The organism is Achromobacter sp. GbtcB20 (assembly GCF_019091095.1).
In the GTDB taxonomy this organism is placed as follows: domain Bacteria; phylum Pseudomonadota; class Gammaproteobacteria; order Burkholderiales; family Burkholderiaceae_B; genus Achromobacter; species Achromobacter mucicolens.
Genome location: NZ_JAGXJZ010000006.1, coordinates 112,994 through 170,664 on the forward strand (window position 1 = coordinate 112,994; position 57,671 = coordinate 170,664).

Sequence of the window (57,671 nt, forward strand, 5' to 3'; positions counted from 1 at the left end):
GACTGACCATCCCGGGCTGACCCATGGAACTGCGCCAGCTTCGTTACTTTGTGCGGGTGGTCGAGGCAGGCAGCATCGGCCGGGCGGCCATGTCGATCGGCATGGTCACCTCGGCGCTCAGCCAGCAGATCAGCCGCCTTGAAGGCGAGCTGTCCACGCGCCTCTTGCAGCGCAGCGCCAGCGGCGTCGTGCCCACGGACGCGGGGCTGGCGTTCTTCCGGCAGGCGCAACTGGCCCTGCGCCACGCCGACGACGCCGTCCAGGCGGCCCAGCAGGCGCGTCTGGCGGGCCACGTCAGCGTCGGCCTGCCGTCCACCACGGCCGCCGTGCTGGGGGCGCCGTTCCTGCAGGCCATGAACGAGCGCTACCCCGATATCCGGCTGCACCTGGTCGAGGCGTTGTCCGGGCATCTGACCGACATGCTCAACGGCCGCCTGCTGGACCTGGCCATCGTGTTCCACGCCGAATCCGCGCGCCGCTGGAGCGTGATGCCGCTGCTGGACGAACCCCTGTTCCTGTTCGCCCGGCCCGACATGCCCGGCGCGCCGTTTGGCGACACGACGCGGCTGGAGGCAATTGCCGACCTGCCGCTGGTGCTGCCCAGCGGCCGCCACGGCCTGCGGGCGTTGGTCAACAACGCGTTCCAGCAATTGGGGCGCACGCCCCGGGTGGTGGCCGAGGTCGACGGCCTGTCGCTGCTCATGGACGTGGTGCGGCAGGGCGGCGCGGCCACGATCCAGCCCAGCTCGGCCACCGCGCGCATCGCGCCCGGCCAGTTGCAGATGGCGCGCATCGACGATGCCCACCTGTTTCGCTCCAACCTGCTCGCCAGCCTGTCGGACGAGGAGCTGTCGCCCGCGGCGCTGGCCGCCCGCCTGGTCATGGCCGATGTCTCCCGCACCCTGGCGCGGGAGGGCAAATGGGCGGTGGTGACTCTTCACGAATCGTGAACACCCGTTGACGCCCGCCTGATATCGCAGCGCCGCGCCCCTGCGTAGAGTCTGCCCCTTGAACTGGGGAAGATGGCATGGTTGACGTCTTGGTGATTGGTGGGGGCAATGCGGCGCTGTGCGCGGCCCTGATGGCGCGCGAAGCCGGCGCCAGCGTGCTGCTGCTGGAAGCGGCGCCAAAGGAATGGCGGGGCGGAAACTCGCAGCACACGCGCAACCTGCGCTGCATGCACGATGCGCCGCAGGACGTGCTGATCGACGCGTATCCCGAAGAAGAATACTGGCAGGACCTGCTCAAGGTGACGGGCGGGCAGACCAACGAACACCTGGCGCGGCTGGTCATCCGCGAATCCTCCACCTGCCGCGACTGGATGCGCCGCCACGGCGTGAACTTCCAGCCGCCGCTGTCGGGCGCGCTGCACGTGGCCCGCACCAATGCGTTCTTCATGGGCGGCGGCAAGGCGCTGGTCAATGCCTATTACCGCAGCGCCGAAGCGCTGGGCGTACAGGTCCGCTACAACGCGCCGGTCGATTCGCTGGAGCTGGACAACGGCCGCTTCGTGGCCGCGCGCATCGGCGCCGAACGCATCGAGGCCCGCGCCTGTGTGCTGGCCGCGGGCGGCTTCGAGTCCAACCGCGAATGGCTGCGCGAGGCTTGGGGCCAGAACGAGCGCGGCGAGTGGCCGGCCGACAACTTCCTGATCCGCGGCACGCGCTTCAACATGGGCGTGCTGCTCAAGTTCATGCTGGATGCCGGCGCCGACGGCATCGGCGATCCTTCGCAATCGCACTGCGTGGCCATCGACGCCCGCGCGCCGCTGTACGATGGCGGCATCTGCACGCGCATCGATTGCGTGTCGCTGGGCGTGGTCGTCAACCGCGACGCCGAGCGCTTCTACGACGAAGGCGAGGACTTCTGGCCCAAGCGCTACGCGATCTGGGGCCGCCTGACCGCCATGCAGCCCGGCCAGATCGCCTATTCCATCATCGACGCCAAGGCAATCGGCCGCTTCATGCCGCCCGTGTTTCCGGGCGTGAAAGCCGACACGCTGCCCGAACTGGCCGAAAAACTGGGCCTGGATCCGGCCACCTTCGCCAAGACCATCGGCGACTACAACGCCGCCTGCCGCGTGGGCAAGTTCGACCACACGGCGCTGGACGACTGCCATACCGAAGGCGTGACGCCCGCCAAGACGCACTGGGCGCGGCCGATCGACACCGCGCCGTTCTACGGCTATGCGCTGCGCCCCGGCATCACCTTTACGTACCTGGGCCTGAAGGTGGACGACACCGCCGCGGTCCGGTTCAACGACACGCCCAGCGGCAACCTCTTTGTCGCCGGCGAAATGATGGCCGGCAACGTGCTGGGCAAGGGCTATACCGCCGGGGTGGGCATGTCCATCGGCACGGCATTTGGCCGCATTGCCGGCACCCGCGCCGCGGCGGCGGCGCTCAGCCAGAAACATGCGGGAGCACACCATGAAGCAGCTTGAAGCCCTGGCCCGCGAGGCGCAGTCCTTTTCCAGCAGTCAGACGGGTTCAACGCCTGCCCAGCCCGCGGCCCCGGCCGAGCAGCCGGTGCGCTTTCATGCCCGGGGCGCCAAGCCGCTGACCGAAACGCTGACCGGCGACGAAACCGAAGTGGCGCGCGTCATGCAGATCTGCAACGCCTGCCGCTACTGCGAAGGCTTCTGCGCGGTGTTTCCCGCCATGACCCGCCGCCTGGAATTCGGCAAGGCGGACCTGAACTACCTGGCCAACCTGTGCCACAACTGCGGCGCCTGTCTGCACGCGTGCCAATACGCGCCGCCGCACGAATTCGCCGTCAACGTGCCGCAGGCAATGGCCAAGGTGCGGATGCAGACGTACACCGATTACGCGTGGCCCGCCGCGCTGGGCACGTTGTACAAGCGCAATGGCCTGGCGCTGTCGCTGGCCACGGCCGCAGGCCTGGCGCTGTTCCTGGTGCTGGCGGTGGTGATGGCGGGTGGCCTTTTCCATGAACCGATGGCCGGCAACTTCTACGCCGTCTTTCCGCACAACACGCTGGCGCTGATGTTCGGCGTGGTGTTCGGCTTTTCGATGCTGGCGCTGGCGGTGGGGGTGACCCGCTTCTGGCGCAACGTCAGCCCGGGGGCGGCCTCCGGTGCGGCGGTGGCCGAGGCGGCGCACGACGCGCTGCGGTTGCGCTACCTGGACGGCGGCCACGGCAAGGGCTGCAACAACGCCGACGATGCCTTCACGCTGTGGCGCCGGCGGTTCCACCATTTCACGTTCTACGGTTTCATGCTGTGCTTTGCGGCCACCTGTGTCGCCACGCTGTACCACTATCTGCTGGGCCAGCAGGCGCCGTATCCGATCCTGAGCGCGCCCGTGCTGCTGGGCACCGCGGGCGGCATTGGCCTTCTGATCGGGCCGGCCGGCTTGCTGTGGCTGAACGTCAAGCGTCATCCGCTACAGGGCGACGCGGCGCAAAAGCCGATGGACCGTGGCTTCATCGTGCTGCTGTTCCTGACCAGCGCGACGGGCCTGGCGCTCTTGGCCGGCCGCGACGGCAGCGCAATGGCGCTGCTGCTGGCGATCCACCTGGGCGTCGTGATGGCGCTGTTTCTGACCTTGCCCTACGGCAAGTTCGCGCATGGCATCTACCGCTCGGCCGCGCTCTTGAAGTGGTCCATCGAGAAACGCCAGCCCAACAAGCTGCAGCTCGGTTCGGACTGACCGGACCGGCCTTATCGCCAGCCTGACGGCGCCCGCACGAGGCGCCGCAGCCGGCCACAACCCTGGAGACATCAATGTTCCGCACTCGTTTGCTGGCGCGCTGCGCGCTGGCCGCCTGTCTGACGCCCGCCCTGCCTGCGGCGATGGCGCAAACCTATCCCGCCAAGCCGATCACGCTGGTCGTGCCCCATTCGGCCGGCGGCACGTCCGATATCCTGGCGCGCACCGTCGCTGCCGAAGCCGCCAAGACGCTGGGCCAGACCATCGTGATCGACAACAAGGGCGGCGCCAACGGCACCATCGCCGCCAAGCAGGTGGCCTCGTCCGCGCCGGACGGCTACACGCTGCTGCTGGCCACCGCCAGCACGCACGGCATCAACCCGTCGCTCTATTCGCGCGTTTCCTACGACGCGGGCAAGGACTTCACGCCCGTCACGCTGCTGGCCACCGTGCCCAACGTGCTGGTCGTCGGTCCCAACGTCAAGGCCGGCAACGTGCAGGAACTCATCGCCTTCATCCGTTCGCAAGGCGACAAGACCAACATGGGCTCGGCAGGCGCCGGCACGCCGGGGCATCTAGCCGGCGAGATGTTCAAGAGCGAAGCCAAGCTCCAGTTCACGCACGTGCCCTACAAGGGCGGCAGCCCCGCCATCACGGATCTCATCGGCGGCCAGATCGATTTCATGTTCACCACCATTCCGGGCGTGCTGCCGCACGTGAAGGCAGGATCGCTGCGCGCCCTGGCCGTGACCTCGCCCGAGCGCTCGTCCGCGATGCCCGACGTGCCGACGATGGCCGAGTCCGGCCTGCCCGGTTTCCAGGCGGTGTCCTGGCACGGCATCGTCGCGCCGGCCGGCACGCCGGACGCGGTGGTGGCGCGGCTGAACCAGGCGCTGACCGGCGCGCTGGCGGCGCCCGAGGTCAAGCAGCGGTTGATGGAGGAGGGCGCGCGCGCCTCCGGCGTGAACACGGCGGAATTCGGCAAATTCATCCAGACCGAGATGGCGGCCTGGGCCAAGGCGGTCAAGGATTCGGGCGCCACGGCCAACTGACCGGCAGGGCGGTCCCCGCGGGCCGCTTTTTTCCCGACGACGAGCATGCCGATCGGCACGCGGGCGCCATGCTAGGATGCCCCGCATGCTGATCGCCGCCCTGCTGACCTCGCTGGCTCTCACCCCGGGCCACGCCGTTGAATACGACCTCGCGTGCTTCTTTGCGGACAGGCAGGCGCAAGGCTCGCTGGAACACGTCGAGCACTGTGCCCGCGCCACGAAGGACAGCGTCGAGTTCCGGCCCGCCGTGCTGGCGCGCATGGATTTCGGCGACGATGGCCTGTCGCCCGCCACGGCCAACGGCTCGTGGCACTGGGTGCGGCCCGACGGACGCGCCGTGGCCGTGGTCACGTTCGACAACAGCGCCGACGACTTCGAGGAAGGCCTCACCCGCGGTCCTTGGGCCGGCGGCATGGCCTACTACGACAAGCAGCTCAACCGCGTGCTGGCCACGCCCTACGATTGGGTCGACCGCTTCGAAGGCGGCCTGGCCGCGGTCTGCAAGGGCTGCCGCATCGAGCGCACGCGCGACGGCGAACACAGCGTCGTGACGGGCGGAGAATGGGGCGCCATCGACCGCCAGGGCCGGCTGGCGCTGCCCATGCGGCCGGATGCGATCTCGTTGCGGGCGCAGATGCAGGCGCAGCGCAAGGCGGCGCAACGCTGAAAGAACGCCCGCCGTCAGCCGGCCAGCAGTTTGCCCAAGGTCGCCATCCCTTGCTCCATGCCGTCGTTCCACGGATGGCCGTGATTCAGGCGCAGGAAGTTGCCGAACCCGCCCGTCGCGGAAAACAGCGGCCCCGGCGCAATGCTGATGCCCTGGTCCAGCGCGGCGCGGTGCACCTTCAGCGTGTCGATGTGCGCGGGCAATTCCACCCAGACGAAGTAGCCGCCGGCCGGCCGCGTGGCGCGCGTGCCCTTCGGGAAGTAGCGCGCCACCGCTTGCAGCAGTTCGCCCTGCTGCAGCGCCAGCGCCTGCCGGAACTGCCGCAGGTGGCGATCGAAACCGCCTTTTTCCAGATAGGCCGCAATGGCCGCCTGCGTGGGGGCGGGGGTGGCAAGGCTGGTGGTCAGCTTGTTGCGCATGATCTGGCGCGTGTAACGTCCACCCGCCACCCAGCCGACGCGGTACCCCGGCGCCAGGGTCTTCGAAAACGACGCGCAGTGCATCACGATGCCTTCGGTGTCGAAGGCCTTCGCGGGCCGCGGGCGGGACTCGCCGAAATAGAGTTCGCCGTACACATCGTCTTCGATCAGCGCCACGTCATGGCGCGTCAACAGCTTGACCAGCGCTTCCTTTTTCTCGTCGGGCATCAGGCTGCCCAGCGGATTCTGGAACGTCGTCATCAGCCAGCAGGCGCGCGGCCGGTGCTGCAGGATCGCGTCTTCCAGGGCGTCCAGATCGATGCCCACGCGCGGATGCGTAGCGACTTCGATGGCATGCAGGCCGTTGCGTTCCAGCGATTGCAGCGCGGCATAGAAGGTGGGGGACTCCACGATCACGGCATCGCCGGGGCGGGTCACCGCCGCCAGGCTCAGGTTCAGCGCGTCCAGCGCGCCGTTCGTGACGATGATCTCGTCCACGGGCACGGTCAGCCCGTCGGCCAGGTAGCGCAGCGCAATGGCGCGCCGCAGCGCCGCGTCGCCGGGGCTCAGGTCATCGATGGACCCCCACGGATCCAGCTTCTGCAGCGTCGCCGCCATGAAGCGTGCCAGCCGGCTGTACGGCAGCAAGGACGGGCTGGGAAACGCCGAGCCAAACGGCAGCATGTCGCGGCGCAGCGTGGCATTCAGCACGCGAAGCACGTTGTCGCTGACGTCCACCGGATGGCGGCCCGCAGTGGCGCTGGACACGCTGTCCAGTTCGGGCAATGCGGCGCGCGGCGCGCGCTGCACGTAATAGCCCGACCGGTCGCGCGCGCGGATGAGGCCGCGCGCTTCCAGCAGGTAGTAGGCCTTGAACACGGTGGACGGACTGACGCCGCGGCTGGCGCTGGTCTGCCGCACTGAAGGCAGGCGGTCGCCCACCTGCAGCAGGCCGGACAGGATCGAGGCGGTGATTTCTTCGGTCAGGCGTTCATAGCGCTTCATGTCGGCATCCGGATGCGTGAGGCGGGTTCAGGCGGACATGCCGATCGCGCGCATGACAAGCCGCAGCGCGCCGGCCGCCGCGCCCAGCGCCGCGACGCTGCACGCCCAGATCATCGCCAGCCACAGCAGGCGCGAGCGCCACGAGGAAGCGGGGGATGCGTTCATCAGTGAAAGGCCTCGCCAGTGCGCACCTTGCCGCGAAAGACGTAATACGACCAGGCGGTGTACATCAGAATAATCGGAATGATCGCCAGGGCGCCGACCAACGCGAAACCCTGGCTCTGCGGCGGCGCCGACGCCGCCCAGATGGACACGCCCGGCGGAATGATGGCCGGCCAGATGCTGATGCCCAGGCCGGTGTAGCCCAGAAACACCAGCGCCAACGACAGCACGAACGGGCCGGCCGCTGGGGCGCCTTTGACGCGGCGCATCAGTTCGAAGCCCGCGGCGGCCACCAGCAACGGCACCGGAAAGAACCAGAACATATTGGGCAGGCTGAACCAGCGCTGCGCGATGATCGGTTGCGCCAACGGCGTCCACGCGCTCAGCACGGCGATGACCGCCAGCAGCGCCAGCGTCAGCGGGCGCGCCAGGCGGCACATGTGGCGATGCAGCCGGCCTTCGGTCTTCATGATGAGCCAGGTGCAGCCCAGGAGCGCGTACGCCGCCACCAGGCCGGCGCCGGTGAAGACAGAGAACGGGCTGATCCAATCCCACGGGCCGCCGCTGTACGCGCGCCCCACCACCGGAATGCCTTCGATATACGCGCCCAGCGTGACACCCTGGAAGAACGTGGCGCACACCGAGCCCAGGACGAAGGCCCTGTCCCACAGCGGGCGGTGATGCGCGTCGGCCTTGAAGCGGAACTCGAACGCCACGCCGCGGAAAATCAGGCCCAGCAGCATGAACACCAGCGGCAGGTGCAGCGCGCTGAGGATCACCGAGTAGGCCAGCGGAAACGCCGCCATCAGGCCCGCGCCGCCCAGTACCAGCCAGGTCTCGTTGCCGTCCCAGACGGGGGCGACGGTGTTGACCATCGCGTCGCGTTCCTCCGGGTCCGTCACCAGCGGAAAGAGGATGCCGATGCCCAGGTCAAAGCCATCCATGATGACGTACATCATCACGCCGAACAGAATGACGACGGCCCATATCAATGCAAGATCCACACCCATGGCGTCAGGCTCCGGAATGCTTGGGTTGCGCGGGCGAGGCGCCCGCGAGGGTAGAGGCCGCCGACAGCGGCCGCGAAGGCTGGCGCGGCTCGCCGGGTCCGCCGGACAACGGCGCGTGGCCAGGCGCGGGCGTGGGGCCCATGCGGATGAGGCGCAGCATGTACGAGACGCCCGCGCCAAACACGAACAGGTAGACGACCACAAACAGCGCCAGCGTCAGCGTCAGCTCCCCCAATCCATGCGGCGTGGCGGCGTCGGCGGTGCGCATGACGCCATACACGATCCAGGGCTGGCGGCCGATCTCGGTGACATACCAGCCGGCCAGCATGGCGACGATGCCCGAAGGCCCCATCCACAAGGCGAAGCGATGCAGCCCGCGCGCTTCGTACAGGCGGCGGCGCCAGCGCGCCCACAGCGCCCACGCCGCCAGGCCAATCATCAGCAGGCCCAGGCCCACCATGATGCGGAACGACCAGAACACCACCGTGGAATTGGGCCGGTCTTCGGGCGGATAGGACTTCAGGCCCGGAAACTGGCCGTCCCAACTGTGCGTGAGGATCAGGCTGCCCAGCCGAGGGATGTTCAGCGCATAGCGCGTCTCCTCGCGCGCCATGTCGGGGATGCCGAAGAGCGTCAGCGGCACGCCCGCCCCGGACTCGTTCTCCCAATGACCTTCGATGGCGGCGATCTTGGCGGGTTGGTGCTTGAGCGTGTTCAAGCCATGAAAGTCGCCCACCACGGCCTGCAGCGGCGCCACCAGCAGCAGCATGCCCATCGCCATCGCAAACATCTTCTTCACGGCCGGGCTGCGGTCCCCGCGCAGCAGATGCCAGGCGCCGGACGCCCCGACCATTAGCGCGGTGGCCAGGAACGCCGCAATGCCCATGTGCGCCAGGCGGTAGGGAAATGACGGGTTAAAGATGACGGCCAGCCAGTCGGTCGGCACCACGCGCCCATCCAGGATCTCGTATCCGGCGGGCGTTTGCATCCAGCTGTTGGAGGCAAGAATCCAGGTCGCGGACACCAGCGTGCCCAGCGCCACCATGATGGTCGAGAAAAAGTGCAGCCCCGGCCCTACGCGCGACCAGCCGAACAGCATCACGCCCAGAAAGCCGGCTTCCAGGAAGAAGGCGGTCAGCACTTCGTAGGCCAGCAGCGGCCCGGTGACGCTGCCCGCGAAGTCGGAGAAAAAACTCCAGTTGGTCCCGAACTGATAGGCCATGACCAGGCCCGACACGACCCCCATGCCGAAATTGACGGCGAAGATCTTGGTCCAGAAGTGATAAAGGTCCCGGTAGACCGTCTTGCCGGTCCGAAGCCAGAATCCCTCGAGGACGGCCAGGTAGCTGGCCAGGCCAATGGTGATGGCGGGAAAGACGATGTGAAACGAGATGGTGAAGCCGAACTGTATTCGTGCGAGCAATAGCGCGTCGCTGTCCATGACGGTATTCCTGACTTTCATCGGCAGCACGGACGGATCGCCACGAGGCGGCGGGCGCTGACGGGTGTTTGAACTACCCCGCCAAGTTAGGCCTTGCGCAGCGAACAGTACAGATTCAGAGAGCGCGGAAAAAAGCGGATCAGTTTGCGCGCCGCGACGCGGGAAGCACACGTTTTCATGGGCAAACGTGCTGTGCCTGGATGGGAGGCAGGCGACCGCCGTTACAAAAAAAGCAGCACAGCGTCCCCGGGGGGCGCGTCCGGCTCACCGCGCCGTGCGCGATGCCACGGCCGGGGACATCGCGGTCAGGGATCGTTCGGCATCGCGGCGCATCAACGCGCATCAATACATATGCTGGCCGCCATTCATGGCCACGTTGCTGCCCGTCATGAAACCGGCCGCATCGCTGCAGATGAACGCGACGAGCGCGGCGATTTCATCGGGTTCGCCCAGCCGCCCCACCGGGATCTGCGGCAGGATCTTTTCCTGCATGACTTCCGGCGGCACGGCCTGCACCATCCGCGTGGCCAGATAGCCGGGCGACACCGTGTTCACCGTGACGCCCTTGCGGGCCATTTCCAGCGCCAGCGACTTCGTGAACCCATGAATGCCCGCCTTCGACGCAGCGTAGTTGGTCTGCCCGAATGCGCCCTTGCTGCCGTTCACCGACGAGATGTTGACGATGCGGCCCCAGCCCCGATCCGCCATCGGACCGCACAGCGGCTGGGTCATGTTGAACATGGAATCCAGGTTGCTGTGCATGACGTCCGCCCAATCCTGCGCGCTCATCTTGCGCAGGCTCGCGTCGCGCGTGATGCCCGCGTTGTTCACCAGGATGTCGATCTGGCGGCCGTCCTCTTCGAGCCGGCGGGCCAGCGCCTGGCAGGCGTCGAAGTCCGCCACGTCCACCTTGTACGAGGAAAAGGTTCGGCCTTTCGCCGCTTCCTCCTTGATCCAGTCGCGCGTGGCGGCCTCGCTGGAATGGTAGGTGACGATGACGTCGTGGCCCGCATCGTGCAGCGCCACGGCGATGGCGCGGCCCAGGCATCCGGTCCCGCCCGTGATGAGCGCCGTGCGCTTAGAGGTCATGGCGGCCTCCTTGCTGGTTGGCGTCCTGCATGGCGGCGCAGGCGGCCGCCATCTGCTTGGTCATCACGGACCACATCTGCGCGAGCGGTAAATTGTCGGCAGCCGCGCCGTTGGCCTGCTTGAACCATTCGCACATCGCTTCGCCCACGCCGGCGGCCAAGGTGGCCTGTTCCTGCAGCGCCGCGTGGGTGAGGGCCTGGCTGGCTTCCAGCTGGGCCTGCCAGCGCTTGCGCGCGAGTTCGCCCATGGCGGGCATGGCGTCCTGCCAGTTGGCGGTGGGGGGCATGGGGGAAAAGGCGGCTAGATACTGGCCGGAGCTGTCGCTGGCCAGCCGCTGGCCCATTTCGAGCCAGCGCTGCTGGCTTTCCTGCGCAAGCTGGGCCAGGCGCTGGCAGAAGGCGATATTGGCGCCGGTCAGGCCGTCGGGCAGGGAGGCATTTGCTTTCTTCATCATCCGTCCTTTTATGAAAGTGGTAAGGGGAAACGAATACACACGGGCCTCATGCCATCTGGCTGAGGGTCTTGCGAAAACGCGCCAGGGATAACGCAAACAGGACGGCGCCGATCAGCGCCAGCGCCATGAAGGGTTGCCATACGACGCTGATGCCCGCGCCGCGATACAGGATGGCTTGGCCGAGTTCCACGAAATGCGTCGTGGGGGCGGCCAGCATGATGTTCTGCACGAACGCCGGCATGCTTTCGCGCGGCGTGGTGCCCCCGGACAGCATCTGCAGGGGCAACAGCACTAGTACGAGCAGCATGCCGAATTGCGGCATGCTGCGTGCAAGCGTAGCCATGAAAATGCCCATCGAGGTCGTGGCGAACAGGTGCAGCGCCACGCCGGCCAGAAACAGCGCGACCGATCCTTCGATCGGCACGTGCAGCAGGCCCCGCACCACGAACGTCAACGATAGCCCAGCGGACGCCAGTACGACCAGCCCCATCGACCAGACCTTCGCGACCATGATTTCGGTGGGCGTGACGGGCATGACCAGCAGGTGCTCGATGGTCCCGTGTTCGCGCTCGCGGATCAGCGCGGCGCCGGTCAGGATGATGGACAGCATCGTGACGTTATTGATGATCTCCATCAGCGCGCCGAACCACGACTGGGTGAGGTTCGGGTTGAATCGCATGCGCACCGCCAGTTCAACCGGCAGCTCGGTGGGCGCGCGATAGCGCCTGACGAATTCGTTGATCTCGTCGGTGATGATCTGCTGGATGTAGCTGCTGCCCGTGAACGCCTGGCTCATCCGAGTGGCGTCGACATTCAGCTGGATCTGCGCCGGCCGGCCGGCCAACACGTCGCGCTGGAAATTGGGCGGGATGTTGACGGTAAACGTTTGGCGGCCTGCGTCCATGTTGGCGTCCGCCTGCGCCGGGGTCACAAGCTGCGGCGGCGTGAAATGCGGCGGATAGAAAGCCGAGACGATGCGCGCGGACAGCGGCGACTGGTCCTCGTCCACGACGGCGATGGGCGCGTTGTGCAGCGTTTCGGGCACGGCGGTGGCCGCCGTGTAGATCATCAATGTGAACGACACGACGATCAGCACCAGCATCATCGGGTCGCGCGCCAGGCTCCAGAGCTCTTTCACGCCTAGGCGGTAGATGTTCGCCAGGTGCCGCATGTCAGGTCTCCTGCTTTTTCAACAGCAGCGCCGACGCGCCCAGGATGATGGGAATGGAGATCAGCAGCGGCCAGAACGAGGCGTAGAGGTCATGCAGGCCCAGCGCCTTGCTGAACACGCCGCGGCTGATGATGAGCATATGGGTGGCGGGATAGACCTGTCCGATCAGCCGGCCCGCGCCCTCCAGCGACGACACCGGGTTGAGCAGCCCGGCAAACTGCACGGCCGGAACCAGGGTGCCGATCATCGTGAAGAACAGCGCGGCTATCTGGCTGCGCGTGAACGTGGAGGCCAACAGGCCAATGGCGGTGGCCACCACGTTGTAGATCAGCGCGGCGAGCAACAGCGTGCCGAAGCTGCCCTTGATGGGCACGCCGAATAGCGTCACGGCAAGCAGGGCCATCAGCAGGAAGTTCAGCATCGCCAGCGCGACATACGGCGCCTGCTTGCCCAGCAGGAATTCCAGCCGCGTCACCGGCGTGACGTAAAGATTGGTGATCGAGCCCAATTCCTTTTCGCGCACCACGGCCAGCGCCGTCAGCATGGCCGGCATCATCAGCAGCAGCAGCGGAATGACGGCAGGCACCATGGCGGGCAGGCTGCGCACATCGGGGTTGTAGCGGAACCGCGTCTCCACGCTGACGGGAAGCTGCGCGCTGGCGCCCAGCCGCTCGCGCGCCTGCTGCGCCAGCCAGCCCTGATGCATGCCCAGCACATAGCCGCGAATGGTCTCGGCCCGTTGCGGCATGGCCCCGTCGATCCAGACGCCGATCTGCACGGGCTTGCCGCGCTCAATGTCGCGCGCGAAGCCCTGCGGAATCTCGATGGCCAGCGACAGCTCGCCGCTGCGCATGCGCGCGTCCAGGTCCGCGTAATCGGCAATGGGCGGATGTTCGATGAAGTAGCGGGACCCCGAAAGATTCAGGCTGTAGTTCTGGCTCAGGCCCGTCTGGTCGCGGTCCATGACCGCATAGCGCAGGTCCTCGACGTCCAGGCTGATGCCGTAGCCCATCACGAACATCAGCAAGAGCGAGCCCAGCAGCGCCAGCGTGGCGCGCACGGGGTCGCGCTGCAGTTCCAGCGATTCGCGCCACATGTAGCTGAACGCGCGATGCAGGCTGAACCCGCGCCGGGCCGGCTGGGCGGGCGGGGCTGCGTCCTCGACGGGTGGCGCCGCGCCCGTGTCGGCCGCAGTGCCGGCGCCTGCGTCGATCAGGTAGGCAATGAAGGCGGCTTCCAGCGAGCTTGCGCCGCGCAAGCGAATGATTTCGTCAGGCGCGGCGCTGACCAGCACCTTGCCCGCGTGCATCAGCGAAATGCGGTCGCATCGCTGGGCCTCGTTCATGAAGTGCGTCGAGATGAAGATCGTGACGTGATCCTTGCGGGCCAGTTCGATCAGCAGGTTCCAGAATCCGTCGCGCGCGACCGGATCCACCCCCGACGTTGGCTCGTCCAGGATGAGCAGCTCGGGTTTGTGCACCATGGCCACGGCAAGCGAAAGCCGCTGGCGCACGCCCATGGGCAGGTTCTGCGGCAGCGCGTCCAGCACGCCGTCCAGCCCGAAGCGCGTAACCATCTCCTGGACGCGCGCGGGGATGTCGGCCTCCGGCACGTGGAACAGCCGCGCGTGCAGCACCAGGTTCTGCCGCACGGTCAGTTCGCCGTACAGCGAAAAGGCCTGCGACATGTAGCCCACGCGCCGGCGCGTGTCGATGTTGCGCGGATCGACCTCCTGCCCGAATAAAAAGGCCTGGCCTTCGCTGGCGGGCAAGAGGCCCGTCAGCATCTTCATGGTGGTCGACTTGCCGCAGCCGTTCGAGCCCAGGAACCCGAAGATCTCGCCGCGCCGGATGCGGAAGTTGACGTGGTCCACGGCCACGAAGTCGCCAAAGCGCATGGTCAGGTCGCGCGCCTCGATGGCGATGCCGGCGTCCTCGTCCAGGGCCAGCGGCACGATCTCGACGGGTTTGTGGCCGCGCCGCTTTTGCTCGGGCAGCAGTGCAATGAAGGCCGCTTCCAGCGTCTGCGCGCCGGTGCGGTCCTGCAATTCGGCGGGCGTGCCGGTGGCCAGCACGCGGCCGTCGTCCATGGCGATCAGCCAATCGAAACGCTGCGCCTCGTCCATGTAGGCGGTCGCCACGATCACGCTCATGCCGCGCCGCTGCGCGCGAATCTCGTTGATCAGATCCCAGAACTGCGCGCGCGCCAGCGGGTCCACGCCGGTCGTGGGCTCGTCCAGGATGAGCAGGTCCGGATCGTGGATCAGCGCGCAGCACAGCCCCAGCTTCTGCTTCATGCCCCCGGACAGCTTGCCCGCGGGCCGGGACAGGAAGGCCGACAGGCCGGTGCTGCGGGTCAGGCTGTCGATGCGGCGGCGGCGCTCGGCCGCGTCATGGCCGAACAGGCGGCCAAAGAACTGCAGGTTTTCTTCCACGGACAAGGTGGGGTAGAGATTTTTGCCCAAGCCCTGCGGCATGTAGGCGATGCGCGGGCAGACGGTCTCGCGGTGCCTTCGGCTGGCCATGTCGCCGCCCAGCACCATGACCTTGCCCTGCTGCACGGCCCGCGCGCCCGCCACCAGCGCGAGCAGGCTGGACTTGCCCACGCCGTCCGGGCCGATCAGTCCCACCATGCGTCCGGCGGGAATATCCAGCGTGATGCCGTCCAGCGCCTGGGTCTTGCCATAGCGCAGGCCGACATCGGACAGCGAGGCGACGGGCGGGACGGCCGGGGACATCAGGGCACCTTGACGTCAAGATAGCCGGGCCATTGGGCATCCGGGTCCAGTTTCAGCCAGGCCACGCCGGGCAGCCCTGTCTTGACCTGCGTCAGGTGGCGGCGCAGCAGGTCGGGGCTGATCTGCGCCTTGACGCGGAACATCAGCTTCTGGCGTTCGCTGGCGGTCTCGACGGTCTTGGGCGTGAATTGCGCGGTGCTGGCCACGAACGAGACCGTGGCGGGGGATGACGTATTCCGGCGCGGCATCCAGGATGATGCGCACGTCCTGGCCCAGCGCGACGCGGCCCGCGGCCTGCTCGGGCAGGAAGAACGTCATGTAGACGTCGGCCAGGTCGACCATGTTCAGCACCTTGCCGCCCGCGCCCAGCACTTCGCCCGGCTGCGCCACGCGGTACTGCACGCGGCCGGCGCGCGGGGCCCGTAACTCGCTGTCGGCGATGTCGGCATCGATGCGCGCAACCGTGGCCTGCGCGGCCGCAATCGCCGATTGGGCGCCGACCTGGGCGGCGCGCGCGGCGTCGATGGCCGCGGCGGCCGCCGTGACTTGGGCACGGGCCGCGTTCACCGCCGCCTGCATGCTGCGCACCCGGGCGCGGTCATCGTCCAGTTCCTGGATCGACGAGGCGCCTTCCTTGGACAGCGTTTCCGAGCGGGCCAGGCGCCGGCGCGCCGCGTCCAGCTCGCTTTCCCGCTGCACCACGACGGCTTCGGCGGCCCGCTTGTCGCTCTCGCGCTGCGCCACCTGCGCCGCCGCGCTGGCCGCGCCATTGACCGCCTGCTGATGCTGCGCCCGCGCTTCCTCGCGCTGCGCCTGCAGCGTGTCGATCTGCATGCGCGCCAGCGGCTGGCCCGCCGCGACGAAGTCGCCCTCCGTGACCAGCACTTCCTGCACGCGGCCTGCCAGCTTCGTGGCCACGTCGATCTCGGTGGCTTCGATCCGGCCGTTGCCGCTGACAAAGCCAGGCCCCGGCCCGGTGTCCGCCAACATGCGCCAGCCGTAGTAGCCAGCGGCTGCGGCAACCACAAGGGCAATCAGGAAGACCAGTTTTCGTTTGGGTAGAGGCATGTCGGCGTGTCCTTGATCTTTGGGCTTTTCAGCGTCGAGCCCGTCAGCGTTGGGCCGTGCCGGCGTCAGGCGCTTCAGGCGCCAGCGACCCGCCGCCCAGCGCGGCATACAGGCCGATGCGGCTGGACAGGAGCGCGCGGCGCGTTTCGACCAGCTGCTGCTGCGCGGCCAGCAGATCGCGCTTGGCGTCGAGCACTTCCAGGTACGGAGAGGCGCCATGGTCGTAGCGCAACTGCGCCAGGCGGGTACGTTCGGCCTGCGCCGCCACGGTGGCGCGCAGCACGTCCACCTGTTCGGCCAGCCAGCGGCGCGACGCCAGCGCGTCGGACACGTCCTTGAATGCGCTTTGTATGGTTTGTTCGTAGCTGGCGACGGCCAGATCCCGGCGCGCTTCGGTCAGGTCCAACGTGGACTGCCGGCGGCCGGCATCGAAGATCGGCAGGTTGATGCTGGGCGCGAAATTCCAGGCGCGGCTTCCCCCCGCGAACAGTCCGTCCAGTTCGGCGCTGGCGGTGCCGAAGGCCCCGGTCAGCGTAATGCTGGGCAGAAAGGCGGCGCGGGCCGCGCCGATGTTGGCGTTGGCGGCCCTTAGCCGATGCTCCGCGGCCAGGATGTCGGGCCGGTCGGTCAGCAGGTCGGACGGCAGCCCCGCCGGCAGGTCGCGCATCACCGCCTCGTCATTGAGCCGCGCCGGACCGGCGGGCAGATCCAGCGGCGCACCCACCAGCAATTCCAGGGTGTGCGCCTGTGCGGCGCGCGAACGTTCCAGTTCCGTGCCCAATGCCTTGGCCTGCTGCCACAGCGTCTCGACCTGCGTCAGGTCCAGCTTCGAGATGGCGCCTTCCTCGAAGCGGCGGCGAAAGATGCGCAGCGATTCCGCGCGCGAGTCGATGGTCTCGCGGGTGAGCTCCAGGCGTTCGTCCAGTTCGCGCAGCCGCAGGTAGCCGTCCGCCACCTGGGCGATGAGGCTCAGCGTGGCCGCCTGCGCCGCCGCCTGCGTCGATAGATAGTTTTCCAGCGCCGCATCGCTGAGGCTACGCACCCGTCCCCAGAAATCCAGTTCCCAGGTCGCCATGCCCAGGCCGACCTGATACTGGCTGGAAACTTGCGGCTGGCCCGTCACATTCAGGTCGCCCGGCACGCGCGCCCGCGAGCCTTGCGCCTGCACGCCCACGGTGGGGAACTGGTCGGACCGTTGGATGCCGTACAGCGCCTGCGCTTCCTCGACCCGCAGCAACGCCGCGCGCAGGTCGCGGCTGTTTTCCAGCGCGGTGGCGATCAGGCCTTGCAGCGCGGGGTCGGGAAAATAGGACTGCCAGGCGATGCGGGCGGCGGCGGGCGCGGCGATGGACGCGGGGGCCGCCGCGGGCTGGGCGGCGTCCAGCGGGCCGGCGGGCGGCTGGCTGTCGCGGGGATATGCCTGCGGCACCGGCAAGGCAGGGCGTTGGTATTCGGGCGCGAGCGAGGTGCAGCCGGCGGCCATCAGCAGCGTCAGGGCGGCGGCGGCTAGACGAGGAGGTATCGAAGCGGAAAACGCGGTTGCTGTCATGCGGCGGGTCTCCGGCTCGGGGGGCGGAAGCGTCTCGCGCGCGGCAGGCTTTTGGCCTTGCGGCACGGACGGTTCCGGCGCCAGGGCGTGTGCCTATTGTGCCCATCCGGCCGCAAAATTCCTTGACGCGAATCAATTTAGCGACTGACTGGTCGGTATGTAATGGGCGCATCGTGACCCTGGAGCAATCAGACATGGACAGGCCGCGCACTCGCCTGCCGCCGCCAGTACGGATCGGCCAGATCCTGGACGCCGCGCTGGGGGAATTTTCGCGGGCGGGCTACTCGGGCACGCGCATGGACGACATCGCGTTGCGCGCCGGGGTGTCCAAGGGCGGGCTGTACGCGCATTTCGCAAGCAAGGAAGCCATCTTCGAGGCGCTGCTCGAACGCCACCTCGCGCCCGCGCCCCTCGATATCCCGGCTATCGTCGACAGCGCCGACTCGGTGCAGGCCTTGGCCGAGCGCATCGCGGATCATCTGCATGAAAGCCTCGCCAAACCCGCCATGATCAGCACGCTGCGACTGCTGCTCGCCGAAAGCGGCAGGGTGCCGCATCTGGCGGCGCGCTGGCGCCACGAAACCGCCGAGGCGCATCTTGCCGACCTGGGCCGTCTGCTGGCGCTGGCCCGCCGGCGGGGGCTGTGCCGCGACAGCGTCGCGCTGCGCGAACCGTGGCTGCTGCTGGCGCCGGTGGTGCACACCGTGGTCATGGCCGCGCTGCTGGGGCCGGACGACGAGCTCGGCCTCGCGGCGCGCCGCGAGGCCCACGTGGCGATGATCGTCGAACTGTTGGCCCCGGCGGCCCGGCAGCGGCGGGCTGCACGCAGTTCTTGACGCCGCGCCGCGCATGGTGTCCCATCGCATCGATGCACCCGCACTAATGGCCCCTTTACTGCCGCGGAGACCCCTTGCCGACACCAGGCCTGATGGAACGCGTACCGTCGTGGCGTTATTTGCCCGTGGCCCTGGCGCTGGTCTTGCCGGTGATCGCCTGCGTGGCCTGGACCTGGTGGCATGCCCAGAAAGAACAGCGCCATGACGCCGAGTCGGCCGCGCGCATCGTTCAAGTCCAGACGCAACACATCCTGACGCAGTCCTGGGAACTTCTGGACCGCGTGGCGCCGCTGACCGCCCTGTCCTGCGACGAGGCACTGCCCGATCTGCAACGCTGGGGGTCGCTGAACCCGTATGTCCGGTCCCTGGTGCTGGTCCGCGGCGAGCGCATGTATTGTTCGTCGGCGGTCGGCAAGGTCGATTACGCGGTGTCGGAATTTCGCAGATGGTCGGTGGGCGGGTCCCCGGACCACTGGCTCATCACGGTGGCCGGAACTCCGCTGGCGCCGGAACGTCCCGCCGTTCTGTTGGGCCGGCCCGGGGTCGAAGGCCACAGCGCGGTCGTGGTGGTCGACGGCCGGTACGTGCAGGATCTGCTGAACGCGCTATCCAATCTGCGCGATTACCAGATCGACGTGCAAGTGGGAGCGGGCGGCGTGCCCATCCACAACGATCTCAAGGGGGCAGCGGGCGCGCCCCGCGAAGTGATCTACACCGAGACGACGAACCCCGACGGCCGCGCGCCGGTTACCCTCAGTGTCAGCGCGCCGGCCGAAGCGGTCGTGCAGGCGTGGCAGCAACTGCTGATGACCTACCTGCCCGCCGCGGCGCTGCTTGGCCTCGGCCTGGCCGTGGCGGCGTTCCGCCAACAGGTCAACCGCCAGTCCTTCAAGGAACAGTTGCGCCGCGCCATCGTTGCCGACGAATTCCGGGTGCATTACCAGCCGGTATACGGCCATGCGGTGGGCCAGTGCAGCGGGGTCGAGGCCTTGTTGCGCTGGGACCGGCCGGGCGTGGGCGCCGTGCGGCCCGACGTCTTCATCGCCGCCGCCGAAACCAATGGCATGATCGTTCCGCTGACGCGCCATCTGTTCGCGCTGATCGAACGGGACATGCGCGACTGGGATACGCCGCCCGGCTTTCATGTGGGCGTGAACATTGCCGCCGCGCATTTGTCCTGCCCCGAATTCACCGGCGACATCGAGCGCTTTGCCGCCAACATCGCCCAGCGTGAACCGACCCTGGTGCTGGAGATCACCGAGCGCAGTCTGGTCACCGACGACGGGCAGGCCCGGCGCAACATCGAGGCCCTGCGCGCGCAGGGCGTGCGCGTGGCCATCGACGATTTCGGCACCGGCCATTGTTCGCTATCGTATCTGCAGCGGTTTCCGGTGGATTACCTGAAGATCGACAAGGGGTTCGTGCATGCCATCGAACCCACGGGCGAAGACGCGCCGGTGCTGGACGTCATCATCACACTCGCGCACCGGCTGGGTCTGGCGGTGCTGGCCGAAGGCGTCGAAACCGACCTGCAGTTCCGCTATCTCAGCGGCCGCGGCGTGGCGTTCATCCAGGGTTACCTGTTTGCGCGGCCCATGCCGTCGGATCAATTCGTGGCGTGGTATGCGCGGCACGCGCCGTTGGGCGAGCCGCAGCTGCGGTCAAGCGGGCTTGGCGTCGGTTGAAGGCTTGGCAAAGAACAGGTCGGTGATGGCCTGGCTGTCCATGGGCTCGCCATTGATTGCGCGGGTCAGCATTTCCGCGCCCAGCAGTTGCACCGAGAACACCAGGTCGGGCTGCACCCGGCGGATCTTTTCGAGGTGCTTGCTGGTGTTGACCAGCGCCACGGTCTTGGCGCCGTCCGCGCCGGTCGCTTCCTTGGCGGCCAGCACGATGAACGCATTCTCGGCGTCGTCGTCGCGCAGCGCCAGCACATAGCGCGCCCGCGCCACGCCCGCCACGTGCAGCACGTCCACGCTCGAGGGGTCGCCTTCGATCAGGTCGGTGGCGGCCGGGTAGTCGTGCGCCACGCCGGTCGGGACGATGACGGTGACTTCTTCGTTGCGGCTGCGCAGGCCCTGGTAGACGCTCAACGCGAGGGGCGTGGCGCCGGCGATGATGATGTGGTTCTTTCTCATGGCCGAGGAAAACCTGCCTTTGACGAGCCGTTTCAGGTTGCCGCCGATCACCGGGCCGGCGATCGCGCTGACGGAGGTTGCGAAGACGGTGATGCCGAGGATGATAATCGACGCGGTGAACAGCCGCGCCGTGCCGCTGTGCGGCGTGATGTCGCCATAGCCCACCGTGGACATCGAGACGATCGAAAAGTAGAGCGCGGTGCCGGCATCCAGGATCGGCGGATTGAATTCATTGCCCAGGTATAGCGTGCCGAACACGGCGTAGATCATCAGCGACAGCACGCTCACCAGGGCGAAGAGCGACCCGGCCGTCACGCTGGCGCGGTCGAAACGGCGCCAGTAGGCCACCAGCGCAATCACCAGCACCAAGGTATAGATGCCCAGCCCCGCGCGGCCGCCATCGCCCAGGATGGCGAAGGTGCCGATGCCGATCAGCAGCACCAGCGAGAACGCCCACGCAATGCGCGCTTTCAGGATCAGGCCCAGCGCAATCACCTGCAGGCCCACGCCAAGCACCAGGCGCGGAATCTCCAGCAACCCGACCACGCGCATGATCTCGTGCCAGTTGTCCAGCGCAAGCCAGAACGAATATTCGCGTGCGCGGACTTCGCGCAGCACCGGGTGCATGAAGGCGTATCCGTCCAGCGCCACCAGGAAGGCGAGGCACCAGTTCGGCGGGAAGAACGCCAGTATCTTACGGAGCCGATGGCGCAGAGGAGGCTGGGGCAGGGGCATCGAGGGCACAAGCTTCCTATATCAATATGGTATGGAAGACTATCAACAAAGAATTACTGCAAACGCGTCCGAGGTCATAAACTTTCCTCATCAGGCGGCTATCCGGAAGGAACCCCGCCGATATGGCAGTAAAGCCTACCAGTAGTCAGGGTGGACGAATTGCCAGGCGTTGATCACGTTGCAGCCAGTGCAGGGACTAGAGACCCGGCGCGGGCCACGGTTGGACCGTGCGTGAGTAGTATGAGGCACGAATGTTGGAATCGCGTGATCCAGGTAGAAGGCATCGGTGCCGGCCGATGACTCCGGGTTCACGTGTTGTTTTAGCGCGGCGTCTTACCCTTCGGGGGCAGCGCCGCGTTTTTTTCGCCCGGCGATTCGCGCCGGGCCACCCTTGCAGCCACGCGTGGCGCGTCCGCTGCTGCGGTTACACGGACGCGTTCGCGTCCGCTTCTTCGCTGCGCCAGGCGTCTCGCCCGTCGGCGCGCGGGGTCGGCGCCGTGACCCGGTATTCCAGATCCAGCGTGATGTCGGCCGCAAACATGTAGCCCCATCCGTGCACCGCGCGGATCGGCAGCGTCATCTGGTTGGCCGCGGCCTTGCGCCGCAATCGGCTGATCATCACATCCACGAAGCGCCGGCGCGTGATGCCGCTGTCGGCTTCGTCTGCCCCATCGGCAAGAAATGCGTCGCGGCTGACCTTGCGGTCCGGCGCGTTGACCAGTCTGGACAGGAAGTCGCGTTCCCCCGTCGTCAGCCCCAGCGTCCTGCCCTTGGGACTGATGAGTGTCCACCCCTTGTTCGCCAGCCGCCAGCCTTCCTGGGCCGACTCCTCGGCCGTGTGCGGATCCGCGCCCGTCTCCAGGCCATCCAGCCCGACCGCGCGACGTACCAGCGCCTGCAGGACGGCTGCGAGTTCCAGCCCCGTGACATCCGGCGGCAGACACGCGTCCGCCCCGCACAACAGCGTGCGGATGCGGCTTTCGGCGTCGAGGAATGGAGCGATGGCCACGATGCCCAGGCTGCGGTCGATCGCGCGCAGGCGCACGGCGGCGTTGTGGACATCGGGAAGCGGCGCTTCCAGGACCACCAGCGGGCTGGGCCGGCGGGAAAATCTGTCGTAGACGTCCACCAGATCGGGGCAGCGGCGGACGTTGAATCCCAGATGGGACAGGGACTCGACCAGTCTGGCATGCCTGGCGTCGTCGCTGCCAAGAAAAATGACATCCAGCGTGTTGTTCATTGATGCTTCCAATGAGGCGGCGCGGGCAGGCCGTGGGCGCCAGGAAAATGCCGGACGCCTGGCTCATGCCATGCCGTTGCCGGCCGTTGTTGGCGCGAGTCCTCATGGGAGGCACGCCTGTGTTTCATTTAAACACGGGCGTGTTTTTTTGTGAAGATACGTTTCTATGGTTTCGGACAGTAACAGTCCGTCCGGGGAGGAATTCGCCTGCAGCCATTGAAACGGCGTTTGATCCCCAATTTGCATCAGAAAAGTATTATGTATTACCGATACATTATTTTCTCTTCCGCCAGCGGCTGCGCTCATAAACTCAGGCGTCTTTTTTGCTCACTGCGCTTGTCGCGGGCTCGCTCATGGGGCCGGCGCGATGACTGGTGAAGTATTGCAAGCCGATGAAATATATGAATTTTTTAAGGGCGGCTTGCATCGGAAGGGGCGCGTACGCAGCAGCTTGTACGCGGGGCCAGGGGGGCCTCACGGCGATTTATGGATTAGCCCGGAAATAGGGGCCTAATCCGTTTATTTGGCCGCGGAACTGAAATGCTTTAATCAAATAAAACCAAACAATTAATGTCTCGGGTTGATCGATTGGACACGTTTAGCCATCGTCTGCGCAACGCAAGAATGCTTCAGGGATGGACTCAAAAAGACTTGGCGGTCGCAAGCAACCTGTCGCAAAGCGCCATCGGCAACTACGAAAGCGGGCAGCGCCAGCAGCCTTCCAGCGATGCGCTGATCAAGCTGACGCGCGCGCTGCGCGTCAATCCCTTGTGGCTTAGTACCGGCGAAGGCCCCATGGTGGACACCCCGCACGGGCACACTGCCGCGGGTTCCGCCGCCGAGACCCCCAACCCTGCCGCCTGGCCTTTCGAGACGATCTCGTATTCGGCCTACGCCCGCCTCAGCCAACAGGAAAAGCGGCAGATCGAGCTGGTGCTCAGCGCCTACATCAAGGCACGCGGTGAATAGTCCCTATCGGCTGCGCGGGCGCTTGCGGGCGCCGCGAGGCGTCCGCGGGCGCGGTGCCGCCCGCCGGATCGGCACGTAGACGGCTGCGCAGGCGCTCCACCGGATCCGCGATCAGGTAGTTCAAGACGGCCGAGAATCCGATGCAACCCGTGATCGACATGGCCGCAAACAGCATGGGCTGGTGTTCCTGCACGTCGTGCATCAGCCAGCTGAACGCCATGATCACCAGCATGTGACAGATGTAGAGCGGATAGCTCAACTCGCCGATTGCCTTGTCCAGCCGGTGGCGCGACTGGAACAGGAACGCCAGCGGCAGCAGCGCCGCAAACAGCAGGACAGCCAGGCCATCGCGCACGGTCGGATTGATGCCGATCGAGAAATGTGCCACGACGTAGAGGAACAGGATGCCCGTGCCCAGCTCGGGCAGGCGCTTGACGCGCTGTGTCCACGCCTTCATTCGCGGCAACACCACCTGGTGCGACAGCGAGCCGATCAGGAACAGCGCCAGCTCGGTGGGGAAGAACCGGTAGGTCCAGGGATCGGAACGCCCGACCCCGGTCCAGATCAAGATGGCGCGCAGGGCGAGCGATGCCGCCAGCAACGCCAGCAGCTTGCGCGGCGACCGCAGAATGAACGGGGCCACCAGGTAGAAACTCATTTCGACGCCCAGCGTCCAGGCCTGCGGCACCAGCAGGCCCTTGTACAGCGGCACGTCGCTGTTTGCGAAGCTGCCCGTGAAGGCCAGGGCCGAGTCGCGGATGCCGAAGAACATCAGCCAGTCCTGGCCGAAGATGAAAAGGTTCGACAGGAACAGGAAGACTTCGGCGCTGAAGGGCAGGGCTTCGTAGATGCGGAAGAACGAGCCGCCGCTCACGATGTGGGCCGTGAGCGTCAACGCCGCCACCGACAGGTAGATGGGGAAAAGCCGCAGGAAGCGGTTTGCGTAGAATTTGCCGGTGGCGCCCTGGTAGTGGTCCGTGGCCGTCAGCACGTACGAGATCAGGAAGCCGGAGATGACATAGAAGAGCTGCACGGCAAGCCTGCCGCCGACCAACTGGTCGGCGTAGCCGCCACCCAGATGGTCCAGCACCACTGACAGTGCCAGTAAGGTTCTCAAAAAGCCCATCGCGCATCTCCCCGGTGGATATTGTTCTCAGGCCCGATGGCCGGACACTGCGCATGCGGTCGTCGCGGGCTCCGCTCCTCTTTCCCTGTATTACTTTTTAGGCCGGAGTCATCAACTGTCATCGATTCTGCGCGTCGGCCTGACCCCCCGCCATGCGGCATTCGATGCAGAACCGGAGATCATCAGCGTTAGAACCTCCGGCTCAATCGTGCATCTTTTGGATACCGCTGTCGGACGGAGAAAATCGCGTCTCTGGGCGAGGCCGGTTACAGTACGACGGTACGAACCATTGGAGTCCCGTCCATGCCCACCATCCTGTCCCCGCACGGCAGATTGCTCTGCCTCGCGCTGCTTACTGCGGCGTTGGCCGGTTGCGCCGGCACCGGCGGTGCGCGCCCTGAAGGCGCCGCAGCCGCCAGCGCCGCCACCAGCAAGGATTCGCTGGCGCAGACGAGTTGGGAACTGGTCCGCTGGGCGCAGCCCGGCGGCGCGCTGCGCGATATTCCGCACGGCGACAACGGCGAACCCATTCGCCTGACCTTTCTCGCGCAGGGCAAGCAATACCAGGTCAACGGATTCTCCGGCTGCAACCGTTACACCGGCACGTACAAGCTCGAGCGCAACAAGCTCGTCATCGACGCGCCTGCCTCCACGCGCATGGCGTGCGTGCCCGCCGAGCGCGCGAAGCTGGAAGCCGATTACCTGCGCGCGCTGCGTGCCATCGACACGTTCACGCTGGATAGCGGTGGCGCGCCGCGCCACCTGACGTTCAATCTGCGTGGCGGCGACGTGCTGGAGTTCGAGCGCCGCCAGGATCCGCCGACACCCTGACCCGACGCCCAGGCGCGATTCGAGAACCTGCATGCGCAACCCAACTTTTCTGCGCCGACTGGCGCCCGGCCTGCTGTGCGCGAGTCTCGTGGCCTGCTCGTCGCCGCCGATGCGCGCGGCCGATGGCCAGGATCCACGGTTCCAGCCGGCCTCGGCATCCGACGTCCTGGTGCAGACGAACTGGGAGCTGGCGCGCTGGACGCTGCCCGGGGGCGCGCTGCGCCCCGTGCCGCATCCTTCGGCATCGCAACGCCCCATCACGGCCGCGTTCATCCATGACCAGGGCTCGCCGCGCCTCATGGGTTTTGCCGGCTGCAATACCTACAACGCTCCCTACACCATTGCCAACGGACTGTTGATCGTGCGCGCCGATCCCGTATCCACCCGGATGGTCTGTGCCCCAAACGTCATGCAGATCGAGCACGCGTATCTGGCGGCGCTCACCCGCATCACCGCCACGTCGTTCGATAACACCAATAACCCGCAGCGCATGACGTGGAAGCTCAGCACCGGCGACACGCTGGATTTCGGACGGCGCGTGGATCCCGTCGCGGGTGGCCAGCTGGGCGCCGCCAAACTGGTCTACGTGAACGCCGAGCGCGTGCCTTGCCAGACCGGCGCTGGCCGCGCCCTGTGCTATCAGGTCCGCGACAGCGCATCGCAACCCTGGCAGGTCTGGCATGGCGAGATCACCGGATTCAACTTCCAGCCCGGGGTGCGGTATCGCCTGCGGGTGGTGGAAATCGAGGATCCGAATCCGCCGATGGGGGCGTCCCCGCTGCGCTGGGTGCTGGACGCTGTCGTGGAGCAGCAGGTCGTCAGCCCTTGAGTGCTGCGGCCGGGCAGCGGCCGGGAAGGCGTGCGCCGCCCAGCGATTACTATTACGGTCTTCATCGCCCATCTTCACTGCTTTGCCATGACTGCCGTCGTCAATATCGCCGCTTACAAATTCGTTTCGCTGGATGACCTGCCCGACCTTCGCGCGCGCTTGCTCGCCGAGGCAGCCGCCGCCGGGCTCAAGGGAACGATCCTGCTGGCCGAGGAAGGCATCAACCTGTTCCTCGCGGGGGCGGCCAACGGCATCGACGCCTTTTTGCGGGGGCTGCGTGCCGATCCGCGCTTCGCGGACCTGGAGGTCAAGTTCAGCCACAGCACCGACGTTCCGTTCCGCAAGCTGCTGGTCAAGATCAAGCGCGAGATCATCCGCATGAACCACCCCGCCATCCGTCCGGCGGCGGGCCGCGCGCCCGGTGTCGACGCCCACACGCTGGCGCGCTGGCTGGAGGCCGGCGTGGACGACGAGGGCCGTCCCGTGGTCATGCTGGACACGCGCAACGCCTTCGAGGTGGACGAGGGCACGTTCAAGAACGCCATCGACTGGCGCATCGACCGATTCACGCAGTTTCCTGCGGCGGTGCAGGCGAACCGCGCCCAGCTCGAGGGCAAGACCGTCGTCAGTTTCTGCACTGGCGGCATCCGCTGCGAAAAGGCCGCCATCTTCATGAACGAGGCCGGTATCGAAAACGTCTACCAGCTCGACGGCGGCATTCTCAAGTATTTCGAGGAAACGGGCGGACCCGGCTACGAAGGCAAGTGCTTCGTTTTCGACGAGCGCATCTCGCTGGATCCGGCGCTGGCGCCCAGCAACGCCTGATTCGATCCGGCGCTGCAAGGAAAAAGAGCCCGCATTTGCGGGCTCTTTGCATGGGGGGCGCCGCTTAGCGCACGCGCATGCCGGGCTTCGCGCCGGGGAACGGTTCCAGCACGTAGATGCCGGCGTCCACGGCTTCATCCGCATGGCTGGCAGCCAGCACCATGCCTTCGGACACGCCGAACTTCATCTTGCGCGGGGCCAGGTTGGCGACCATGACGGTCAGCTTGCCAATCAGGTCTTCGGGCTTGTAGGCCGACTTGATGCCCGAGAACACGTTGCGGTGGCGGCCTTCGCCCACGTCCAGCGTCAGGCGCAACAGCTTGGTCGAGCCTTCGACGTGTTCGCAATTGACGATCTGCGCGATGCGCAGGTCGACGCGCGCGAAGTCGTCGATGGAGATAGTCTCGGCCAACGGCTCGCCGCCGGGCACCACGACGGGCGCGGCGGGCGGCTCGAACAGGTCTTCCAGCATCTGCGGCTCGACACGCTGCATCAGATGCTTGAACGGCGCGACGCGCTGCGGCAGCACCGCGGCATCGGCCCACGTGAACGGCGCCTGCGCGCCAAACAATTCCAGCGCAACGCGTTCGGCGAGCTGGGGCAGCACGGGGGCCAGCATCACCGACAGGGCCTTGAAGCCGGCCAGCGAGCGCGAGCAGATGTCCTGCAGCGCGGCCTTCTGCGCGTCTTCGGCCGTGGCCAGACCCTTGGCCAGCACCCACGGCTGCGCCGTGTCGAACGCCTGGTTGATGCGGTCGGCGTAGGCCATGATCTCGCGGATGGCGCGGTTGTATTCGCGAGCCTCGAACGCGGCGCGGATCGACTCGGCCTGCTCGGCGTATTCGGCGGACAGCGCGGCCGTGTCGCCCGAATAACCCAGCACGCCGTCAAAGTGCTTGGTGATGAAGCTGGCGGCGCGGCTGGCGATGTTGACGTACTTGCCGACCAGGTCGCTATTCACGCGCGCGATGAAGTCCTCGGGATTGAAGTCCACGTCTTCGACGCGCGCGTTCAGCTTGGCGGCGATGTAGTAGCGCATCCATTCGGCATTCATGCCGAGTTCCAGGTAGCGCAGCGGCGAAATGCCGGTGCCGCGGCTCTTGGACATCTTTTCGCCGCTGACGGTGATGAAGCCGTGCACGTTGACGGCGTCCGGCGTCTTGCGGCCGGCGAACTTCAGCATGGCGGGCCAGAACAGCGCGTGGAAGTACACGATGTCCTTGCCGATGAAGTGAACCTGTTCGGTGTCGCCGTTGGGGTCGAGCAGGGCGTCGAAGTCCATGCCCTTGACCGCGCAATACGACTTGAGCGACGCCAGGTAGCCCACCGGCGCGTCCAGCCAGACGTAGAAATACTTGCCCGGCGCGTCGGGGATCTCGATGCCGAAGTAGGGCGCATCGCGGGAAATATCCCAGTCGCCCAGCTTGGCCTCGCCGTCTTCGCCACCCAGCCACTCGCGCGTCTTCGCCAGCATTTCGGGCTGCAGATGCTTGCCGCCGTGCCGGTTCGCGCTCGTGGTCCACTGCTGCAGGAATTCAACGCAGCGCGGGTCGGATAGCTTGAAGAAGAAATGGTCGGACGACTTCAGGACGGGCGTGGCGCCCGTCAGCGCCGAGTACGGGTTGATCAGGTCGGTGGGCGCGTAAACCGCGCCGCAGACCTCGCAGGAGTCGCCGTACTGGTCCTTGGCGTGGCACTTGGGGCATTCGCCCTTGATGTAGCGGTCGGCCAGGAACATGCCCTTGACCGGATCGTAGAACTGCTCGATGGAGCGCGTTTCGATCAGGTCCTGGGCTTTCAGGGCGCGGTAGATGTCCTGCGACAGCGCAACGTTTTCCGCCGAGTCGGTCGAGTGCCAGTGGTCAAAGCGGATGTGAAAGCCGTTCAGATACTGGGGGCGCTCGGCCGCGTAGCGCGCAACCAGCGCCTGCGGCGTGATGCCTTCCTTTTCGGCCTTCAGCATGATCGGCGCGCCGTGCGCATCGTCCGCGCCCACAAAGTGCACCGTGTGGCCCGCCATTCGCATCGAACGAACCCAGATATCGGCCTGGATGTACTCCATGATGTGGCCGATGTGGAAGGATCCGTTGGCGTAGGGGAGCGCAGTGGTGACAAAGAGGGTGCGAGACATGGTTGTCGACTGAGGTTGAGGGGAAAAGGGATTTGGCGGCCATTTTAGGGCAAGCGCGCAGGCCTGCCCGCGGCGGGGCCCCGGAAAGCACACAACCCGCCCATCGCATCGATGCGAATCAGGCGGGTTGAGGGAAAAGTGGCCGTGGCGTCTGGTGCGACCTTGCGCAACACGAAACGGCCAGCTTGCGCGCAGTGACGCGCAAGCCAGTGGAAAACCGCCGTCAGCGGATTTCGCGGGCCTCGACGTCGATCACGTCGCCACGCGGTTGCGTGGCAAACGGAGCGGTGGCGGACTGGAAGGGTCCAGGGCGGGCGCCTTGGCGTTGGCTCCAATAGGCGCGAACGCCGAAGGGCTTGCCGCGCACCTTGGCGACCACATAAAGGATCGCCACGGCGAATGCCGTGGAAAGCATGAACACCAGCGCCATCGCCATGCCGATCAAGGCCAGGGCGGCGAATAGGACGGCACGAAAGAAGCGGATAAGTGTGTTGGTCATGAATGTCGGATGCAAAACGCAGCGAAAGGTTCCCGTGTATCCGCTATCCTTTAGGGGATGGCGGCCCGCAGACGCCGCGCTGCCTACGGAACCATAGTGACATGAGTATAACGATAGAAAACATCCGCGCCGCACTGCGCGCCGCGCAAGACCCGAATACCGGTTTGGATTTGAGCGTTTCTGTAAAAGATCGTGACATTCAATTGGCTGGCGGCCGTGTCGCGTTGACGCTCGAGCTGGGATATCCCGCCGACGCCGTCCGCGAACAGGTCCGCGACATCGCCGTGCGCGCGCTGGCGCAAGCCGGCGCGCCCGATGCGCAGGTCACCGTCACCTGGAAGGTAGCCGCCCACGCGGTGCAGAAGGGCCTGAAGCCGCTGCCCAACGTGCGCAACATTATTGCGGTCGCTTCCGGCAAGGGCGGCGTGGGCAAGAGCACCACCGCCGTGAACCTGGCCCTGGCCCTGGCGGCCGAGGGCGCAAAGGTCGGCCTGCTGGACGCCGATATCTACGGCCCCAGCGTGCCGACGATGCTGGGCATCTCCGGGCGTCCCGAAAGCCTGGACAACAAGAGCATGGAGCCCCTGACCGGTCACGGCCTGCAGGCCAACTCCATCGGTTTCCTGATCGACGCCGATTCCCCCGCCATCTGGCGCGGTCCGATGGTCACGCAGGCGCTGGAGCAACTGCTGCGCCAGACCAACTGGCGCGATCTGGATTACCTGATCGTCGACATGCCGCCCGGCACGGGCGACGTGGCCCTGACGCTGGCGCAGAAGGTGCCGGTCGTGGGCGCGGTCATCGTCACCACGCCGCAGGACGTGGCGCTGCTGGACGCGCGCAAGGGCCTGAAAATGTTCCAGAAGGTCGAAGTGCCGATTCTGGGCGTGGTCGAGAACATGGCCATTCATATCTGCTCGCAGTGCGGCCACGCCGAGCACATCTTCGGTGAAGGCGGCGGCCAGCGCATGGCTGAGCAATATCAGACGCCGTGGCTGGGCAGCCTGCCGCTGACGCTTGCGATTCGCGAGCAGACCGACGCCGGCACGCCGACGGTGGTGTCCGACGCCGGCAGCGAGGCCGCGTCTCTGTACCGCGCGATCGCTCGGAAGCTGGCCGCGGGCGTTGCGGCGCTTCCGCGCGACATGGCCGGAAAGTTTCCTTCCATCGTCGTCCAGCAACCGACCTGAAGCATGCGGTGGGCTGCCCGCGCCTTTTTGGCAGGACTGTGCATGCTGGCGGGCGAGGCGTTGGCCAAGCGCCCCGAAGTCATTGTGGACCCGGGGGGTGTGCCCCCGGCCGCGCTGCAGGCGATCACCCAGGCGGTCGATGCGATTGCGCGGCTGGCCGAAGACCAGGACGGCGGTGAAATCAACCGCCTGCGCCGGCGCGCGCGCGATGCGACGCTGGCGGCGCTGGCCACCCAGGGCTATTTTTCGCCCAAGGTCACGCTCGAGGCCGGCACCGATATCGGCGGCGAAACCTGGGACATCGCCATCGTGCCCGGCAAGCGCACGACCGTCGAATCCGTGGACCTGGCGTTCACGGGCCGCATCACGCGTCCCGAGTACGCGCAGCGCGTGCAGCGGCTGCGCGACGACTGGAGCTTGCGGCAAGGGCAGCCCTTCATCAATAGCGACTGGAACCGCGCCAAGGCCACGCTGCTGGACGAAATTTCCACGCGCGATTTCCTGCTGGCGCGCATGACGTCCTCGCGCGCCGACATCGATGCCGACAACGCGGTCGCGCATCTGCATGTCACCATCGACAGCGGGCCGCAGGTGCGCATGGGCGAACTGAACACGCAGGGCTTGAAGCGGGTGCCCGAAACGCTGATCGATCGCTACGTCCGCTACAACGTGGGGGCCGCGTTCGACCAGAACCGGCTCGATCAGTGGCAGCAGGACCTGCAATCGACCGCCTTCTTCCGCGGCGCGTTCGTTTCGCTGCAGGAGCCGCCCAGCCAGACCGATCAGCCCACGGACCCGATCTCTGACCGCGCCCGCGGGCCGGGCGCCGAAGACGCCGCCGCGGCCGCGCCGGCAGGCGATCCCACGGTGTCGGGCGGCCTGCCCCCGCCGCCCGCGCAGTTCGATTCGGACGGCGAAATCACGCTGCCCGTGCAGGTGCGCGTGGTCGAGGCCCCGCCCAAGCGCTTTTCCGCGTCGATCGGCGTGGACGACGAGGCCGGCGTGCGGGTGGAGTCCCTGTATCGGCAGAACGTCGTGTTCGGCCAGCCGGTCACGATGGAAACCGGCTTTGGCGTGGACCGGCTGCGCCAGCGCGCCTTCATGGATATCCTGCTGCCGCCGTCCGAGCGCGGCTACCGCGATTCGTTCGGGATCCTGGCGGACCGCTCCGACATCCAGGGGCTGGAGGTGACCCGCTACGCGCTGGGCGCCACGCGAACGCAGGAGCGCAAGGGCGCGGGCGACAGCCGGGTCGAATACGAAACGCGCTACGGCGTGCTGCTGGCGCAGGACCACGTCAAGATCGACGGCGGCGACAGCTACACGCTGCCCACCGTGACCACCACGGCCGAATGGCTGCGGCGCGACGTGGACAACAAATACGATCCGCGCGAAGGCAACCTGATCGCCGTGGGTGGCGGCGTGGGTATTACGCTGGATACGGGCGAGCCCTACACGCGCCTGCGGCTGCGCGGCCAGAAGTGGTGGCCGATCGGCAAGCTGGACGTGCTGACGATCCGCGGCGAAGTCGGCCGCGTGTGGTCCAACGGCGACGTGCAGGTTCCGGACGACTTTGGCTTTCGGACGGGCGGGGCGCGCACTATCCGCGGCTACCGTTACCAGAGCATTGGCGTGCACCGCGACAACGCCGTGGTGGGCGCGCCCACGCTGCTGGTGGGCAGCATTGAATACGACCACTATTTTGACGAGCGCTGGGGCATGGGCGTGTTCGTGGATGCGGGCGATGCCGCCGAATCGTTCGGCGACATGAAGATGTCCGTGGGCTACGGCGTCGGCGCGCGCGTGCGCACGCCGGCCGGCCCGTTGTTCCTGGACGTGGCCTACGGCCAGCGCGAACGCGACCTGCGCCTGCATTTCTCGTTGGGGATCGCGTTTTGAAGTTCGTGCGTAAATTCCTGCGCCATGTGCTGGTGTGGTGGCTGCCCGGGCTTGCCATGCTGGCCGCATTGGCGGCCGGATTCATCTTCTGGCTCGTGGCCTCGCAGAACGGCACGCGCCTCTTGCTGACGACGGCCGCGCAGCAGCTGGACGGTCAGGCGCTGGACGTGAATGGCTCGCTCTTGCGCGGGGTGACCGTGGGCCAGTTGACGTTGACGGCCGGCGGCACGCACGTCGATATCCATGATCTGGACCTGGCCGTGCATTGGCGCGCCCTGGGCGACCGGCTGCTGCACGTGCGCAATCTGTCGGCCAGTTCTGTGCGCGTGGACATGGTGTCCTCGCCCGAGGCGCCGCCTGCCGAAGACAACGGCGAACCCTTCACCCTGCCCAAGCTGCCGGTGACCATCGCCGTGGACCGGCTGGCGTTGGGCGATTTCCAGTTCACTCAGGATGGCCAGCCGCTGCCCGTCACCTTGAACGACCTGAACGCCACGTTCGCCGCGGGCCAGCAGGGCGCGCAGTTGCGTATCGCCAGCTTGCGGGTCGGACACGAAGTGGGCGAGGCCGATGTGACTGGCCAGGCGCAATTGCAGGACCTGGCCGACCCGTGGCCGTTCGCGGCGCGCCTGGACGTCACGGCGCGCGGCGCGGGCCCCGATTCCCCCTTGTGCCAGGCCGACCGGTTGAGCGGCGTGTTCGGGCCGGTGGCGGGGCAAGCGCAGCCCGGCGCCAAGGCCGGCGAACCGGTGAAAAAGGCGGAAGCGCCCAAGGCCCAGAACGCCGCGAAGCGCGCAGGCGCGCGTGCGGCGGATGCGGGGGGCAAGGGCGCGAAGGGCGCAACTGCCGTCAAGCCGGCAGCGGCGGCCAAGTCCCCTGCCGACGCCGCGCAAGGCGACAAGGGCAACAAGGACAAAACCGAGCCCGCGGCGCCGGCGATGGGCCCGCCCGCGCCCACGTGCCTTGTCGTGCTGCGCGCCGACGCTGCCGGATCGCTCGACGGCATTCAGGCGAAGGTGGACGGCACGGGTTCGAACTTGGTGCTGGATGTGGTGGCCGATCTGGCGCCGCGCACGGCGCTGGTGCTGCGCAGCGCCCGGGCGCGCGCGCAACTGCCGGACAAGTCCACGCTGGCCGCGCAGTTTGACCTGCAGGCGGGCGACGCGCCGGGGCGCAACCGGATCGTCGGCTCGCTGGACGCGCAGCGGCTCGATCTTGCGCCCTGGACGGGCCCTGCCATACCGCCGGCGCTGCTTACCGTACGCGCCGATGTACAGGCCGATATCGAGAACCTGAGCGAGCTGCGCCATGCCGCCGTCAATCTGCGGTTTGAAGAAGGCAGCCGCTGGAACCGGCAGGCGCTGAGCGGGAATCTGAAGGCGCAGGTGGACGTCGCTGCGGCAGCCGGTGCTGCGGAAGCCGGTGCTGCGCCAGCCGATGCCGCGGCAGCCGGTGCTGCGCAACCCGCTGCTGCGACCAATGCCGCGGCGACAGGCTCCCCGCCGGCGCCTGCCCGCAGCGCCGCGCCGGATCCGTCGGTAGACCCGCTGGCCGGTCTGCGGATCCACGACCTGGACGTGGATTTGCGGCTGGGCCGCAACCGCGTGCGCGCGACGGGCGAATTGGGCGCGGCAAACGGCGCGATCACGCTGGACGCCCAGGCCCCGCAGCTGGACGCCTTCTGGCCGGATGTGCCGGGCGGCGCGGAGGTGCGCGCCCGCATCGACGGCACGGTGGCCGCGCACCGCGGCGAGATCACCGCCAGCTATACGCCGCCCCGGCCCCGGCCGGGCATCATCGGGCAATCGCGCGCGCAGGCCAACCTGACCTTCAACGGCGGCTGGGGCAGGGGACCTGCGGGCCAGCCGGATGCGGCGCTGGTGGGCTGGCGCGGCACGTTCTCGCGGCTGGGCGCGGATACCGCCGGGTTCGCCGTCTCCTTGGACCGGCCGGTCACGTTGTCCTTCCTGCCTGCGGCGGTGGCGCCGCAGTGGCAATGGCAGGTGGGCCAGACCGCGCTGAGCCTCGTCCTGCCGGGCAAGGAGCGCCTCACCGTGGCGCATCAGGGTTCGCGCGGCGGCGGCAAGCGTTGGGAAACCGCCGGGCAGTCCGACAATCTGGTCATCACCGCGACCGTGGCGCGCCAGGTGATCGGCGCATTCGATCCGGAAGCCGCGGCCAAGCTGGGCCGCAATGCCGGCCGCGTGAACGCGGTCGTGCCCGACGGCCAGCGCCGCATTGCGCTCGACCTGCTGTGGGATCTGAAATTCGACGGGCGCCTGGCGGGCCGCGCCCGGATCGCGCGCCGTACGGGCGATCTGCTGATTCCGGGCGACCCGCCCATCCCCTTGGGAGTGAAGACGCTGGTCGTCGACGTGACCGCCACGCCCACGTCGGCCAACGCCAGCCGGCTGGATGCCCGCCTGGATCTGTCGACGGACAAGATGGGCTCGATCAACGGCACTGGCACGGCGGTATTGCTGGTGGACGCCCAAGGCGGCATGGCGCTGGATACGCGCCAGCCGCTGCGGGCGCGGCTGAACGCGGATATCGCTGACCTCGCCTGGGTGGGCCTCTTCGTGGGCGACGCCATGGAGGTCGGCGGCACGCTCAAGGCCAACATCGACGTGCAGGGCACGCTGGCGGGCCAATGGGGCGCGACGGGCACCATCCGGGGCGACAAGCTGCGGCTGGTCCGCATCGACGACGGCGTGCGGCTGATCGACGGCACGCTGTCCGCGCGTCTGGACGGCCAGCGGCTGATCCTGGACAACCTGCGCTTTCCGGCGTCGCTGCGCGTCATGCCGGCCGAATGGCGCACCAAGGAATGGATCACCACGAACCCCGGCGCGAAGGGCGGGTACGCGGAAGCCAAGGGCGACTGGAACATCATGGACGGCGGCGGCGCAATCCGGCTGACGCTGTTCCGCTTCCCGGCATTGCAGCGCTCGGACCGCTACGCCATGGTATCCGGCACGGTCGACGTGCGGGCGGCCATGCCGCGCCTGGAAATCGTGGGCGACCTGAGCGCCGATGCCGGCTGGTTCAGCCTGGAAATCCTGCAGGGCGTGCCGACGCTGGACGACGACGTGCGCGTGATCCGCGCGGGCGACGAACCCGGCAAGGTGTCCACGCCCCTGCAGACCAGCATGGACCTGAAGTTCGACATGGGGCCGCGCTTCTACATCACCGGCATGGGGCTGGACGCCGGTCTGCTCGGCTCCATCCAGATCCGCCTGAATGAGGGCCGGCTGACGGGCTGGGGCCAGTTGCGCACGCGCGGCGGCGGCATCGAGGCCTATGGCCAGCGGCTGCGCCTGAGCCGCGGCACGCTGACCTTCCAGGGCCGGCTGGACAATCCCATCCTGGACATCGAGGCCCTGCGCACGGGCGAACTGGTCGAGGCCGGCGTGCGGGTGGTGGGCACGGCCCAGCGGCCGCGCATCGACCTGGTGTCCTATCCCGAAGTCAGCGACGTCGAAAAGCTGTCGTGGCTGCTGCTGGGCCGGGGGCCGGACGAAAGCGGCGGCGACGCGGCCCTGCTCGTGTCGATCGGCACGGCGCTCCTGGGCGGCGGGCAGCCGTTCTACAAGCAGTTCGGCCTGGACGACGTGGCCGTGCGCACCGGCAACATGGGCAGCTCGGGCAGCATCCTGCCCGACCGCACGGTGGCCGGCAACGTGAACCGCGATATCGGCAGCGACCTGTCCACGCAATTCCTGGTGGCCAGCAAGAACTTCGCCAATGGCATCACGCTGAGCGTCGAGCAGGCGCTCTCGGGCAGCGACACCGTGGGCCGGGCAAGTTACCGGCTGGCGCGTGGTCTGTCCCTGGATTTGAAGGGCGGCTCGGTCAACGGGATTTCGCTGGTCTATCGCACGCTGTTCGGCAATTGAGCGGACGCCCAAGCTTGAGGCGGGACAAGCCTGTCCCGCCTCAAATCAAGGCGGCCGGCGCGGTCGGGATAAAATGACGCCCATTCAAATCCCTAGCACCACACCCACCATGAGCATCAAGAGCGACCGCTGGATCCGCCGCCAGGCCGAAGCCGGCATGATCGAACCCTTCGAACCGGGTCAGGTCCGGACGGCCAATGGCGGGCGCATCGTCAGCTACGGCACCAGCAGCTACGGCTACGACGTGCGCTGCGCCGACGAATTCAAGATCTTCACCAACATCAATTCCACGATCGTCGATCCCAAGAATTTCGACGAAGGCTCGTTTGTGGATTTCAAGGGCGACGTCTGCATCATTCCGCCCAACTCGTTCGCGCTGGCGCGCACGGTGGAGTACTTCCGCATTCCGCGCAGCGTCCTGACGGTCTGCCTGGGCAAGAGCACCTACGCGCGCTGCGGCATCATCGTCAACGTGACGCCGCTGGAACCCGAATGGGAAGGCCACGTCACGCTCGAGTTCTCCAACACCACGCCGCTGCCTGCCAAGATCTACGCCGGCGAAGGCTGCGCGCAGATGCTGTTCCTGGAAAGCGACGAGGTCTGCGAGACCTCGTACCGCGATCGTGGCGGCAAGTATCAGGGCCAGCGCGGCGTCACGCTGCCGCGCACCTGATCCCTCAGCCTGCGGCCGGCGGCCGCAGGTATTCGATGTCCCATTCTCCTTCGCCGGTCTGCACGAAGCCGTGCCGGCGATAGAAGCGGTTTGAATCGCTGCCCCGCAACGCGCTCAGGGTCACTGCCTGGCGGTCGCGGTCGGCGTCCCGCAAGATCCGGCGCAGCACCTGGCCGCCCACGCCTCGTCCTTGCGCACAGGGATGCACGTACAGATGATCCAGCCGCAACCCTTCGCCGTCCGGGCGCAGGCAATAAAACCCGATGCGATCGCCGTCTGCCTCGATGTGCCAGGTGCACTCGGGGCGGAAGGTGCCGCGCAGCCGCTCACGGGCCCGGTCCGGATCGAAGCGGCCCAGCCGCTCCAGGCTGTCGCGCATGGCGTCGATCCGCAAGGCCAGCAGCGCCTCGAAATCCGCCTGCGTTGCGGGCGTAAAGCGCAGCGGCGCGGCGCCAGCCTGCGTTTCGCTGGCCAGTTCGTCGTAGCCGCGCCCCAGGAATTGCAGGATGCAGATGCCGTGGCCGTAAGGGTCCGCCAGATGCGCGATGCGGCCCCAGGCGTGCGTGGCGGGCGGATCCTCCAGGCGCGCGCCGGCGGCCACCGCGCGGGCGACCGCGCTGTCCACGTCGTCCACCACCACGTCCAGATGCACGGGCGTCCAGTGCCGCGCGTAGTCGCGCGGCTGGCGCACTGCGCCGGCCGCCGGTGTGCCTGCGGCTTTCTCGAGCAGGTAGATGGGGGCGTCGGCGCCCAGCAGTTCGGCGCCCGTCGCGCCCAGCCGGCGGTTCAGCGTCAAACCGAAAGCGGCCTGATAAAAGCCGATGGCGTGTTCGAGATCAGGAACATCGATATTGACCAGGATTCTCATGGAGGCCTTGTGATGGTGGAGCGCCGCGTCGTTACGCGGCCTGCGCTAAAGAACCTCCTGCCGCGTCCGTAAAAAGATTACATGTGTTTGCCGATTTGGCGACGTCATTTCTGCAAGCGTTAGCAAGGCCCAATCCGTGCGTTACCCCCACATCCCCTGGCTGCCCCTGTTGTTCTATCCCGCGTTGCCGGTGGCCGCCGCGATCGGACTGCTGTTCTGGCGGGAATGGCCGCCGGCGGTGAGCCTGATCGTGCCGTTCGTGCCGTGGGTGATGGCGCTGATCGGCTCGGCAATCTGCCTGATGTATCAGCGCTCTCAAACGATGGCGCTGATGCTGTGCGTGCTGGCCGTCACGGCGGCATGGCCCACGCTGGTTCGGGACGCGCCCTGGGCGATGGGGCCTGTGCTGGCCTGGTGGTCGCTCGTCTACACCATCAACGCCATGTGGTCCGAACGGTCCAGCATGCTGATCGACGTAGCGCTGCGCGTCGGCCTGATGGCCGCGGGCGCGGCGATCATCGCGCTGGCCGGCAAGGACGGCGTGGAAGAGCTGTTCAGCACCATTGCGCTGCAGGGCACGCTGGCGCGCATGGGCGTGCCGGCCGAGGCGCTGATTGCGCTGCTGGCCACCGGCCTGACGTTGACGCTGTTGCTGTTGCGCTATGGACGTCCGCAGCAGGCGGGGCAGTGGCTGGGCTTTGTCTGCATGGCGTTGGCGCTGCCCCGCGGGGCGGCCCAGCCGCTCGAACTGGCCCTCATGTCCGCCGCGGCGCTGACGTCCCTGTGCATCTCGCTGGCGCATGAAGGCTTTCACATGGCGTTTCGCGACGAGCTCACCGGCCTGCCGGGCCGACGCGCGCTGAACGAACGGCTGCAGCGCATGGGCCGCGTCTACACGCTGGCGATGGCCGACGTCGACCATTTCAAGGCGTTCAACGACACGCACGGCCACGACGTGGGCGACCAGGTGCTGCGCATGGTGGCCTCGCAGCTGCGGCGCGTGCCGGGCGGCGGCCAAGCCTATCGTTACGGCGGCGAGGAATTCACGCTGGTGTTTCCCGGCAAGACCGCGGCCGAAGCCATGCCGCATCTGGAAACGGTCCGGCGCGCCATCGAGGCCTACCAGATGCGCCTGCGCGACAAGCCGGCCCGTCCCAAGGCGGACCAGATCGGCCAGCGCCGGCGTGGCGGCCGGGTTGGGCGCGGCGCCCGGCCCCTGCGCGTCACGGTCAGCATCGGCGTGGCCGAGCGCAGCGATGCCCTGCGCGCGCCGGACGCCGTCATCAAGGCGGCCGACCAGGCGCTCTACAAGGCCAAGGACGGCGGGCGCAATCAGGTATGCGCGTTCGGCGCGCGGCGCCGGGCAGGCGCGGGCTGACCCGCCGGGTCATCCGTCCGACAACGGCATCGCCATCAGCGTTTCATCGTAGAGCTGTCCGTTCACGCAAAGCGCGTCGGGTTCGTGGCCATATACCGTGAACCCCAGGCTGGCGTACAGCGCGGACGCCGCGGTGTTGTTGGCGGTCACGCTCAGCTGCACCTGCCGGATGCCGCGCATGGTTGCCGCGTGGTCGATCGCCGCGCGCATGAGCAGCCGGCCGAGCCCTTGTCCGCGATGGGCGGGCGCCACATACATGCTCCAGATGTGCGCCTTGTGGCGCAGCTTCAGCTTGCGCTGGCGGCTGACGCCGACGATGCCGGCCAGCGTGTCCCCCAGGAACACGCCATACATGGCGCCGTCGTCGGCCGGCGAGATCCACGCGCGGATGTCCGCCAATGTCAGCGTGTGTTCCTCTTCGTAACTCGATCCGAAGGACTCGGGCGTTTCGACCAACGCGTTCAGACGCAATTGCCGCAGGGCGGCGGCATCGGGGGCGGTCAGGCGGCGGACGGCAGGGGCGTTCATGGCGGAATCAAAGTGTTGGGAATAGGGAACGTTTGGGCAGTATAGGAGGACGGGCTTGCCTATAATGGCCCCATCGCCGCTTGCGGTTTTGAACAAGGGGCCACTGATGTTCGGTTTCCTCAAGACAAACCAGGATGCGACGCGCCATGAGGTGCAGGAAGAGTTCGTGGCACGTGTCGCGGGTGCCGCGCAGGACTTTGTAGAGGCAGCCGGTTCCACCGGCGCCGTGCTGGACTACTCCCCGTCCAGCGTCCATGCGCTGGACGACGCGCTGGAGGCCGCCCATCTGGGCACGCTGCCTCTGACCCCCATGCAAACCGTCGGCGCCGCCGCCTATCTCTACGAAGTCGGCCGCCGCGCGCACGGCGGACTGTACGAGGTCTGCGACGACGAAGATCCGGTGGTTCTCGTCTGCGGAGAACCGGGCTCGGAAGTCTGCTTTGGCGCCATCGCCAAGGTCGAACGGCGCATCCGCTACGGGGCCGCCGAAGCCATCCCCGCCTACTTTGAAATGTTCATGACAGCCCTGCAAACGGGCGAAGCCCGGACCATCCGATAGGCCGATCCGGCGCTTCTGGGGATTTCCCTTAGGGCTGTAAGAAAAACAGCCCTACAATTCCGCAATTCCCGCCGCCGGCGGGTGCTCGCGCCGTCTGACTTCGGACGGTTTTTTACTCGCAGTACATTCGCGCCGCGATACGCGTCCGATTCGCCATGCCCCCAGGAGCGCCTGCATGAAATTCCGCTTCCCCATCTTCATCATCGACGAGGACTACCGTTCCGAGAACGCGTCCGGTTTGGGTATCCGTGCCTTGTCCGCAGCAATCGAGGCCGAGGGCGTCGAGGTGATCGGGGTGACCAGTTATGGCGACCTGAGCTCGTTCGCGCAGCAGCAAAGCCGCGCCAGCGCCTTCATCCTGTCGATCGACGATGAAGAGTTCGACGTGGACTCGCCCGAGGACGTGGCCAGCGCGATCAAGAACCTGCGCGCCTTCATCGGCGAACTGCGCTTTCGCAACGCGGACATTCCCATCTACCTGTACGGCGAAACCCGCACGTCGGAACACATTCCGAACGACATCCTGCGCGAGCTGCACGGATTCATCCACATGTTCGAGGACACGCCTGAGTTCGTGGCGCGCCACATCATCCGCGAGGCCCGCAGCTACGTCGACAGCCTGCCGCCGCCGTTCTTCCGCGAGCTGGTGAAGTACGCGCAGGACGGTTCCTATTCGTGGCACTGCCCGGGGCACTCGGGCGGGGTGGCGTTCCTGAAGAGCCCGGTCGGCCAGATGTTCCACCAGTTCTTTGGCGAAAACATGCTGCGCGCCGACGTCTGCAACGCCGTGGACGAACTGGGCCAGCTGCTGGACCACACCGGCCCGGTGGCCGAGTCCGAGCTGAACGCCGCGCGCATCTTCCACGCGGATCACTGTTTCTTCGTGACCAACGGCACGTCGACCTCGAACAAGGTCGTGTGGCACGCCAACGTTGCTGCCGGCGACGTCGTGGTGGTAGACCGCAACTGTCACAAGTCGATCCTGCACGCCATCACGATGACGGGCGCGATCCCCGTGTTCCTGCGCCCCACGCGCAATCACCTGGGCATCATCGGCCCGATCCCGCTCGAAGAATTCCACCCGGACAACATCCGCAAGAAGATCGAAGCCAACCCCTTCGCGCGCGAAGCGGTCAACAAGAACCCGCGCATCCTGACGCTGACGCAGAGCACGTACGACGGCGTCATCTACAACGTCGAAATGATCAAGCAGCAGCTCGGCAGCTACGTCGACACGCTGCACTTTGACGAAGCCTGGCTGCCGCACGCGTCGTTCCACGAGTTCTACCAGGACATGCACGCCATCGGCCAGGACCGCCCGCGCAGCCAGGACGCCATGGTGTTTGCCACGCACTCCACGCACAAGCTGCTGGCCGGCATTTCGCAGGCCTCGCAGATCATCGTGCAGGAGTCCGAGACCCGCAAGCTGGACCGCAACGTCTTCAACGAGGCGTACCTGATGCACACGTCCACGTCGCCCCAGTACGCGATCATCGCGTCCTGCGACGTGGCGGCCGCCATGATGGAGCCGCCGGGCGGCACCGCGCTGGTCGAGGAAAGCATCCGCGAAGCCCTGGACTTCCGCCGCGCCATGCGCAAGGTGGAATCCGAGTTCGGCAAGAACGACTGGTGGTTCAAGGTCTGGGGCCCGAACCGCCTGGTGTCCGAAGGCATCGGCAACCGCGACGAATGGATCCTGGAAGCCAACGACCACTGGCACGGCTTCGGCGAAATGGCCGAAGGCTTCAACATGCTCGACCCGATCAAGGCCACGGTCATCACGCCGGGGCTGGACATGTCGGGCAGCTTCGGTGAAACCGGCATTCCCGCGGCGCTGGTCTCCAAGTACCTGACCGAGCACGGCGTGGTGGTTGAAAAGACCGGCCTGTATTCGTTCTTCATCCTGTTCACCATCGGCATCACCAAGGGCCGCTGGAACACGCTGTTGACCGCCTTGCAGCAGTTCAAGGACGACTACGACCGCAACCAGCCGCTGTGGCGCATCCTGCCGGAGTTCTGCCGTGACCATCGCCGCTACGAGCGCATGGGCCTGCGTGACCTCTGCCAGCAGATCCACGAAGCCTACCGCGAACGCGACGTGGCCCGTCTGACGACCGAGATGTACCTGAGCGACATGGTGCCCGCGCTCAAGCCGTCGGACGCCTTTGCCCGCATGGCGCACCGCGAGGTCGAACGCGTCGACATCGACAAGCTGGAAGGCCGCGTCACGGGCGTGCTGCTGACGCCGTACCCCCCGGGCATTCCGCTGCTGATCCCGGGCGAACGCTTTAACCGCACCATCGTGCAGTACCTGCAGTTCGCGCGCGAGTTCAACGAACGCTTCCCCGGTTTCGAAACCTATATCCACGGCCTGGCCGACGAAGTGGGTCCGGACGGCGAAAAGCGTTACTACGTTGACTGCCTGATCGAAGAGTAAGCACGGGCGGGCCGGAAATCTTGATGTTCGATGTTGCAGTGCTTGGCGCGGGCGCCGCGGGCATGATGTGCGCGGCGGTCGCTGGTCAACGCGGCCTGCGCGTGGTGCTGGTCGACCACGCGCAGCGCCTGGCCGAGAAGATCCGCATCTCCGGCGGCGGGCGCTGCAACTTCACGAACATCGGCGCCGGCCCCGCCAATTTCCTGTCGGAAAACCCGCATTTCTGCCGTTCGGCGCTGTCGGCCTACACGCCGCAGGACTTCCTGGCGCTCATCAAGCGCCACCGCATCGCCTGGCACGAGAAACATCGCGGCCAGTTGTTCTGCGATGACTCGAGCGAAAGCATCATCGACATGCTGCGCGCCGAGTGCGGCGCGGGCAGTGTCCAATGGCGCATGGGCTGCTCGGTGACCGAGATCGCGCAGGGCGAGGCCGGCTTCGAACTGCGCACCAGCCAGGGTGTCATCCGGGCCGCCAAGCTGGTCGTCGCGACCGGCGGCATGGCGATTCCCCAGTTGGGCGCAACGGATTTCGGGATGAAGATTGCCCGCCAGTTCGGCCTGAAGGTCGTTGAGCCGCGCCCGGCGCTCGTCCCGCTGACCTTCGACCCCGTGCAGTGGCAGCCGCTGTCGGAACTGTCTGGCGTCGCGCTGGAAGTGAACCTGCAAACCGGGCAGGGCAAGGCGCGCGGCGAGTTCCTGGAAGACCTGTTGTTCACGCACCGGGGGCTGTCCGGTCCGGCGATCCTGCAGATCTCCAGCTACTGGAAGCCGGGCGAACCCATCGTGATCGACCTGGCGCCGGGGCGTGACCTGGCGCAGGAACTGCTGGCCTCCAAGTCCGGCAACCGCCAGCAGTTGCACACGGTGCTGGGGGGATTGTGGCCCAAGCGGCTGGCCGATCGCTGGTTGCACCTGGCCGAGCAGGGCGGCAAGCCCGGCCTGGCGGCCCTGCGCCTGGCCGACGCGCCCGACAAGACGCTGCGCGCACTGGCGCAGGATATTCATCAGTGGACGCTCGTGCCCAGCGGCACGGCGGGCTACAAGAAGGCCGAAGTCATGCGCGGCGGCGTGGACACGCGCGGCCTCGATCAGAAGTCGATGCAGGCCAAGTCGGTTCCGGGGCTGTACTTCATCGGCGAAGCCGTGGACGTTACCGGCTGGCTGGGCGGCTACAACTTCCAATGGGCGTGGGCGTCGGGCGTCGCCTGCGGACAGGCGCTTTGATTTCGCGGCGCGCTTAGCGCCAATCTGCGACGCGCATTCCGCTTTTGCGGACACCGCTGCGGCACGCATCGTCAATCCGGCATTGTGATATCAAATAAAAATACATATCATTTAGGTTTTGATCTTTATCAAGCTCGTCCCGCCCGGGACGGATCAGCCGGAGACTCGCATGGCCTACACCCTCCCTCCCTTGCCGTACGCCTATGACGCGCTGGAACCCCATATCGACGCGATGACGATGGAGATCCACTACACCAAGCATCACCAGACGTACGTCAACGGCCTGAACGCCGCGCTGGAAGGCGCCGGCATCGACACGGATGAGCCGGTCGAGGCGCTGGTCGCCCGCATCAAGGAATTGCCCGACGCCGTGCGCGGCGCGGTGCGCAACCACGGCGGCGGCCACGCCAACCACAGCCTCTTCTGGTCCGTCATGTCGCCGCAGGGCGGCGGCGAACCGGACGGCGCGCTGGCCGCGGCCATCGACGCCGACCTGGGCGGACTGCCCGCCTTCAAGGAAGCCTTCACCAAGGCGGCCCTGACGCGCTTTGGCAGCGGGTGGGCCTGGCTGAGCGTGACGCCCGCCGGCAAGCTGGTGGTCGAAAGCAGCGCCAACCAGGACAGCCCGCTGATGGACGGCAACACGCCCATCCTGGGGCTGGATGTCTGGGAACACGCTTATTATCTGAAGTACCAGAACCGCCGGCCGGAATACATCGGCGCTTTCTACAACGTGGTGAACTGGGCCGAGGTCTCGCGCCGCTACGCCGCAGCACGGGGCTGAGCGCATCTTCACGAAGGAGCGCAGCCGCCTATGAATACCTTCAGCCGCCATCGCGTGCGGCCGGCAGCCACCAGCATCAGCGTCTGGACGCTGGCTGTGATGGTGTCCTGCCTGGCCCTATACCAACTCTGGGTTTACCTGGACGTGCGGGCGCCGCACGTGGCGGACGCGCTGCTTGGCGGGCTTGTCGCGGCCGGCGCCACCGCGCTCGGCACGTTGCCCATTCTCTTTGCCCGCACCATTCCGCAAAAGGCGCAGGACAGCATGTTCGGCTTTGGCGCCGGCGTCATGCTGGCCGCCAGCGCGTTTTCGCTGGTGGCGCCGGGCATCGCCGCGGGCGAGGACCTGGGTTACGGCCCGTGGGGCGCGGGCCTGACCGTGGGCGCCGCGATCCTGCTTGGCGGGGGCGTGCTGCTGCTCATGGACCGGACGCTGCCGCACGAGCATTTCATCAAGGGCAGGGAAGGGATGGAGGCGCACCGTCTGCGCCGCACCTGGCTGTTCGTGTTCGCGATCATGCTGCACAACCTGCCCGAGGGGCTGGCGATCGGCGTGGGCTATGCCGCGGGCGACCCGGTGCGCGGCACGGCGCTGGCCACCGGCATCGCCATCCAGGACATCCCCGAAGGACTGGTGGTGGCGGTCGCCTTGCTGGCCGCCGGCTACAAGCGGACCTTCGCGGTGGCGCTGGGCATGCTGTCCGGGCTGATCGAGCCCGTGGGCGCGGTGCTGGGCGCCGCGGTCGTCGGGTGGTCGGCGCCGCTCTTGCCGTGGGGGTTGGGCTTTGCCGCGGGGGCCATGCTGTTCGTCATCAGCCACGAGATCATCCCGGAATCGCACCGCAAGGGGCACGAGGTCTACGCCACCTGCGGGTTGATGCTGGGTTTCGTCCTGATGATGCTGCTGGACACGGCGCTGGGATAGCGCCCCCCGCGCGCGACAGGCCTAGGCTTACCCCGGGCTTTCGTTGTATGCTTTCGGCGCTGTCACGCATGCTGCGGGAGAGAGTGGCCGAAGGCATCAAGCCCGGCCGCCGCCGAAGGCGCAATTCGCCCAGAATCGCTCAGGTAACCGATACCGCGCAGGCTTGCCCCGTCCCGCATTGTTGCCTCATGGCCCTGCGGATGCGGCAAAACAGTACTCTGGAGAGACCTGGCGCCGCCCCTGAAACAGGGACATGGCGAGCAGCCCAGGCGCCGAAGGTGCAAACCCGCCACGCGGGGCAACTCTCAGGCAAAAGGACAGAGGGGCGGAAGATTCAGCCGTTGCGCGGGCGCCATCCGCCCGCAATCAGCGGCATTCCGTAACCCTGGCATCACGCCGTCCCGGAGTTCCCCGCATGTCCGCACCCCTCAAACGCACCCCGCTGGCCGAAGAACACATCGCCGCCGGCGCCCGCATGGTCGATTTCGGCGGCTGGGACATGCCGCTTGCCTACGGCTCGCAGCTCGAAGAGCATCACGCGGTGCGCCAGGACGCCGGCATGTTCGACGTCTCGCACATGCTCAACGTCGACGTGCAGGGTCCGGACGCGTTCGCCTTCCTGCAGCGCCTGGTCGCCAACGACGTGTCCAAGCTGACCGTGCCGGGCAAGGCGCTCTACAGCTGCATGCTGAACCCGCAGGGCGGCGTCATCGACGACCTCATCATCTATTTCTTCGCCGCCGACGAATGGCGTGTGGTGGTCAACGCCGGCACGGCCGACAAGGACGTGGCCTGGATGCAGCGCGTCAAGCAGGCCGGCGCGTTCGACGTCGCCATCACGCCGCGCCGCGATCTGGCCATGGTGGCCGTGCAAGGCCCCAACGCCCGCGCCAAAGTCTGGGCGGCCCGCCCGGCCTGGCAAGCCGCCACCGAACCGCTGACGCCCTTCGTCGCCGCCCGCCTGGGCGACGACACGCTGGTCGCCCGCACGGGCTATACCGGCGAGGACGGTTTCGAAATCGTCCTGCCCGCCGCCGACGTGGTCCAGCTCTGGCGCGACCTGACCGCCCAGGGCGTGCGTCCGGCAGGTCTGGGCGCGCGCGACACGCTGCGCCTGGAAGCCGGCATGAACCTGTACGGCCAGGACATGGACGAACTGACCCAGCCCGGCCAGGCCGGCCTGACCTGGACCGTGTCCTTCAAGAACGCCGAGCGCCGCTTCATCGGCCGCGATGCGCTTGAGCAATTCGCCACGCCCGCCACGTTCATCGGCCTAAAGCTCAAGGACCGCGGCGTCATGCGCGCGCACATGGCCGTGCGCACCCCGCAAGGGATGGGCGAACTCACCAGCGGCACCATGTCGCCCACGCTGGGCGTGTCGATCGGCTTTGCCCGCCTGCCGCAAGGCGTGGCCCCGGGCGATACGGTCGAGGTCGATATCCGCGGCAAGTGGGTGCCCGCCGTGGCGTGCAAGCTGCCCTTCGTGCGTAACGGCAAAGCCGTCGAACACTCGTAAACTCGAAGCTTCGCGCGTGCGCCGCCCCGGACTGGGCGACGGCCGCCCGCGCGAGGCGCGCAACACCATTCATCTACCCGCATTCCCTCAGGAGTTCCCATGAGTCTGCCCACCGATCGCAAGTACACCGAGTCCCATGAATGGGTCAAAGCCGAGGGCGACGTGTTCGTCGTCGGCATCACCGACACCGCCCAGGATCAGCTGGGCGATCTGGTCTTCGTTGGCGACGTGAACGTCGGCGCGAAGCTGAACGCGGGCGAAACCGCTGGCGTGGTCGAGTCGGTCAAGGCCGCCTCGGACATCTACGCGCCCGTGTCCGGCGAAATCGTTGCCTTCAACGAAGAACTGGAAAGCAACCCCAACCTGATCAACGAATCGGCCTTCACCGCCTGGATCTTCAAGATCAAGCCGGACAATGCGGCCGACGCCGACAAGCTGCTGGACGCCGCCGGCTACGAAGCCGTCGCCAACGGCTGATGCCGCCCGCGAGGGAGGCGGGCCGCCTCGGCGCCGCCGCCCTCGCCAGACGCAATACCGTCCGTCTCCAGGACGACACCCGCTACCCCGAGATCTCCCCATGTCGCGCGCCCTAGACACCCATACCGACTTCATTCCCCGCCACATCGGCCCCTCCGACGCCGACCAGGCCGCCATGCTTGCCGTGATCGGCAGCGACAGCCTGGACGCCCTGATCGAAGAAGTCGTGCCTCCCAAGATCCGCAGCCAGGCGCCGCTGGCGCTGCCCGCCTCGCGCAGCGAAGCCGACGTGCTGGCCGAACTGAAGCAGGTGGCGGGCCGCAACAAGGTCTACCGCAGCTACATCGGGCAGGGCTACTACGGCACGCAGACGCCCAACGTGGTGTTGCGCAACATTCTTGAAAATCCCGCCTGGTACACGGCCTACACGCCGTACCAGCCCGAGATCTCGCAGGGCCGCCTGGAGGCCCTGCTGAACTACCAGACCATGGTCGCCGACCTGACCGGCCTGGACATCTCCAACGCCTCGCTGCTGGACGAAAGCACGGCCGCCGCCGAAGCGATGACGCTCGCGCGCCGCAGCGCCAAGTCCAAGAGCCCGGTGTTCTTCATCTCGCGCCACGTGCATCCGCAGACCATCGAAGTCGTGCGCACGCGCGCCGAAGGCCTGGACATCGAGATCCGCATCGGCGACGAAGCCGAAGGCCTGCCCGAATGCTTTGGCGTGCTGCTGCAATACCCGCACAGCACGGGCGCCGTGTCCGACTACCGCAAGCTGGCCGAAGCCGCCCACGCGCAAGGCGCCGTGGTGGCGTGCGCGACGGACCTGCTGGCGCTGGCCGTGCTGGCCGCACCGGGCGAGTGGGGCGCCGACATCGCCGTCGGTTCGGCTCAGCGCTTTGGCGTGCCGTTCGGCTTTGGCGGCCCGCACGCGGGCTTCATGGCCTGCAAGGACGCCTTCAAGCGCAACATGGCCGGCCGCCTGGTCGGCGTGTCCAAGGACGCGCAGGGCAACCCCGCGCTGCGCCTGGCGCTGCAGACGCGCGAACAGCACATCCGCCGCGAGAAGGCCACCTCCAACATCTGCACGGCGCAGGTGCTGCTGGCCGTGATGGCCGGCATGTACGCCGTGTGGCACGGTCCCGCCGGCATCCGCCGCATCGCCCAGCGCGTGCAGCGCGCCACCGCGATCCTGCGCGCCGAACTCATCAAGCTGGACATCAAGGTCGTCAACGACACCTTCTTCGACACGCTGCTGCTGGAAACCGGCGCCGCAACGCCTGCCATCCTGACGGCCGCCGACTGCGCCCACATCAACCTGCGCCGCGTCGACGGCGCGCGCCTGGCGGTTTCGCTGGACGAAACCGTGACCGTGGCCGACCTGCAGGCGCTGGTCAACGTCTTCGCCGCCGGCCTGGAGCGCGATGACGTCGAACTCGACATCGACGCGCTCGACGCCGCAGCCCCCAGTGGCATCCCCGCCTCGGTGGCCCGCGAAAGCGCCATCCTGACGCATCCCATCTTCTCCAGCGTCCAGTCCGAAACCGACATGCTGCGCTATCTGCGCAAGCTGGCCGACAAGGACCTGGCCCTGGACCGCACGATGATCCCGCTGGGTTCGTGCACCATGAAGCTGAACGCCACGGCCGAGATGATCCCCATCACCTGGCCCGAATTCGCGCTGATCCACCCGTTCGCGCCCGCCTCGCAAAGCCAGGGCTACGTCGAACTGATCGACCGCCTGTCGGCCGCGCTGTGCGAAATCACCGGCTACGACAACATCAGCCTGCAGCCCAACTCGGGCGCGCAGGGCGAATACGCGGGTCTGCTCGCCATTCGCGGTTACCACCAGGCCAACGGCCAGCACCAGCGCAACATCTGCCTGATCCCGTCGTCGGCGCACGGCACCAACCCCGCCTCGGCGCAGCTGGCCGGCATGGATGTGGTGGTGGTGGCCTCGGACGCCAATGGCAACGTGGACCTCACGGACCTGCGCGCCAAGATCGCGCAGGTCGGCGACAAGCTGGCCGCGCTGATGATCACGTACCCGTCCACGCACGGCGTGTTCGAAGAAGCCGTGACCGAAATCTGCGATCTGGTGCATCAGGCCGGCGGCCAGGTGTACCTGGACGGCGCCAACATGAACGCAATGGTCGGCGTGGCCAAGCCCGGCAAGTTCGGCTCGGACGTGTCCCACCTGAACCTGCACAAGACGTTCTGCATCCCGCACGGCGGCGGCGGCCCCGGCGTGGGCCCCGTGGCGGTGCGCGCGCACCTGGCGCCCTACCTGCCGGGCGTCGTGAACGAACAGGGCAAGCTGCCCGGCGACGCCAAGGTCGGCCCGGTCTCGGCCGCCCCGTTCGGCTCGGCCGGCATCCTGCCGATTCCGTTCGTGTACATCGCGCTGATGGGGGCGGACGGCCTGCGCCGCGCCACCGAAGTCGCCATCCTGAACGCCAACTACATTGCCACCCGCCTGCGCGACCACTACCCGGTCCTGTACGCGGGCCGCAACGGCCGTGTGGCGCACGAGTGCATCCTGGACGTGCGCCCGCTCAAGGAAACCAGCGGCATCAGCGCCGAAGACATCGCCAAGCGCCTGATGGATTACGGCTTCCATGCGCCCACGATGAGCTTCCCGGTGGCCGGCACGCTGATGGTCGAGCCGACCGAATCCGAAGGCGTGGCCGAACTGGACCGTTTCATCGACGCGATGATCGCCATCCGCGAAGAGATCGCGCAGGTCGAACGCGGCGAACGCGACCGTGTCGACAACGTGCTGAAGAACGCGCCGCACACCGCCCAGATGCTGCTGGCCGAGGAATGGCTGCACGACTACCCGCGCCAGCAGGCCGCCTACCCGGTGGCCACGCTGCGCGACGGCAAGTACTGGCCGCCGGTCGCACGTGTCGACAACGCCTACGGCGATCGCAACCTGGTCTGCGCCTGCCTGCCGATCGAAGCGTACGCATAGTCCTTGGCATTTGGAGGTGTCTGACACCCTGGGGAGATGCGCTTCAACTCGCGGCAGCGTCTCAGCGGGTATCAGACACCTTGGCAGCGGCATGAAAAAGCCCCCGTCCTTCACAGGCGGGGGCTTTTGTTTGAGGCCGGCGTCAGGCCGGCCGCGCATTACTTCGCGGGCGCTTTCGCCGCGGCGCCGAAGTCTTCGGCGATGCTGATGAAGGTGTTGAGCAGGATCTGCAGGTTGTCCTTGCCCAGGCCGCCTTCGGCGTTCATGTCCATCTGCAGGACGGCCTGGTTCTTGTCATCCAGGTAGGCGCGGCTCCAGCGGTATTCCTGGTTCCAGGCGTTGATCGCCTTGAGCGACATCGGCTTCTTGGTGGCATACGTGGCGGTCGCCACGAGGTCCAGGCACTTTTCCGTGAAGTCGTTGCACAGAAACTCCAGGCGCAGGTCGGTGGCGCCGGTGGTGCCCGGGTTCAGGACCAGCACGGGGCCGTCGGTGCCATCGGTGCGGGTGACGGTGTAGCCCATGTCGTCCAGCATGTTGGCGACGTCTTCCAGGTTGAAGTCCTGCATGACGCCCGCCACCGGTGCGGCGGCGGTGGATTCCTCGTCGGAATCCATGCCGATGCCCGACAGCTCATCGTCGTCGTCCATGCCGTTCATGCCGGTGGCGCCCAGCAGGCCGCTGAACAGTTCATCGGCGGGGATCTTCTGCCCGTTCAGGTCGCCCATGCCATCGGCGAACGTGAACTTGCCGACGATATTGTCGCCGTCGTTCTTGCCGACGTTCATCATTTCGGCCATGCCGGCCATCTGGCGGATGCTCTCATCGGCGTCGGCCGCGGCCTTCTCGGCGGTCAGGCCTTCCTTCTTCATGGCGTACTGCACCATCAGGTCCTGCACCATCGGCTTGGAGATCACCAGCGAGGCGTCGATCTTCTTGATCGCCTGCACCGCGATTTCCTGCGGGGTCAGGTCCTTGGCGTTGGCCGGGTTGGCCATTTCAAGCGTGAACGTCAGCTTGCTTTCGCCCTTGGCCGTTTTCCAGCTCAGCGGATCGATGCTGAACGACGGATTGCCGGCCAGCAGCTTGCCGGCGTTGTCCAGCAGGACGTCGAACTGTTCGTCCTTCAGGCCTTCGTCGCTGGCGCCCAGCATGTACTGGCGCATGAGCTGGTTGTAGGTGTCCGACAATTGCTTGACGGCCTGGCCGTCCAGGCGGGCAAGCTTCACCACGGCCTGGCCGTTGCCCAGCACGACGTCGTTCACGGTAAGGTCGCCCGTCTGATAGGCGGCCTGCACGTTGATCGCCTTGTCGTCCTCGGACAGCTTCACGCCATAGCTGAAGTTGTCCAGCGCCACCTTCATGTCGTCGGTGGGGCGCAGGACGTCCACGCGCTTGATCTTCAGGTCCGAATTGCCCATGGAAATGCCGAACTTGCCCATGCGGCTGTCGACGTCCATGGTCAGGCCCGCCACGGTTATCTTCACCGGGTCGCTGCTCTTGGTGCCGTCGACGGCCAGCTTGTCGATCACGCCGTGCGCGGTGACCGCCTGGGTGGCGCGGTCGAAGGTGCCTTCGATGCGCATGCCGCTGAAGTCGAGCGCGTTGCCGTCGTGCGTGACGGTAACGGGAGCGACCGCGGCGGTCGTCACCGCATTGCCGCTATAGCTGACGATCGCGTCGCTCATCAGCGGGGACACGTCCTTGGTCAGCTCGAACACGGGCTTGATGTTGTCCGTCTTGGCGATTTCGGTGTGGATGAACGCCAGCTTGGGCGCAATGGCGCCGCGCGCCAGGGCGCTCTTGGGGAAGGGGCCGTGCTCGACGTTTGCGTCGAACTCGATCATGCCGCCGGGCAGGTCGTCCAGGCCCTTGTCGTTCTTGATGAACGACACGCCATAGCGCGCTTGCGTGGAGAACAGGCCGCGCTCGTACTTGAGCTGGTCGATGCGCAGACCGAACAGGGGCGTGACCTTGGCCAGCTTCTCGTTGGCTTGCGCCAGGTAACGCTGCGCGTCTTCTTCGATGCGCTTGCCGGTGTACCACGTGGCGCCGACCCAGCTTCCCGCTCCCACTATGACCACGCCCAGGGTGATCGCTACGCTCTTTTTCATCGCTCTGCTTATATCGTTGATTGTCGAGTCATATCCGGCAGCGGCGGCCAACTGCGCCACTCGCGTCCGCGCGAGCGGAACCGTTCCTGGATACGCGTGTTCATCGGCCTGTCAGGCCCGCGGCGGAGTATACCGAGACACGTGTCCCGCCAAGCAGGCGCGCAGTTACCGAAGATTTCAAAATGAAAGCCGGCGCGGGTGCGCCGGCTTTTTTGTCGACAAAGAGCCTGGATTCAGATGGGGTCCAGCGGATAGATCGGACGCCGAACGTGCTTGAAATCAAGCTGGGCATAGTCGGAGGTCGTGACGCCCACGCCGGTGCATTCGATGATCTCGGTGGCCATGTCCGAGAATCCTGCGCGCCAGTGGATGCGGCTCTTGAGCACCACATACCGCTTTTGCAGCGGATCGATGCCAGCCGACAGCAGGCAGTTGATGTCGAAGGGCTCCTGGTGGCGGGACACCACCACGATCTCCACCCGGCCGGTGTCGATGACCACCGTCAGCCCCGTGTCGTTGCGCACGCCGCGATACATGGGGCCCCGGTTCAGGTAGACGCCGTCGAACACCAGCTTGACGCGGCCGGTGACCTCCAGCGGTTCACTGGGCTGCTTGATGGCCGGCATGGGCAGCTTGCCGCCCAGCTTGAGCGTGATGGTGTTGCCCACGCCCGCAGCGGCGGCTTCGCGCGCGGCCTGCGGATCGCAGATGGCGTAGAAGACGACGTTGTCCAGCTCCTGGCGCAGGACCTCGGCCAGCACCGCCGTCGTGTCCATCGTGCCGCCCGAGCCCGTGTTGTCGTAGTGGTCCAGCAGCACGACCGGACCCTGTTCGATGGCCTTGGCGCGCGCGATGGTGGGCGCCAGCGGCTCGGAATGGAACACCCAGTCGGCGCGGCCGCGCCACGCGCGGTCCAGCAATTCGTCGCGATGCTGTTCGGCTTCGGCCAGGCTGCCGTCGGTACAGACGACGGCGCTCAGGCCCGCCTCGCGGATGTCCGCGTGGGGAAAGCCCACGAAAACCGAGGCCGCCAGCACGCCGCCGGCCTCCAGTTCCTTGCACCGCTCCTGCAGCGGCTTGTTGGGCGCGGCATGCGTGCCCTGGCACATGATGTGCGGCAGCATGGGCTTGTTGGCCCAGGTCATCACCGGCTTGATCTCGCCCTTCAGCGTGCGGACGATGACATTCGCCGCGCGCACGCCCGCATCGCGGATGTCCACGTGCGGATACGTATGAAAGCCGCTGATCACCGTGGCGTTGCGCACGATGTCGTCGTAGATGTTGGCGTGCATGTCCAGCGTCACGGCGACGGGCGTCGTGGGATCGATCTCGCGCAGGCGGCGCAGCAGGTCGCCCTCGGCATCCTCGACGCCCTCGGCGACCATCGCGCCGTGCAGGTCCAGCAGGATGGCGTCGAAACTGCCTCGCTTGACCTCGTCCAGGATCAGCGTGCACAGGCGCTCATGCGTCTGCGCGCTGGCGGGACCGCTGGGCCAGGACTCGGCCGCGACCGGCACGACCATTTCCGCGCCTTCGCGGCGGGCGACCTCGATGTAGCCGCCCAGGCCACTGTCGGTGTTCTCGTAGGCCTTGATGGCGCGCTCGCCGGCCAGGATCTCGGGGCTGCCGCGAAAGAAGCGCTCAAGGGGGGTGGGCACGGGCGAAAACGTGTTCGTCTCGTGCTTGATCATTGCCAAAAGCCAACGCATGGGATGTTCCTGTGGGTTGCCGTGGAAAGTCAGTGGGCCGACACCGGCTGCGGCCAGGGTCGCTGCGCGGGACGCATCCGTTCCCACGCGCGCGCCACGCGCAGCACGCCCAGGTCGTCAAAGCGCGCGCCGGCGATCTGCAGGCCGATCGGCAGGCCCGCCTTCGTGTAGCCGCAATTGACCGATGCCGCGGGCTGTTCGCTCATGTTGAAGGGCAGCGTGAACCCGATGTGGTGCATCGTGGTGGCGACCTCGTTGGTGGGCGAGGGCCACTCGGCGTTGTAGGCCACCACCGGCGCCACCGGCGACAGCACGTAATCGAACGGCGCGCAGGCGGCGACCGTGCGCGCCCGCACGTTGAGCGTTTCGTAGTAGCTGCGAAACACGTCTTCGCCGCTGTGGCCGCCGCCGCTTTCGGCCCAGGCGCGGATGAAGGGCAGGATCTTCGCGCGGCGTTCTTCGGACAGCGCAGCCAGGTCGATGGCCGAACGGGTGCGCCAGAAGCGGTCCACGCCGTCCAGCATGCCGGGCGTCATCCAGGGTTGCATGGGCGTGACGATGGCGCCCGCCGCTTCGAAGGCGCGCGCGGCGGCTTCGACCGCATCGCGGGTTTCCGGATCCAGCGGCAGTCCGCAGCCTGCGTCCAGCAAGAGGCCGATGCGCAGGCCGCGCACGTCCTGGTCCAGGTTCAGCCAGTCGATCTCCTGGAAGGGCAGGCTCATGTGGTCGCGGGCGTCCGGCTGCGACAGCACGCCCATCATCAGCGCCGTATCGGTGATGGTGCGCGTCATGGGGCCGGCGCAGCGGCCCATGAAGGGCGGATCGATGGGAATGCGGCCCAGGCTGGGCTTTAGCGTGGCGATGCCGCACCAGGCGGCGGGCAGGCGCACCGAGCCGCCGATGTCGGTGCCGATATGCAGGGGGCCATAGCCGGCGGCGGCCGCCGCTCCGGCGCCCGCGCTGGAGCCGCCCGGATTCTTGGTCAGGTCCCAGGGGTTGCGCGTCAGTTCATGAAAGCTCGACAGGCCGGAGGACAGCATGCCGTAGTCGGGCATGGTCGTCTTGCCCAGCAGGACGGCGCCCGCCTCGCGCATGCGCGCCGCCGGCGGGGCGTCGGCCGCCGCCGGGGTAAGGTCGGTGGCCGCGGTGCCCAGCGGCACGGGCACGCCGCGGGTGGCGATGTTCTCCTTGATGGTGGCGGGCACGCCATCGAGCGAAAATCCGCCGCAGGACTGCGGCTCGCCCTTCATCCAGCGGGCTTCCGACGCGCGGGCCATGGCCAGCGCGCCTTCCGGATCCAGCGCATAGGTTGCGTGCAGCCGGGGCTCCCAGCGCTCGATGTGATCGAGCACGGCACGCGTGGCCTCGACGGGCGACAGGGTCTTGCTGCGATACGCCTGCAGGAGTTCCTGGGCGGACATTTCATGCGGTTGCGGCATCTCGGTTCCAGTGATGCGAAAAAGGCGTCAGGCGGCCGGGGAGGCGGCGGGGGGAGCGACGGGCAAGAGGCCAGGCGCGATCGGCCGGAAGTTGCGGAAGTCCCAGTCGCGCCCCGGGGCGGCATCGATCAGGGCGCGGGTATACGGGTGGCGGGGTTCGGTCAGCACGGTTTCGGCCGAGCCGGTTTCCACCACCTGCCCGCGCTGCATCACCATGATGGTGTCGCAGATCTGCGCGGCCACGCGCAGGTCGTGCGTGATGAACAGCACGCCCACGCCGGTGCGCTCGCGCACCTGTTCCAGCAGCTCCAGCACCTGGGCCTGCACCGACACGTCCAGCGCCGAGACGGCTTCGTCGGCCACCAGGATTTCCGGATCCATGACCAGGGCGCGCGCGATGCAGATGCGCTGGCGCTGGCCGCCGGAGAACTGGTGGGGATAGCGCCGCATCGTGTCGGGGCTCAGCCCCACCACGCTGAGGGTTTCGCTGGCGCGCTTTAGCGCCTCGTCGCGCGGCACGCCGAAATTCAGCAGGCCTTCGATGATGGACTCGCCGACCGTGCGGCGCGGGTTGAGCGACCGGTACGGGTCCTGGAACACGATCTGGATGCGGCGGCGCACGGGGCGCAGCGCCGATCCGGACAGCGTGCTGAGGTCTTCGCCGCCCATCATCATGTGGCCGGCGGTGGGCTCGATGAGCCGCACGATGCAGCGCGCGACCGTCGACTTTCCCGACCCCGATTCGCCGACGATGCCCAGGATCTCGCCCTTGCGCAATGTCAGGTTGACGTCGGTGGCGGCAATGACGTGCTGCGCCGCCTTGCGCGAGAACAGCGAGCCCTTGGCGCCATAAGTGCGGCCCAGGCCCTTGACGTGCAGCACCGGCGTGCCGCCGGGCGGTTCGCGGCGCGAGGGCACCAGGCTGGGCACCGAGGACACCAGCCGGCGCGTATAAGACTGCTTGGGCTCGGCCAGGATCTCGTGGCGCGAGCCGCTTTCGATCAGGTCGCCGCGGTTCATGACCACGATGCGGTCCGCGATCTCGGCCACCACGCCGAAGTCGTGCGTGATGAACAGCACTGCCGTCCGGTGCTTGACCTGCAGCTCCTTGATGAGCGCAAGAATCTGCTTTTGCGTGGTGACGTCCAGCGCCGTGGTGGGCTCGTCGGCGATCAGCAGCTTGGGTTCCAGGATCAGCGCCATCGCGATGACGATGCGCTGGCGCTGCCCGCCCGACAACTGGTGCGGATAGGCGTCGTAGATGCGTTCGATGTCGGGCAGGTGCACGGACTGGAACATGTCCAGCACCTTGGCGCGGCGCTCGGCCGCCGACATGTTCTTGCGGTGCAGGCGCAGCACCTCGTCGACCTGCTTGCCCACCGTGTGCACGGGGTTCAGCGCGGTCATGGGTTCCTGAAAGACCATC

Annotated in this window: 45 protein-coding genes, 1 pseudogene and 2 riboswitches (2 of these 48 running past the window's edge); of the genes and pseudogenes, 25 read left to right on the top strand and 21 right to left on the bottom strand. The window is 67.1% G+C overall.

What is annotated here, in order from left to right:
- From KVT32_RS10960 to KVT32_RS10985, 6 genes are all read left to right on the top strand, one after another.
- Window positions 1–20, top strand: the 3' end of a protein-coding gene (locus KVT32_RS10960) for a glutathione S-transferase N-terminal domain-containing protein (RefSeq protein WP_056325154.1). Its footprint begins 679 nt before the window's first position; only the last 20 of its 699 coding nucleotides appear in the window; its start codon lies off the left edge, out of view; it ends in the stop codon at window positions 18–20.
- Window positions 21–23: 3 nt separating this feature from the next.
- Entirely contained in the window at window positions 24–950 is a 927-nt protein-coding gene (locus KVT32_RS10965; protein ID WP_175156113.1) for a LysR substrate-binding domain-containing protein, read from the top strand.
- Between the two features lie 77 nt (window positions 951–1,027).
- On the top strand, window positions 1,028–2,443 hold the full coding sequence (tcuA, locus tag KVT32_RS10970; protein WP_062839952.1) for an FAD-dependent tricarballylate dehydrogenase TcuA: 1,416 nt from the start codon (window positions 1,028–1,030) through the stop codon (window positions 2,441–2,443).
- Complete coding sequence (gene tcuB, locus KVT32_RS10975) at window positions 2,430–3,671, top strand: tricarballylate utilization 4Fe-4S protein TcuB (RefSeq protein WP_063956789.1); 1,242 nt, start codon at window positions 2,430–2,432, stop codon at window positions 3,669–3,671. Before tcuA ends, tcuB begins: the two co-directional genes overlap by 14 nt.
- 74 nt (window positions 3,672–3,745) lie before the next feature.
- Window positions 3,746–4,723, top strand: a complete 978-nt coding sequence (locus KVT32_RS10980; RefSeq protein ID WP_217618181.1) for a tripartite tricarboxylate transporter substrate binding protein — start codon at window positions 3,746–3,748, stop codon at window positions 4,721–4,723.
- Window positions 4,724–4,808: 85 nt separating this feature from the next.
- Entirely contained in the window at window positions 4,809–5,390 is a 582-nt protein-coding gene (locus tag KVT32_RS10985; protein ID WP_217618182.1) for a WG repeat-containing protein, read from the top strand.
- A gap of 14 nt (window positions 5,391–5,404) precedes the next feature.
- Here KVT32_RS10985 and KVT32_RS10990 read toward each other — a convergent pair whose 3' ends face one another.
- The 10 genes and pseudogenes from KVT32_RS10990 to KVT32_RS11035 form a co-directional block, all read right to left on the bottom strand.
- Window positions 5,405–6,814, bottom strand: coding sequence for a PLP-dependent aminotransferase family protein (locus KVT32_RS10990; protein WP_217618183.1), 1,410 nt, complete (start codon window positions 6,812–6,814; stop codon window positions 5,405–5,407).
- Between the two features lie 27 nt (window positions 6,815–6,841).
- Window positions 6,842–6,979 carry a DUF2474 family protein gene (locus tag KVT32_RS10995; RefSeq protein ID WP_217618184.1) on the bottom strand — a complete coding sequence of 46 codons (138 nt, stop codon included), beginning with the start codon at window positions 6,977–6,979 and terminating at the stop codon, window positions 6,842–6,844.
- Complete coding sequence (gene cydB, locus KVT32_RS11000) at window positions 6,979–7,986, bottom strand: cytochrome d ubiquinol oxidase subunit II (protein WP_217618185.1); 1,008 nt, start codon at window positions 7,984–7,986, stop codon at window positions 6,979–6,981. The genes KVT32_RS10995 and cydB overlap by 1 nt, the downstream gene beginning before the upstream one ends.
- Window positions 7,987–7,990: 4 nt before the next feature.
- Window positions 7,991–9,427 carry a cytochrome ubiquinol oxidase subunit I gene (locus tag KVT32_RS11005; RefSeq protein WP_175156106.1) on the bottom strand — a complete coding sequence of 479 codons (1,437 nt, stop codon included), beginning with the start codon at window positions 9,425–9,427 and terminating at the stop codon, window positions 7,991–7,993.
- A 342-nt stretch (window positions 9,428–9,769) separates the two neighbouring features.
- Window positions 9,770–10,516, bottom strand: coding sequence for an acetoacetyl-CoA reductase (gene phbB, locus KVT32_RS11010; RefSeq protein ID WP_175156105.1), 747 nt, complete (start codon window positions 10,514–10,516; stop codon window positions 9,770–9,772).
- On the bottom strand, window positions 10,506–10,967 hold the full coding sequence (locus tag KVT32_RS11015; protein WP_338077646.1) for a hypothetical protein: 462 nt from the start codon (window positions 10,965–10,967) through the stop codon (window positions 10,506–10,508). Before KVT32_RS11015 ends, phbB begins: the two co-directional genes overlap by 11 nt.
- Window positions 10,968–11,016: 49 nt before the next feature.
- Complete coding sequence (locus KVT32_RS11020; RefSeq protein WP_175156103.1) at window positions 11,017–12,141, bottom strand: ABC transporter permease; 1,125 nt, start codon at window positions 12,139–12,141, stop codon at window positions 11,017–11,019.
- A 1-nt stretch (window position 12,142) separates the two neighbouring features.
- The gene (rbbA, locus tag KVT32_RS11025) at window positions 12,143–14,878 is read right to left on the bottom strand and encodes a ribosome-associated ATPase/putative transporter RbbA (RefSeq protein WP_217618186.1); all 2,736 of its coding nucleotides are present in this window, start codon (window positions 14,876–14,878) and stop codon (window positions 12,143–12,145) included.
- Window positions 14,878–15,946: pseudogene (locus KVT32_RS11030) on the bottom strand (HlyD family secretion protein). Before KVT32_RS11030 ends, rbbA begins: the two are co-directional and overlap by 1 nt.
- A 43-nt stretch (window positions 15,947–15,989) precedes the next feature.
- Entirely contained in the window at window positions 15,990–17,495 is a 1,506-nt protein-coding gene (locus KVT32_RS11035) for an efflux transporter outer membrane subunit (RefSeq protein ID WP_217618187.1), read from the bottom strand.
- A gap of 194 nt (window positions 17,496–17,689) precedes the next feature.
- Here KVT32_RS11035 and KVT32_RS11040 point away from each other — a divergent pair, with 194 nt between their 5' ends.
- Window positions 17,690–18,331: a TetR/AcrR family transcriptional regulator gene (locus KVT32_RS11040; protein ID WP_217618188.1), complete on the top strand. Its 642-nt coding sequence runs from the start codon at window positions 17,690–17,692 to the stop codon at window positions 18,329–18,331.
- Between the two features lie 92 nt (window positions 18,332–18,423).
- Window positions 18,424–20,016 (top strand): EAL domain-containing protein, encoded by a 1,593-nt coding sequence (locus tag KVT32_RS11045; RefSeq protein ID WP_217618189.1) that lies wholly within the window; start codon window positions 18,424–18,426, stop codon window positions 20,014–20,016.
- Here the strand turns inward: KVT32_RS11045 and kch are convergent.
- Both kch and KVT32_RS11055 read right to left on the bottom strand, forming a co-directional pair.
- Window positions 19,993–21,204: a voltage-gated potassium channel protein gene (gene kch, locus KVT32_RS11050; RefSeq protein WP_056325187.1), complete on the bottom strand. Its 1,212-nt coding sequence runs from the start codon at window positions 21,202–21,204 to the stop codon at window positions 19,993–19,995. The genes KVT32_RS11045 and kch overlap by 24 nt on opposite strands.
- 424 nt (window positions 21,205–21,628) lie before the next feature.
- Complete coding sequence (locus KVT32_RS11055) at window positions 21,629–22,444, bottom strand: response regulator transcription factor (RefSeq protein ID WP_217618190.1); 816 nt, start codon at window positions 22,442–22,444, stop codon at window positions 21,629–21,631.
- 570 nt (window positions 22,445–23,014) lie between these two features.
- Between KVT32_RS11055 and KVT32_RS11060 the strand changes: the two genes are divergently transcribed.
- Complete coding sequence (locus tag KVT32_RS11060) at window positions 23,015–23,413, top strand: helix-turn-helix domain-containing protein (RefSeq protein WP_152382625.1); 399 nt, start codon at window positions 23,015–23,017, stop codon at window positions 23,411–23,413.
- Here KVT32_RS11060 and KVT32_RS11065 read toward each other — a convergent pair.
- Entirely contained in the window at window positions 23,394–24,539 is a 1,146-nt protein-coding gene (locus KVT32_RS11065) for an acyltransferase (RefSeq protein WP_152382624.1), read from the bottom strand. The genes KVT32_RS11060 and KVT32_RS11065 overlap by 20 nt on opposite strands.
- 303 nt (window positions 24,540–24,842) lie before the next feature.
- Here KVT32_RS11065 and KVT32_RS11070 point away from each other — a divergent pair, with 303 nt between their 5' ends.
- The 3 genes from KVT32_RS11070 to KVT32_RS11080 all read left to right on the top strand — a co-directional run bounded on the left by KVT32_RS11070 (window position 24,843) and on the right by KVT32_RS11080 (window position 27,024).
- Entirely contained in the window at window positions 24,843–25,370 is a 528-nt protein-coding gene (locus KVT32_RS11070; protein ID WP_056325197.1) for an META domain-containing protein, read from the top strand.
- A gap of 31 nt (window positions 25,371–25,401) precedes the next feature.
- Complete coding sequence (locus KVT32_RS11075) at window positions 25,402–26,199, top strand: META and DUF4377 domain-containing protein (protein ID WP_056325199.1); 798 nt, start codon at window positions 25,402–25,404, stop codon at window positions 26,197–26,199.
- Between the two features lie 87 nt (window positions 26,200–26,286).
- Complete coding sequence (locus tag KVT32_RS11080) at window positions 26,287–27,024, top strand: sulfurtransferase (protein WP_152382623.1); 738 nt, start codon at window positions 26,287–26,289, stop codon at window positions 27,022–27,024.
- A 64-nt stretch (window positions 27,025–27,088) separates the two neighbouring features.
- On the opposite strand, the gene metG is transcribed toward KVT32_RS11080, so the two are convergent.
- On the bottom strand, window positions 27,089–29,248 hold the full coding sequence (metG, locus tag KVT32_RS11085) for a methionine--tRNA ligase (protein ID WP_371825579.1): 2,160 nt from the start codon (window positions 29,246–29,248) through the stop codon (window positions 27,089–27,091).
- A 130-nt stretch (window positions 29,249–29,378) separates the two neighbouring features.
- Complete coding sequence (locus KVT32_RS11090; RefSeq protein ID WP_056325207.1) at window positions 29,379–29,654, bottom strand: hypothetical protein; 276 nt, start codon at window positions 29,652–29,654, stop codon at window positions 29,379–29,381.
- Between the two features lie 101 nt (window positions 29,655–29,755).
- Between KVT32_RS11090 and apbC the strand changes: the two genes are divergently transcribed.
- From apbC to dcd, 4 genes are all read left to right on the top strand, one after another.
- Window positions 29,756–30,844 (top strand): iron-sulfur cluster carrier protein ApbC, encoded by a 1,089-nt coding sequence (apbC, locus tag KVT32_RS11095; protein WP_217618192.1) that lies wholly within the window; start codon window positions 29,756–29,758, stop codon window positions 30,842–30,844.
- A gap of 3 nt (window positions 30,845–30,847) precedes the next feature.
- Complete coding sequence (locus KVT32_RS11100) at window positions 30,848–32,743, top strand: autotransporter assembly complex family protein (protein ID WP_217618193.1); 1,896 nt, start codon at window positions 30,848–30,850, stop codon at window positions 32,741–32,743.
- A gap of 56 nt (window positions 32,744–32,799) precedes the next feature.
- Window positions 32,800–36,639, top strand: coding sequence for a translocation/assembly module TamB domain-containing protein (locus KVT32_RS11105; protein ID WP_175156225.1), 3,840 nt, complete (start codon window positions 32,800–32,802; stop codon window positions 36,637–36,639).
- Window positions 36,640–36,748: 109 nt separating this feature from the next.
- A complete protein-coding gene (gene dcd / locus KVT32_RS11110) occupies window positions 36,749–37,312 on the top strand; it encodes a dCTP deaminase (RefSeq protein WP_008166733.1) in 564 nt (187 codons plus the stop codon).
- Between the two features lie 4 nt (window positions 37,313–37,316).
- Here dcd and KVT32_RS11115 read toward each other — a convergent pair whose 3' ends face one another.
- On the bottom strand, window positions 37,317–38,180 hold the full coding sequence (locus tag KVT32_RS11115) for a GNAT family N-acetyltransferase (protein ID WP_217618194.1): 864 nt from the start codon (window positions 38,178–38,180) through the stop codon (window positions 37,317–37,319).
- A 136-nt stretch (window positions 38,181–38,316) separates the two neighbouring features.
- Between KVT32_RS11115 and KVT32_RS11120 the strand changes: the two genes are divergently transcribed.
- Entirely contained in the window at window positions 38,317–39,558 is a 1,242-nt protein-coding gene (locus tag KVT32_RS11120) for a GGDEF domain-containing protein (RefSeq protein WP_217618195.1), read from the top strand.
- Between the two features lie 9 nt (window positions 39,559–39,567).
- On the opposite strand, the gene KVT32_RS11125 is transcribed toward KVT32_RS11120, so the two are convergent.
- Window positions 39,568–40,086, bottom strand: a complete 519-nt coding sequence (locus tag KVT32_RS11125; protein ID WP_152382616.1) for a GNAT family N-acetyltransferase — start codon at window positions 40,084–40,086, stop codon at window positions 39,568–39,570.
- 106 nt (window positions 40,087–40,192) lie between these two features.
- On the opposite strand from KVT32_RS11125, the gene KVT32_RS11130 reads away from it, so the two are divergent.
- From KVT32_RS11130 to gcvP, 8 genes are all read left to right on the top strand, one after another.
- A complete protein-coding gene (locus tag KVT32_RS11130) occupies window positions 40,193–40,645 on the top strand; it encodes a hypothetical protein (RefSeq protein WP_142053141.1) in 453 nt (150 codons plus the stop codon).
- 175 nt (window positions 40,646–40,820) lie between these two features.
- Window positions 40,821–43,082: an arginine/lysine/ornithine decarboxylase gene (locus tag KVT32_RS11135; RefSeq protein ID WP_056325225.1), complete on the top strand. Its 2,262-nt coding sequence runs from the start codon at window positions 40,821–40,823 to the stop codon at window positions 43,080–43,082.
- A gap of 23 nt (window positions 43,083–43,105) precedes the next feature.
- Window positions 43,106–44,308 carry an NAD(P)/FAD-dependent oxidoreductase gene (locus KVT32_RS11140; RefSeq protein ID WP_152385355.1) on the top strand — a complete coding sequence of 401 codons (1,203 nt, stop codon included), beginning with the start codon at window positions 43,106–43,108 and terminating at the stop codon, window positions 44,306–44,308.
- Window positions 44,309–44,477: 169 nt separating this feature from the next.
- A complete protein-coding gene (locus tag KVT32_RS11145; protein ID WP_217618196.1) occupies window positions 44,478–45,092 on the top strand; it encodes a superoxide dismutase in 615 nt (204 codons plus the stop codon).
- 30 nt (window positions 45,093–45,122) lie between these two features.
- A complete protein-coding gene (locus KVT32_RS11150; RefSeq protein WP_056325234.1) occupies window positions 45,123–46,016 on the top strand; it encodes a ZIP family metal transporter in 894 nt (297 codons plus the stop codon).
- A 64-nt stretch (window positions 46,017–46,080) separates the two neighbouring features.
- Window positions 46,081–46,182: riboswitch (glycine riboswitch) on the top strand.
- 42 nt (window positions 46,183–46,224) lie between these two features.
- Window positions 46,225–46,347, top strand: a riboswitch (glycine riboswitch).
- Between the two features lie 84 nt (window positions 46,348–46,431).
- Window positions 46,432–47,532: a glycine cleavage system aminomethyltransferase GcvT gene (gene gcvT / locus KVT32_RS11155; RefSeq protein WP_217618197.1), complete on the top strand. Its 1,101-nt coding sequence runs from the start codon at window positions 46,432–46,434 to the stop codon at window positions 47,530–47,532.
- Window positions 47,533–47,631: 99 nt separating this feature from the next.
- Window positions 47,632–48,009: a glycine cleavage system protein GcvH gene (gene gcvH / locus KVT32_RS11160; protein WP_056325238.1), complete on the top strand. Its 378-nt coding sequence runs from the start codon at window positions 47,632–47,634 to the stop codon at window positions 48,007–48,009.
- A gap of 100 nt (window positions 48,010–48,109) precedes the next feature.
- Window positions 48,110–50,983 carry an aminomethyl-transferring glycine dehydrogenase gene (gene gcvP / locus KVT32_RS11165; RefSeq protein WP_217618198.1) on the top strand — a complete coding sequence of 958 codons (2,874 nt, stop codon included), beginning with the start codon at window positions 48,110–48,112 and terminating at the stop codon, window positions 50,981–50,983.
- A gap of 158 nt (window positions 50,984–51,141) precedes the next feature.
- On the opposite strand, the gene KVT32_RS11170 is transcribed toward gcvP, so the two are convergent.
- The 4 genes from KVT32_RS11170 to KVT32_RS11185 form a co-directional block, all read right to left on the bottom strand.
- A complete protein-coding gene (locus KVT32_RS11170) occupies window positions 51,142–53,097 on the bottom strand; it encodes a DUF945 family protein (RefSeq protein ID WP_217618199.1) in 1,956 nt (651 codons plus the stop codon).
- A 233-nt stretch (window positions 53,098–53,330) separates the two neighbouring features.
- Entirely contained in the window at window positions 53,331–54,806 is a 1,476-nt protein-coding gene (locus KVT32_RS11175) for a M81 family metallopeptidase (RefSeq protein WP_217618200.1), read from the bottom strand.
- Window positions 54,807–54,835: 29 nt separating this feature from the next.
- Window positions 54,836–56,245: an amidase gene (locus tag KVT32_RS11180; protein ID WP_175156098.1), complete on the bottom strand. Its 1,410-nt coding sequence runs from the start codon at window positions 56,243–56,245 to the stop codon at window positions 54,836–54,838.
- Between the two features lie 27 nt (window positions 56,246–56,272).
- Window positions 56,273–57,671: the 3' portion of an ABC transporter ATP-binding protein gene (locus KVT32_RS11185; protein WP_217618201.1), read on the bottom strand. It continues 311 nt past the right edge of the window; 1,399 of the gene's 1,710 nt are visible here — the last part of the coding sequence; its start codon lies beyond the right edge, outside the window — the gene reads right to left on this strand; it ends in the stop codon at window positions 56,273–56,275.

Excerpts from the sequence above, each read along its gene's own strand:
- KVT32_RS10965 (WP_175156113.1), top strand. The coding sequence starts at position 24 with ATGGAACTGCGCCAGCTTCGTTACTTTGTGCGGGTGGTCGAGGCAGGC.
- tcuA (WP_062839952.1), top strand. The coding sequence starts at position 1,028 with ATGGTTGACGTCTTGGTGATTGGTGGGGGCAATGCGGCGCTGTGCGCG.
- tcuB (WP_063956789.1), top strand. The coding sequence starts at position 2,430 with ATGAAGCAGCTTGAAGCCCTGGCCCGCGAGGCGCAGTCCTTTTCCAGC.
- KVT32_RS10980 (WP_217618181.1), top strand. The coding sequence starts at position 3,746 with ATGTTCCGCACTCGTTTGCTGGCGCGCTGCGCGCTGGCCGCCTGTCTG.
- KVT32_RS10985 (WP_217618182.1), top strand. The coding sequence starts at position 4,809 with ATGCTGATCGCCGCCCTGCTGACCTCGCTGGCTCTCACCCCGGGCCAC.
- KVT32_RS10990 (WP_217618183.1), bottom strand. The coding sequence starts at position 6,814 with ATGAAGCGCTATGAACGCCTGACCGAAGAAATCACCGCCTCGATCCTG.
- KVT32_RS10995 (WP_217618184.1), bottom strand. The coding sequence starts at position 6,979 with ATGAACGCATCCCCCGCTTCCTCGTGGCGCTCGCGCCTGCTGTGGCTG.
- cydB (WP_217618185.1), bottom strand. The coding sequence starts at position 7,986 with ATGGGTGTGGATCTTGCATTGATATGGGCCGTCGTCATTCTGTTCGGC.
- KVT32_RS11005 (WP_175156106.1), bottom strand. The coding sequence starts at position 9,427 with ATGGACAGCGACGCGCTATTGCTCGCACGAATACAGTTCGGCTTCACC.
- phbB (WP_175156105.1), bottom strand. The coding sequence starts at position 10,516 with ATGACCTCTAAGCGCACGGCGCTCATCACGGGCGGGACCGGATGCCTG.
- KVT32_RS11015 (WP_338077646.1), bottom strand. The coding sequence starts at position 10,967 with ATGAAGAAAGCAAATGCCTCCCTGCCCGACGGCCTGACCGGCGCCAAT.
- KVT32_RS11020 (WP_175156103.1), bottom strand. The coding sequence starts at position 12,141 with ATGCGGCACCTGGCGAACATCTACCGCCTAGGCGTGAAAGAGCTCTGG.
- rbbA (WP_217618186.1), bottom strand. The coding sequence starts at position 14,878 with ATGTCCCCGGCCGTCCCGCCCGTCGCCTCGCTGTCCGATGTCGGCCTG.
- KVT32_RS11035 (WP_217618187.1), bottom strand. The coding sequence starts at position 17,495 with ATGACAGCAACCGCGTTTTCCGCTTCGATACCTCCTCGTCTAGCCGCC.
- KVT32_RS11040 (WP_217618188.1), top strand. The coding sequence starts at position 17,690 with ATGGACAGGCCGCGCACTCGCCTGCCGCCGCCAGTACGGATCGGCCAG.
- KVT32_RS11045 (WP_217618189.1), top strand. The coding sequence starts at position 18,424 with ATGGAACGCGTACCGTCGTGGCGTTATTTGCCCGTGGCCCTGGCGCTG.
- kch (WP_056325187.1), bottom strand. The coding sequence starts at position 21,204 with ATGCCCCTGCCCCAGCCTCCTCTGCGCCATCGGCTCCGTAAGATACTG.
- KVT32_RS11055 (WP_217618190.1), bottom strand. The coding sequence starts at position 22,444 with ATGAACAACACGCTGGATGTCATTTTTCTTGGCAGCGACGACGCCAGG.
- KVT32_RS11060 (WP_152382625.1), top strand. The coding sequence starts at position 23,015 with ATGTCTCGGGTTGATCGATTGGACACGTTTAGCCATCGTCTGCGCAAC.
- KVT32_RS11065 (WP_152382624.1), bottom strand. The coding sequence starts at position 24,539 with ATGGGCTTTTTGAGAACCTTACTGGCACTGTCAGTGGTGCTGGACCAT.
- KVT32_RS11070 (WP_056325197.1), top strand. The coding sequence starts at position 24,843 with ATGCCCACCATCCTGTCCCCGCACGGCAGATTGCTCTGCCTCGCGCTG.
- KVT32_RS11075 (WP_056325199.1), top strand. The coding sequence starts at position 25,402 with ATGCGCAACCCAACTTTTCTGCGCCGACTGGCGCCCGGCCTGCTGTGC.
- KVT32_RS11080 (WP_152382623.1), top strand. The coding sequence starts at position 26,287 with ATGACTGCCGTCGTCAATATCGCCGCTTACAAATTCGTTTCGCTGGAT.
- KVT32_RS11090 (WP_056325207.1), bottom strand. The coding sequence starts at position 29,654 with ATGACCAACACACTTATCCGCTTCTTTCGTGCCGTCCTATTCGCCGCC.
- apbC (WP_217618192.1), top strand. The coding sequence starts at position 29,756 with ATGAGTATAACGATAGAAAACATCCGCGCCGCACTGCGCGCCGCGCAA.
- KVT32_RS11100 (WP_217618193.1), top strand. The coding sequence starts at position 30,848 with ATGCGGTGGGCTGCCCGCGCCTTTTTGGCAGGACTGTGCATGCTGGCG.
- KVT32_RS11105 (WP_175156225.1), top strand. The coding sequence starts at position 32,800 with ATGCTGGCCGCATTGGCGGCCGGATTCATCTTCTGGCTCGTGGCCTCG.
- dcd (WP_008166733.1), top strand. The coding sequence starts at position 36,749 with ATGAGCATCAAGAGCGACCGCTGGATCCGCCGCCAGGCCGAAGCCGGC.
- KVT32_RS11115 (WP_217618194.1), bottom strand. The coding sequence starts at position 38,180 with ATGAGAATCCTGGTCAATATCGATGTTCCTGATCTCGAACACGCCATC.
- KVT32_RS11125 (WP_152382616.1), bottom strand. The coding sequence starts at position 40,086 with ATGAACGCCCCTGCCGTCCGCCGCCTGACCGCCCCCGATGCCGCCGCC.
- KVT32_RS11130 (WP_142053141.1), top strand. The coding sequence starts at position 40,193 with ATGTTCGGTTTCCTCAAGACAAACCAGGATGCGACGCGCCATGAGGTG.
- KVT32_RS11135 (WP_056325225.1), top strand. The coding sequence starts at position 40,821 with ATGAAATTCCGCTTCCCCATCTTCATCATCGACGAGGACTACCGTTCC.
- KVT32_RS11140 (WP_152385355.1), top strand. The coding sequence starts at position 43,106 with ATGTTCGATGTTGCAGTGCTTGGCGCGGGCGCCGCGGGCATGATGTGC.
- KVT32_RS11145 (WP_217618196.1), top strand. The coding sequence starts at position 44,478 with ATGGCCTACACCCTCCCTCCCTTGCCGTACGCCTATGACGCGCTGGAA.
- KVT32_RS11150 (WP_056325234.1), top strand. The coding sequence starts at position 45,123 with ATGAATACCTTCAGCCGCCATCGCGTGCGGCCGGCAGCCACCAGCATC.
- gcvT (WP_217618197.1), top strand. The coding sequence starts at position 46,432 with ATGTCCGCACCCCTCAAACGCACCCCGCTGGCCGAAGAACACATCGCC.
- gcvH (WP_056325238.1), top strand. The coding sequence starts at position 47,632 with ATGAGTCTGCCCACCGATCGCAAGTACACCGAGTCCCATGAATGGGTC.
- gcvP (WP_217618198.1), top strand. The coding sequence starts at position 48,110 with ATGTCGCGCGCCCTAGACACCCATACCGACTTCATTCCCCGCCACATC.
- KVT32_RS11170 (WP_217618199.1), bottom strand. The coding sequence starts at position 53,097 with ATGAAAAAGAGCGTAGCGATCACCCTGGGCGTGGTCATAGTGGGAGCG.
- KVT32_RS11175 (WP_217618200.1), bottom strand. The coding sequence starts at position 54,806 with ATGCGTTGGCTTTTGGCAATGATCAAGCACGAGACGAACACGTTTTCG.
- KVT32_RS11180 (WP_175156098.1), bottom strand. The coding sequence starts at position 56,245 with ATGCCGCAACCGCATGAAATGTCCGCCCAGGAACTCCTGCAGGCGTAT.